General features: G+C 38.7%; 58 protein-coding genes and 1 other annotated feature (2 of these 59 running past the window's edge). Of the genes, 13 read left to right on the forward strand and 45 right to left on the reverse strand.

Features of this window, described 5'->3' with window-relative positions:
* Window positions 1-1,028: the 3' portion of a S1C family serine protease gene (locus IGL93_RS12000; RefSeq protein ID WP_002368406.1), read on the forward strand. It extends 271 nt beyond the left edge of the window; only the last 1,028 of its 1,299 coding nucleotides appear in the window; its start codon lies beyond the left edge, outside the window; the stop codon is at window positions 1,026-1,028.
* A gap of 46 nt (window positions 1,029-1,074) precedes the next feature.
* On the opposite strand, the gene ytpR is transcribed toward IGL93_RS12000, so the two are convergent.
* The 4 genes from ytpR to pepA form a co-directional block, all read right to left on the reverse strand.
* Entirely contained in the window at window positions 1,075-1,695 is a 621-nt protein-coding gene (gene ytpR / locus IGL93_RS12005; RefSeq protein WP_284954732.1) for a YtpR family tRNA-binding protein, read from the reverse strand.
* Window positions 1,696-1,905: 210 nt separating this feature from the next.
* Window positions 1,906-2,361 carry a universal stress protein gene (locus IGL93_RS12010; RefSeq protein WP_002385249.1) on the reverse strand — a complete coding sequence of 152 codons (456 nt, stop codon included), beginning with the start codon at window positions 2,359-2,361 and terminating at the stop codon, window positions 1,906-1,908.
* 147 nt (window positions 2,362-2,508) lie between these two features.
* Entirely contained in the window at window positions 2,509-2,823 is a 315-nt protein-coding gene (locus IGL93_RS12015; RefSeq protein WP_002355015.1) for a thioredoxin family protein, read from the reverse strand.
* Between the two features lie 11 nt (window positions 2,824-2,834).
* Window positions 2,835-3,911, reverse strand: a complete 1,077-nt coding sequence (gene pepA, locus IGL93_RS12020) for a glutamyl aminopeptidase (protein ID WP_002355013.1) — start codon at window positions 3,909-3,911, stop codon at window positions 2,835-2,837.
* Between the two features lie 306 nt (window positions 3,912-4,217).
* On the opposite strand from pepA, the gene IGL93_RS12025 reads away from it, so the two are divergent.
* Window positions 4,218-4,559 carry a PepSY domain-containing protein gene (locus IGL93_RS12025; RefSeq protein WP_002355012.1) on the forward strand — a complete coding sequence of 114 codons (342 nt, stop codon included), beginning with the start codon at window positions 4,218-4,220 and terminating at the stop codon, window positions 4,557-4,559.
* 318 nt (window positions 4,560-4,877) lie between these two features.
* A complete protein-coding gene (locus IGL93_RS12030) occupies window positions 4,878-6,533 on the forward strand; it encodes a peptide ABC transporter substrate-binding protein (RefSeq protein ID WP_002355011.1) in 1,656 nt (551 codons plus the stop codon).
* Between the two features lie 66 nt (window positions 6,534-6,599).
* Here IGL93_RS12030 and IGL93_RS12035 read toward each other — a convergent pair whose 3' ends face one another.
* From IGL93_RS12035 to IGL93_RS12065, 7 genes are all read right to left on the reverse strand, one after another.
* Window positions 6,600-7,436, reverse strand: coding sequence for a PTS system mannose/fructose/sorbose family transporter subunit IID (locus tag IGL93_RS12035; protein WP_002396861.1), 837 nt, complete (start codon window positions 7,434-7,436; stop codon window positions 6,600-6,602).
* Window positions 7,408-8,181, reverse strand: coding sequence for a PTS N-acetylgalactosamine transporter subunit IIC (gene agaW / locus IGL93_RS12040; RefSeq protein WP_010713739.1), 774 nt, complete (start codon window positions 8,179-8,181; stop codon window positions 7,408-7,410). The genes IGL93_RS12035 and agaW overlap by 29 nt, the downstream gene beginning before the upstream one ends.
* A 24-nt stretch (window positions 8,182-8,205) precedes the next feature.
* The gene (gene nagA, locus IGL93_RS12045; RefSeq protein ID WP_002409180.1) at window positions 8,206-9,357 is read right to left on the reverse strand and encodes an N-acetylglucosamine-6-phosphate deacetylase; all 1,152 of its coding nucleotides are present in this window, start codon (window positions 9,355-9,357) and stop codon (window positions 8,206-8,208) included.
* A 45-nt stretch (window positions 9,358-9,402) separates the two neighbouring features.
* Window positions 9,403-9,879: a PTS N-acetylgalactosamine transporter subunit IIB gene (gene agaV / locus IGL93_RS12050; RefSeq protein ID WP_002355007.1), complete on the reverse strand. Its 477-nt coding sequence runs from the start codon at window positions 9,877-9,879 to the stop codon at window positions 9,403-9,405.
* 26 nt (window positions 9,880-9,905) lie between these two features.
* The gene (locus tag IGL93_RS12055) at window positions 9,906-10,343 is read right to left on the reverse strand and encodes a PTS sugar transporter subunit IIA (RefSeq protein WP_010713738.1); all 438 of its coding nucleotides are present in this window, start codon (window positions 10,341-10,343) and stop codon (window positions 9,906-9,908) included.
* A 145-nt stretch (window positions 10,344-10,488) separates the two neighbouring features.
* Complete coding sequence (locus tag IGL93_RS12060) at window positions 10,489-11,583, reverse strand: acyltransferase family protein (protein ID WP_010776162.1); 1,095 nt, start codon at window positions 11,581-11,583, stop codon at window positions 10,489-10,491.
* Between the two features lie 86 nt (window positions 11,584-11,669).
* The gene (locus IGL93_RS12065; protein WP_016617012.1) at window positions 11,670-12,485 is read right to left on the reverse strand and encodes a carbohydrate deacetylase; all 816 of its coding nucleotides are present in this window, start codon (window positions 12,483-12,485) and stop codon (window positions 11,670-11,672) included.
* A gap of 143 nt (window positions 12,486-12,628) precedes the next feature.
* On the opposite strand from IGL93_RS12065, the gene IGL93_RS12070 reads away from it, so the two are divergent.
* On the forward strand, window positions 12,629-13,381 hold the full coding sequence (locus tag IGL93_RS12070) for a MurR/RpiR family transcriptional regulator (protein WP_002365331.1): 753 nt from the start codon (window positions 12,629-12,631) through the stop codon (window positions 13,379-13,381).
* Window positions 13,382-13,449: 68 nt separating this feature from the next.
* Here the strand turns inward: IGL93_RS12070 and IGL93_RS12075 are convergent, their stop codons facing one another.
* Complete coding sequence (locus tag IGL93_RS12075; protein ID WP_010713735.1) at window positions 13,450-14,001, reverse strand: DNA-3-methyladenine glycosylase I; 552 nt, start codon at window positions 13,999-14,001, stop codon at window positions 13,450-13,452.
* 76 nt (window positions 14,002-14,077) lie between these two features.
* On the reverse strand, window positions 14,078-14,854 hold the full coding sequence (locus IGL93_RS12080; RefSeq protein WP_002355000.1) for a peptidase C39 family protein: 777 nt from the start codon (window positions 14,852-14,854) through the stop codon (window positions 14,078-14,080).
* A gap of 216 nt (window positions 14,855-15,070) precedes the next feature.
* Here IGL93_RS12080 and IGL93_RS12085 point away from each other — a divergent pair, with 216 nt between their 5' ends.
* Window positions 15,071-15,433, forward strand: coding sequence for a hypothetical protein (locus IGL93_RS12085; protein ID WP_002354999.1), 363 nt, complete (start codon window positions 15,071-15,073; stop codon window positions 15,431-15,433).
* A gap of 118 nt (window positions 15,434-15,551) precedes the next feature.
* Here the strand turns inward: IGL93_RS12085 and thiT are convergent, their stop codons facing one another.
* From thiT to IGL93_RS12100, 3 genes are all read right to left on the reverse strand, one after another.
* Window positions 15,552-16,127, reverse strand: coding sequence for an energy-coupled thiamine transporter ThiT (gene thiT / locus IGL93_RS12090; protein WP_002354998.1), 576 nt, complete (start codon window positions 16,125-16,127; stop codon window positions 15,552-15,554).
* 162 nt (window positions 16,128-16,289) lie between these two features.
* A complete protein-coding gene (locus IGL93_RS12095; RefSeq protein ID WP_016618475.1) occupies window positions 16,290-16,943 on the reverse strand; it encodes a PepSY domain-containing protein in 654 nt (217 codons plus the stop codon).
* Between the two features lie 76 nt (window positions 16,944-17,019).
* Complete coding sequence (locus IGL93_RS12100) at window positions 17,020-17,805, reverse strand: hypothetical protein (protein ID WP_002354996.1); 786 nt, start codon at window positions 17,803-17,805, stop codon at window positions 17,020-17,022.
* Between the two features lie 233 nt (window positions 17,806-18,038).
* On the opposite strand from IGL93_RS12100, the gene IGL93_RS12105 reads away from it, so the two are divergent.
* Window positions 18,039-18,773, forward strand: a complete 735-nt coding sequence (locus IGL93_RS12105; RefSeq protein WP_002354994.1) for a class A sortase — start codon at window positions 18,039-18,041, stop codon at window positions 18,771-18,773.
* A 47-nt stretch (window positions 18,774-18,820) separates the two neighbouring features.
* On the opposite strand, the gene IGL93_RS12110 is transcribed toward IGL93_RS12105, so the two are convergent.
* From IGL93_RS12110 to rpsO, 8 genes are all read right to left on the reverse strand, one after another.
* Window positions 18,821-19,051, reverse strand: a complete 231-nt coding sequence (locus IGL93_RS12110; RefSeq protein ID WP_002385239.1) for a hypothetical protein — start codon at window positions 19,049-19,051, stop codon at window positions 18,821-18,823.
* Between the two features lie 88 nt (window positions 19,052-19,139).
* Window positions 19,140-19,610, reverse strand: a complete 471-nt coding sequence (locus tag IGL93_RS12115; protein WP_002378799.1) for a low molecular weight protein-tyrosine-phosphatase — start codon at window positions 19,608-19,610, stop codon at window positions 19,140-19,142.
* 40 nt (window positions 19,611-19,650) lie between these two features.
* Complete coding sequence (locus IGL93_RS12120) at window positions 19,651-20,220, reverse strand: TetR/AcrR family transcriptional regulator (RefSeq protein ID WP_002354991.1); 570 nt, start codon at window positions 20,218-20,220, stop codon at window positions 19,651-19,653.
* Window positions 20,221-20,397: 177 nt separating this feature from the next.
* Window positions 20,398-21,819: a CHAP domain-containing protein gene (locus tag IGL93_RS12125; protein WP_025192717.1), complete on the reverse strand. Its 1,422-nt coding sequence runs from the start codon at window positions 21,817-21,819 to the stop codon at window positions 20,398-20,400.
* A 331-nt stretch (window positions 21,820-22,150) separates the two neighbouring features.
* Window positions 22,151-22,660 (reverse strand): rod shape-determining protein MreD, encoded by a 510-nt coding sequence (gene mreD, locus IGL93_RS12130; RefSeq protein ID WP_002354987.1) that lies wholly within the window; start codon window positions 22,658-22,660, stop codon window positions 22,151-22,153.
* Window positions 22,657-23,517: a rod shape-determining protein MreC gene (mreC, locus tag IGL93_RS12135; RefSeq protein ID WP_002383273.1), complete on the reverse strand. Its 861-nt coding sequence runs from the start codon at window positions 23,515-23,517 to the stop codon at window positions 22,657-22,659. Before mreC ends, mreD begins: the two co-directional genes overlap by 4 nt.
* A gap of 181 nt (window positions 23,518-23,698) precedes the next feature.
* Window positions 23,699-25,813, reverse strand: a complete 2,115-nt coding sequence (pnp, locus tag IGL93_RS12140; RefSeq protein ID WP_002367402.1) for a polyribonucleotide nucleotidyltransferase — start codon at window positions 25,811-25,813, stop codon at window positions 23,699-23,701.
* Window positions 25,814-25,999: 186 nt separating this feature from the next.
* Window positions 26,000-26,269: a 30S ribosomal protein S15 gene (rpsO, locus tag IGL93_RS12145; RefSeq protein ID WP_002354983.1), complete on the reverse strand. Its 270-nt coding sequence runs from the start codon at window positions 26,267-26,269 to the stop codon at window positions 26,000-26,002.
* A gap of 279 nt (window positions 26,270-26,548) precedes the next feature.
* Between rpsO and def the strand changes: the two genes are divergently transcribed.
* Window positions 26,549-27,112, forward strand: coding sequence for a peptide deformylase (def, locus tag IGL93_RS12150; RefSeq protein WP_002354981.1), 564 nt, complete (start codon window positions 26,549-26,551; stop codon window positions 27,110-27,112).
* Between the two features lie 46 nt (window positions 27,113-27,158).
* Here the strand turns inward: def and IGL93_RS12155 are convergent, their stop codons facing one another.
* The 3 genes from IGL93_RS12155 to IGL93_RS12165 all read right to left on the reverse strand — a co-directional run bounded on the left by IGL93_RS12155 (window position 27,159) and on the right by IGL93_RS12165 (window position 29,473).
* Entirely contained in the window at window positions 27,159-27,935 is a 777-nt protein-coding gene (locus IGL93_RS12155; protein WP_002361040.1) for an HAD family hydrolase, read from the reverse strand.
* Between the two features lie 9 nt (window positions 27,936-27,944).
* Window positions 27,945-28,598, reverse strand: coding sequence for a DNA alkylation repair protein (locus IGL93_RS12160; protein WP_010776165.1), 654 nt, complete (start codon window positions 28,596-28,598; stop codon window positions 27,945-27,947).
* A gap of 71 nt (window positions 28,599-28,669) precedes the next feature.
* A complete protein-coding gene (locus IGL93_RS12165; RefSeq protein ID WP_002365340.1) occupies window positions 28,670-29,473 on the reverse strand; it encodes a formate/nitrite transporter family protein in 804 nt (267 codons plus the stop codon).
* 323 nt (window positions 29,474-29,796) lie between these two features.
* Between IGL93_RS12165 and rpsD the strand changes: the two genes are divergently transcribed.
* The 3 genes from rpsD (at window position 29,797) to lepB (ending at window position 31,713) form a co-directional block, all read left to right on the forward strand.
* Window positions 29,797-30,408: a 30S ribosomal protein S4 gene (rpsD, locus tag IGL93_RS12170; RefSeq protein ID WP_002365342.1), complete on the forward strand. Its 612-nt coding sequence runs from the start codon at window positions 29,797-29,799 to the stop codon at window positions 30,406-30,408.
* A 158-nt stretch (window positions 30,409-30,566) separates the two neighbouring features.
* A complete protein-coding gene (locus tag IGL93_RS12175; protein WP_002354975.1) occupies window positions 30,567-31,115 on the forward strand; it encodes a biotin transporter BioY in 549 nt (182 codons plus the stop codon).
* Between the two features lie 61 nt (window positions 31,116-31,176).
* Window positions 31,177-31,713 (forward strand): signal peptidase I, encoded by a 537-nt coding sequence (gene lepB, locus IGL93_RS12180; RefSeq protein WP_002385230.1) that lies wholly within the window; start codon window positions 31,177-31,179, stop codon window positions 31,711-31,713.
* A gap of 54 nt (window positions 31,714-31,767) precedes the next feature.
* Here lepB and IGL93_RS12185 read toward each other — a convergent pair whose 3' ends face one another.
* The 10 genes from IGL93_RS12185 to IGL93_RS12230 form a co-directional block, all read right to left on the reverse strand.
* Window positions 31,768-35,682 carry a WxL domain-containing protein gene (locus tag IGL93_RS12185; protein ID WP_010776166.1) on the reverse strand — a complete coding sequence of 1,305 codons (3,915 nt, stop codon included), beginning with the start codon at window positions 35,680-35,682 and terminating at the stop codon, window positions 31,768-31,770.
* A complete protein-coding gene (locus tag IGL93_RS12190; RefSeq protein ID WP_010713730.1) occupies window positions 35,669-36,028 on the reverse strand; it encodes an LPXTG cell wall anchor domain-containing protein in 360 nt (119 codons plus the stop codon). The genes IGL93_RS12185 and IGL93_RS12190 overlap by 14 nt, the downstream gene beginning before the upstream one ends.
* 379 nt (window positions 36,029-36,407) lie before the next feature.
* Entirely contained in the window at window positions 36,408-37,019 is a 612-nt protein-coding gene (locus tag IGL93_RS12195; protein WP_010713729.1) for a YktB family protein, read from the reverse strand.
* A gap of 34 nt (window positions 37,020-37,053) precedes the next feature.
* A complete protein-coding gene (locus IGL93_RS12200; protein ID WP_002415462.1) occupies window positions 37,054-37,611 on the reverse strand; it encodes a GNAT family N-acetyltransferase in 558 nt (185 codons plus the stop codon).
* Between the two features lie 85 nt (window positions 37,612-37,696).
* Window positions 37,697-38,917: a peptidase T gene (pepT, locus tag IGL93_RS12205; protein WP_002408266.1), complete on the reverse strand. Its 1,221-nt coding sequence runs from the start codon at window positions 38,915-38,917 to the stop codon at window positions 37,697-37,699.
* A 21-nt stretch (window positions 38,918-38,938) separates the two neighbouring features.
* Window positions 38,939-40,582 carry a peptide ABC transporter substrate-binding protein gene (locus IGL93_RS12210; protein ID WP_010713728.1) on the reverse strand — a complete coding sequence of 548 codons (1,644 nt, stop codon included), beginning with the start codon at window positions 40,580-40,582 and terminating at the stop codon, window positions 38,939-38,941.
* A 48-nt stretch (window positions 40,583-40,630) separates the two neighbouring features.
* Window positions 40,631-40,876: a binding site (T-box leader), on the reverse strand.
* Window positions 40,877-41,157: 281 nt separating this feature from the next.
* Window positions 41,158-42,111, reverse strand: coding sequence for a siderophore ABC transporter substrate-binding protein (locus IGL93_RS12215; protein ID WP_033626077.1), 954 nt, complete (start codon window positions 42,109-42,111; stop codon window positions 41,158-41,160).
* A gap of 38 nt (window positions 42,112-42,149) precedes the next feature.
* On the reverse strand, window positions 42,150-42,905 hold the full coding sequence (locus IGL93_RS12220; protein ID WP_010776168.1) for an ABC transporter ATP-binding protein: 756 nt from the start codon (window positions 42,903-42,905) through the stop codon (window positions 42,150-42,152).
* Window positions 42,902-43,867, reverse strand: coding sequence for an iron chelate uptake ABC transporter family permease subunit (locus IGL93_RS12225; RefSeq protein WP_010776169.1), 966 nt, complete (start codon window positions 43,865-43,867; stop codon window positions 42,902-42,904). The genes IGL93_RS12220 and IGL93_RS12225 overlap by 4 nt, the downstream gene beginning before the upstream one ends.
* Window positions 43,864-44,811, reverse strand: coding sequence for an ABC transporter permease (locus IGL93_RS12230; RefSeq protein ID WP_002354960.1), 948 nt, complete (start codon window positions 44,809-44,811; stop codon window positions 43,864-43,866). The genes IGL93_RS12225 and IGL93_RS12230 overlap by 4 nt, the downstream gene beginning before the upstream one ends.
* Window positions 44,812-44,995: 184 nt before the next feature.
* Between IGL93_RS12230 and IGL93_RS12235 the strand changes: the two genes are divergently transcribed.
* Window positions 44,996-45,448 (forward strand): YueI family protein, encoded by a 453-nt coding sequence (locus IGL93_RS12235; RefSeq protein ID WP_002359057.1) that lies wholly within the window; start codon window positions 44,996-44,998, stop codon window positions 45,446-45,448.
* A 624-nt stretch (window positions 45,449-46,072) separates the two neighbouring features.
* Here the strand turns inward: IGL93_RS12235 and IGL93_RS12240 are convergent.
* Both IGL93_RS12240 and gshAB read right to left on the reverse strand, forming a co-directional pair.
* Window positions 46,073-46,174, reverse strand: coding sequence for a putative holin-like toxin (locus IGL93_RS12240; RefSeq protein ID WP_224800345.1), 102 nt, complete (start codon window positions 46,172-46,174; stop codon window positions 46,073-46,075).
* Between the two features lie 188 nt (window positions 46,175-46,362).
* Window positions 46,363-48,633 (reverse strand): bifunctional glutamate--cysteine ligase/glutathione synthetase, encoded by a 2,271-nt coding sequence (gene gshAB / locus IGL93_RS12245; RefSeq protein ID WP_010776170.1) that lies wholly within the window; start codon window positions 48,631-48,633, stop codon window positions 46,363-46,365.
* A gap of 170 nt (window positions 48,634-48,803) precedes the next feature.
* On the opposite strand from gshAB, the gene IGL93_RS12250 reads away from it, so the two are divergent.
* Window positions 48,804-49,310, forward strand: a complete 507-nt coding sequence (locus tag IGL93_RS12250) for a cysteine hydrolase family protein (protein ID WP_010776171.1) — start codon at window positions 48,804-48,806, stop codon at window positions 49,308-49,310.
* Between the two features lie 189 nt (window positions 49,311-49,499).
* A complete protein-coding gene (locus IGL93_RS12255; protein WP_002354953.1) occupies window positions 49,500-50,396 on the forward strand; it encodes a YitT family protein in 897 nt (298 codons plus the stop codon).
* Between the two features lie 50 nt (window positions 50,397-50,446).
* On the opposite strand, the gene IGL93_RS12260 is transcribed toward IGL93_RS12255, so the two are convergent.
* The 6 genes from IGL93_RS12260 to rnc all read right to left on the reverse strand — a co-directional run.
* Window positions 50,447-50,845 (reverse strand): VOC family protein, encoded by a 399-nt coding sequence (locus IGL93_RS12260; RefSeq protein WP_002361020.1) that lies wholly within the window; start codon window positions 50,843-50,845, stop codon window positions 50,447-50,449.
* Between the two features lie 119 nt (window positions 50,846-50,964).
* The gene (locus IGL93_RS12265) at window positions 50,965-51,450 is read right to left on the reverse strand and encodes a cupin domain-containing protein (RefSeq protein ID WP_002381091.1); all 486 of its coding nucleotides are present in this window, start codon (window positions 51,448-51,450) and stop codon (window positions 50,965-50,967) included.
* Window positions 51,451-51,609: 159 nt separating this feature from the next.
* Window positions 51,610-52,938 carry a signal recognition particle-docking protein FtsY gene (gene ftsY / locus IGL93_RS12270; RefSeq protein WP_002408272.1) on the reverse strand — a complete coding sequence of 443 codons (1,329 nt, stop codon included), beginning with the start codon at window positions 52,936-52,938 and terminating at the stop codon, window positions 51,610-51,612.
* Between the two features lie 2 nt (window positions 52,939-52,940).
* Window positions 52,941-53,768: a Cof-type HAD-IIB family hydrolase gene (locus IGL93_RS12275; protein ID WP_002359053.1), complete on the reverse strand. Its 828-nt coding sequence runs from the start codon at window positions 53,766-53,768 to the stop codon at window positions 52,941-52,943.
* Between the two features lie 24 nt (window positions 53,769-53,792).
* On the reverse strand, window positions 53,793-57,371 hold the full coding sequence (gene smc, locus IGL93_RS12280; protein WP_010776173.1) for a chromosome segregation protein SMC: 3,579 nt from the start codon (window positions 57,369-57,371) through the stop codon (window positions 53,793-53,795).
* A 20-nt stretch (window positions 57,372-57,391) separates the two neighbouring features.
* On the reverse strand, window positions 57,392-57,671 hold the end of the coding sequence (rnc, locus tag IGL93_RS12285) for a ribonuclease III (protein ID WP_002354946.1). Its footprint extends 413 nt past the window's final position; 280 of the gene's 693 nt are visible here — the last part of the coding sequence; its start codon lies off the right edge, out of view; it ends in the stop codon at window positions 57,392-57,394.

Consider the following 57,671-nt stretch of genomic DNA (forward strand, 5'->3'; position numbering starts at 1 on the left):
ATATGCAAAGTGCTAGCAACAATTCTTCGGCAGATGATCCTTTTGGGGGATTGTTCGGTGGGAATGAAGGTACTCAAGACTCTTCCGGCAACAATGGTAACGATTTAGAAGCAGCCAGTGAAGGTAGTGGGGTTATTTATAAGAAAGATGGTAAAACGGCTTATGTCGTGACAAATAACCACGTCGTAGATAAAGCACAAGGATTGGAAGTTGTTTTATCTGATGGTACCAAAGTGAAAGGCGAATTAGTCGGAACCGATGCTTATACGGATTTAGCCGTGATTAAAATTTCTTCCGACAAAGTTGATCAAGTCGCTGAGTTTGGAAATTCTAGTAAAATCACAGTCGGTGAGCCTGCTATTGCAATTGGTTCCCCTCTAGGCTCTGATTATGCTAACTCTGTCACACAAGGAATCATCTCTTCTGTGAATAGAAATATTACCAATAAAAACGAGTCTGGTGAAACCATCAATATTAATGCCATTCAAACCGATGCTGCCATTAATCCAGGAAACTCTGGTGGTCCACTAATCAATATTGAAGGACAAGTCATTGGCATTAACTCAGTAAAAATTGTGCAATCAACTAGTCAAGTGAGCGTTGAAGGGATGGGCTTTGCCATTCCAAGTAATGACGTAGTCAACATTATCAACCAATTAGAAAAAGATGGTAAAGTGACGCGGCCAGCTCTAGGGATTACGATGTCTGATTTAACAGGTATCTCTTCACAACAACAAGAACAAATTTTAAAAATTCCAGCTTCTGTAAAAACTGGCGTAGTGGTTCGTGGTGTTGAAGCAGCGACCCCTGCTGAAAAGGCTGGATTGGAAAAATACGATGTTATCACGAAAGTTGACGGCCAAGACGTAAGCTCTACTACAGATTTACAAAGCGCGCTTTACAAGAAAAAAGTTGGCGACAAAATGGAAGTGACTTATTATCGTGGTTCTAAAGAAATGAAAGCAACCATCGATTTAACCATTGATAAATCAGCTTTAACACAACAAAATAATCGCAGCAATCAATAAAAGAAAGAAACGACCTGTTATTCAAACAACAGGTCGTTTCTTTCTTTTATTCTCCTACCGCAAATGCAGAACCAACTTCCGCATCAAAAGGCAATTCTAAGATTCCTTTTTTAGCAGGTGCATTTGGTAAACGTAATTCTTTTGCTGAACAAATCATTCCAAAACTTTCTTCCCCACGTAAAACCCCTGGCCAAATCATTAAACCATCAGGCATCATTGCGCCTGGTTTGGCCACAACTACTTTTTGTCCTGCTTTGATATTCGGTGCGCCACAAACAATTTGTAAGATTTCGCCGTTGTCTACTTCTGTTTGTGTGATAGATAAATGATCTGAATCTGGGTGTTTTTTACATGATTTGACAAAGCCGACCACAATTTTAGGGGTGTCGTCTTTTTCATGGGTTTCTGAAAATCCCGCATCTTTAATCGCTGTATTGACTTTTTCGATTTGTTCGTCTGTTAAAGTCACTTGGCCAGTGCCATTAATGTCACCTAGAAGCGCTGAAGCATTAAAAATATTCCAAGCTACCACTGTTTCTGGCGCCTCAACTAAACTTACACGTGCCACATCGCCGACACGTTTTACTTGGTTTTCCGCCCCTTGATCGTCCGCAACGATGACAAGTAAGACATCGCCAACGTGTTCTTTGTTATATGCAAAAATCATTTCTGTTCCTCCTCTGTCGTTTTCCTGTCTTATCTTATCAAAAATTAACCCATTGTGCATACTTTTTTGTCGAAAAACTAAAAGACTTGGAAAATATGTCGCTATGACTTATTCTCCAAGTCCTCAATTTTGAGTGACAAGCCGCTGATCCTTTGAAAAAACAAAAGAAACGTTAGGTCAACTCTCTATTCAATCAATAACTTTTTTTGCTTATTTTTCTTCAGAGTGAACAATTAAGACATCGCAAGGTGCTTGACGAATAATGTAGCTACTGACGCTTCCCATGACCACACGTTCGACTGCGTTTAATCCTGATTGTCCCACCATAATTAAATCAACATTGTATTTTTCAGGTAATTCATGACTCATGACTTCTTTGGGTGAACCAAACATGGTAACTGTTTCAACATTATGAAAATCAACGCTTTCAGCATACTTTTTACAATCGGCCATTAATTCTTCCGCAGCGGCTGTTTCTTGATCAATTAATTGATCATTTAACGTCGAATACCCCATCATTGTATACACTTGATTTTCTAAAATATTTGCAACAATGACTCGGCTTCCGTTTCGACGAGCAACCTCAATTGCACGTTCATAAGCTAAATTGGCTTGATCACTACCGTCTACGCCGACAAGAATATTTTTATACATTTGTTCTTCCATTTTCGTCACCTTCCCGATGGAGGCTGATCTAAAAGGCTTCTTTGACTAAGAAACTAGAGTCAAAAATGAATTTAGGACCCTTACGCAGAACGCCCTTTTGTCCAGCTGATTCTCTCTTAATTTAATGGTTCCTCTGGTTCATGAAAATTAGCCTAAGCTAGTTAAAAATGCACTGATTTCTTCTTTTGTTTTTCGATCTTTATTTACTAAGCGTCCTAACTCTTGACCGTTTTCAATTACGACAAAACTCGGAATACCAAAAATATTCCACTCGGCAGCCACGTCAATAAACTGATCACGGTCAACTTCGATAAATTGAAACGCTGGAAATGCTTCTTCAATTTCAGGCATGACTGGTTTAATGAAACGACAGTCTCCGCACCAATCAGCAGTAAAGAAGAAAACATTTTTACCTTTTTCAACATAAGTTGCTAGTTCTTCTAATGAATTGGGATAAATCATTTAAACATCCTCTACTTTCCGTAAACAATTGTATTAACTGTTGATTTATCCAAGCCACGTAATGCTTGTAACAACATTTCCCGCGCTGCTTCATAATCCGCAATACTAAACATTGTTTGATGCGTATGGATGTAACGACCACAAACGCCGATGACTGTACTTGGTACACCATTATTAGTTGTGTGCGCTGCCCCAGCATCCGTTCCGCCTTTAGAAACAAAATATTGATACGGAATATTGTGTGTCGCAGCTGTATCTAATAAATATTCACGTAAGCGAGGCAATGTGATCAAACCTGGGTCGAAAATCCGTAATAACGTTCCTTCACCTAAATGACCATATGTCCCTTTTTTCGTGTGAATATCATCTGCCGCTGAACAATCCACCGCAAAGAAGATATCTGGATTAAATTTATGAACAGATGGTTTAGAACCACGTAAACCAACTTCTTCTTGTACGTTTGCTCCAGCAATTAATGTGTGGCCTAATTCTTCATTTTGTAACGTTTCCAATGCATCTAATACCAACGTACAACCATAGCGGTTATCCCATGATTTACTGATAATATTTTTGCCATTGGCTGTTTTAATCGTTTCTGTTTGTGGAACAATGGAATCCCCTGGACGAACGCCAAAGCTTTCAGCTTCTTCTTTTGAAGAGAATCCTGCATCAAATAACACATCAGAGACTTCTAATTGTTTTTGACCACTCGTACCACGCAACAAGTGTGGCGGAATAGATGAAGAAATACATGGATAGTTCCCTTTACTTGTTTTTAACGTAAAACGTTGTGCTGAAACAACATAGGGATTCCAGCCACCTAAAGGAACTACTTGGAATAAACCATTATCGTTAATTTGAGTTAACATGAAGCCAACTTCGTCCATGTGGGCTGCTACCATTACGCGTGGCGCTGCTTCCACTTTTGAACGTTTAATCCCAAAAATACCACCTAAACCATCATATTGGACATCGTCCACTAATGGGGTGATATGTTCTTTCATGTACGCGCGAATGTCGTCTTCAAATCCGCTGGTTCCTTGTAATTCAGTTAATTCCTTGATTCGTTGAAATGTTTTTTCTTCCATAGATGTATGTCCTATTGCTTTTGATTTGTTGGAAATTACGCCAACCAAGCGTCACTTTTTCTCTAAAAAGTCACTTTATCCTGTCGATAAAAATAGGTACTCCTTTCATATGATTTCACTCTTATTATAACGCAAATACTAGAAAATGCACATCGCTTTCTCTTTTTAAACGTGACAATGAGAATGCTCTAAAAGAATGATTGAAAAACTTTTTTTATTTCTCAGCGGCCCCTTCTCTATGGTAAAATAAGAGTGATACTGACAAAAGTAATAGTAAGCAGAAACCGACCAAGGGAGGTCATACAAATGAACGAAGAAAATGAGTTGACATACTTTAAAGGCGGCTTAGCGCTAGGCGTTGGTCTTGGTTTAGTAGGCGGCATTGCCTCAACCTTGTTCTACCATAAGAAAAAAACAATCTCCGCTGATCTCGTCTTAGAAAATGTAAAAGCTGCTTTTTTAAAAGAAGGACCGATTGAAGGTTCGTGGATTGAGTTTGAGAAAAAGCCCTTGCGGAAATTCGCCATCCACTCCAAAACATATACTGGAGGAATTTGCCGCATTGAAGACGACGGCATTGTTCAATACGAATTCACTGCAGATGCCTACACAGGAACTGTCATTGACATCCAACGATTAAAAGATTAAAAAGATTGTTACAAAAGCACTTATTTGCTTTTGTAACAATCTTTTTTTCTTCTCATTTGTTTTTTGTAAAAGGGATGTTTATTTTATGTCAAAAAAATCAAATCAATGATGAATAAATACTCAAAAATCGAATGTTTTCTGTATGGAAATCACCTCAAATCTTTACTTATCAACGTTTGTCCACTTTTTTCATAAAAAAGATTAGACATTTTTTAAAAATTGATAAAAGAATAATCATTTCTAACGATTTTTTAATTTCTCCTTTTCATTTTTACATTATACTGAGAGTATTGCTAAAAATGAAAAGGAGCGTGTCAAATGAAGAAATCTGTTTTATTTACTTCATTACTTGTATTATCAAGCTTAGCTTTAGCGGCCTGCGGCGGTGGCAGTGACGATAAAGGAGCAAGCAACGGCGGCAGCGACAACCAAGTATACACAATGGTTGAATCCCAAGAAATGCCTAGTGCCGATCCGTCCCTTGCGACAGATGAAGTGAGTTTTACCACTTTAAATAATGTCTACGAAGGAATCTATCGTTTAGATAAAGACAACAAACCCGCGCCTGCTGGTGCAGCCGAAAAAGCGACTGTTTCAGAAGACGGTTTAGTTTACAAAGTCAAATTACGTGAAGAATCAAAATGGTCTGATGGCAAACCAGTTACTGCTGCAGATTACGTTTATGGTTGGCAACGAACAGTGGACCCTGCCACTGCTTCAGAATATGCCTACATGTTTGAACCAGTAAAAAATGCTGAAAAAATTTCTAAAGGGGAACTACCTAAAGAAGAATTGGGCATTAAAGCAATCAATGATCATGAATTAGAAATCACCTTAGAAACAGCAACACCATATTTTGACGATTTATTGGCTTTCCCTTCTTTCTTGCCGCAACGTCAAGATATCGTTGAACGTTTTGGTAAAGATTATACAAAGAGTAGCGATAAAGCAGTCTACAATGGTCCGTTTACGCTAACTGAGTTTGATGGTCCCGGAACAGATACTAAATGGTCTCTAACTAAAAATGAAGAATATTGGGACAAAGAGACTGTCAAGTTAGATAAAGTCGCTATCAACGTGGTGAAAGAAGCCCCAACTGCCTTAAATCTTTATGAAACTGGTGAAGTGGATGATACGTATTTATCTGGCGAACTGGCCCAACAAATGCAAAACTCGCCTGACTTGGTCCAATTAAAAGCCGCTTCTTCTTTCTATTTAGAAATGAATCAAGCAGATGAAAAATCACCATTGACCAACGCAAACTTACGTCGTGCTATGTCTTATGCCATCGATCGCGATTCATTAGCTAAAAACATTTTAGCCAATGGCTCTCTTCCTTCACAAGGCTTCGTCCCTGTGGATGTCGCGAAATCACCAAAAACGGGTGAAGACTTTGTTAAAGAAGCCGGCAGCGACAAATTAGTCAAATACGACAAGAAAAAAGCTGTGGAATACTGGAACAAAGCGAAACAAGAACTTGGTGTTTCCAACTTAACGGTTGATTTAATGGTAGACGACTCTGAAGGCGCTAAAAAAATGGGCGAATATCTTCAAGGATCACTATCTGATACTTTGGAAGGCTTAAAAGTAACTGTGACGCCTGTCCCTATGGCTGTTCGCTTAGATCGTACCTTAAAAGGGGATTTCCAAATCGCTGTTCGTGGTTGGAGTGCCGACTATTCAGACCCAATTAACTTCTTAGATTTATTAGAAAGCTCAACTTCTAATAACCGTGGACGTTACAGCAATCCTGAATACGATAAATTCATTGCTGCGTCCAAAACCACAGATGTTAACGATCCTGAAAAACGCTGGGAAGATTTAATCAACGCTGAAAAAACAGTAATTGCTGATATGGGTGTTGTGCCAATTTACCAAAAAGCAGAATCACACTTACGTGCACCAAACGTGAAAGAAATTATTTATCATCCAACAGGTGCTAAATACGACTTCAAGTGGGCGTATAAAGAATAATCACTCGATTAAATTTAGAAAAAGATTTGGAACAATAGCGATTTTGGCTATTGTTCCAAATCTTTTTTATATAATCCCGATTAAAGAACCTAACAACCCAAAAATCACAGTAAAAATAATTAAAGCAATCGGCGTGCGTCCTTTTTTCAACATAATAAAACAAAACAGCGTAAACACTAACGGTAATAAATTGGGCATGATTGTATCAAACAATTGTGTTTGAAGGTCTAACTTAGTATCTTTCAAGCGAAAAACAAAAGTTGTCGTTAATTGTACACTCTTCGGAATCAACGCGCCCACCACGGAAATTCCTACAATTGTTGCTGAACGAGATAATTTTTTGGTACTTTCGCTTAAGACCGAAATTGCTTTGACACCCATTTTATAACCTAGATTAATTAACCCAATTTTGGCAGCCATATACGGAATATTAAATAACAACAAGAAAACAATTGGTCCTAAGATATTGCCTTCTAATGATAGTTGTGAACCAATCGCTGCTGCAATCGGCAAAACGGTTAAATAAAATAGCGCATCCCCAATTCCGCCTAACGGGCCCATCAACGCTGTTTTAATCGCTTGAATGGATTTTGGTGATTCTTTTGACTCTTCCATTGCAATAATCACACCATGCATGAACGTCACCAATTGTGGATTCGTGTTCATAAATTGTAAATGATTTTCCAAAGAAAGAGCTAAGTCTTCTTTATCACGATGAATCTTTTTCAATCCTGGAATTAATGAGTAGGTCCAGCCGCCTGCTTGCATTCTTTCATAATTAAATGAAGATTGTAGCAGATACGAACGGAACATTATTTTTTTTAACTCTTTTTTTGTTATTACTTTTTCGGATATCGTATCATTATATGTTTCTTCAGATGCCATCTTCTTCAAACCCTCCATTATTATTTGATGCAGTGACTGTATTATTTCTTTGTGCGTAAAATTCATATAAAGCAATTGCGACAGCTAAACCTGCAACCGCTAATGTATCTAATCCTAGATAGGCAGCCATAACAAAACCAAAAATAAAGAACGGCGCGTAGGATGTTTCCCACATCGTTTTTAATAACATGGCGAAACCTACTGCTGGCATCATACCACCTGCAACGCTCAAGCCATGAATACTCCATTCGGGTAGAATAGAAATGAAACTAGATGCTTTATCAGCACCAAAGAAAATACATAAAAATACTACAAAAAAATAACAAATGAATAAAACGATTGGTAAAAAACTAGACATTCTTTCGATGCCTCTTGTATCTGCTTTTTTTGCATAAGCATCAAATTTATGCATAATTGGTGACATCGCTGTATATAACAAGGTAATTAACGCTTGCGCTGCAACTGCGAAAGGAACAGCCAACCCTACGGTCACTTGTGGGTCAGATTTTGTGATAATTGCTAACGCTGTTCCAATAACTCCCCCAATTACTACGTTGGGTGGTTGCGCACCGCCGATTGCTACTGCACCAATCCAAACTAACTCTAGCGTTGCCCCAGTGATTAACCCTGTGTTGACATCTCCCAATACTAAACCAACAATCAGCCCTGTAACAATCGGACGATGAATATGTGTCTGTAAGACAAGCTTATCAACCCCTGCTATCCCAGCCCAAATTCCTACCAAAATTGCCTGTACTAACATTTTTTTCCTCCTATTAGACTTCGTCTACTTTTTATAAACTGTTTCACCATTTACTAAGGTTTCTAGCACTTCGTATTTCTCATCAATAATTGTAAAATTACCTAAAAGCCCTAGTTTGATTTCTCCCATAGATTCGTTCACATTCAACAAACGAGCTGGATTTTTCGTGACTGAATTAATTGCAATCACTTCTGGAAGTAATGCTTTTTCAACAAGGTTGCGAACCATATTATTTAAATGGTTCGTACTTCCAGCTAACTTGCCATTGGCTAAACGAACCACATTTTGTTCATCAATAACCATTTCGATCCCTTTTTCTGGTTTTGGATAAACGCCTGGTTGACATCCTTTGGCCCAGATAGAATCTGTCACAGCAATTAAATAGTCCTTGCCTTTTAGTTTGGCTAACACACGTACTAATGAATAATCAACATGTACCCCATCAGCAATAATTTCAGCAAACGTTTCTTCACTATCCAAAGCAGCAACTACTGCGGTTGGTTTCCGGTGACTGATATCTTCCATTCCATTAAACGTATGGGTAAAACTTTTTGCACCTGCTTCGACAGCTGCCATTGCTTGTTCATAGGTTGCAGCCGTATGGCCAATTGAAATGACTACATCATGTTCATGACAATATGTAGTCAAGGCATTCTCTACATCATTTTCTGGTGCCAACGTCATTAATTTTATGTGCCCTTTTGCTAACTCTTGCCATTTTTTAAATGTCTCAACGGATGGTTTTACTAATAACTCTGGATTATGAGAGCCACGAAATTCTTCAGAAATCATTGGTCCTTCCGCATGAATCCCTAAGATTTGTGCCCCGTTGGTTCCTTGGTCTTCCTCAATAAATGAACCAATCACTTCAAATGAATGTTCCAAGTCTTTTGGAAATGTGGTTGACGTTGTTGGTAAAAAAGCTGTAATCCCTTCTTCTGGAAGGTAAGCTTGCCACTCTTTGATAAATTCATGATTGGCATGATTGGCATCCCCACCATGCCAACCATGATCATGAATATCAATAAATCCTGGAAGAATGCGATTTTCTCCGTATTCTTTGTCGACAGCTTTTTCATTGTACGGTAGAATTGCAACAATTCGTTGTTCTGACACTTCAACTTGAGCTGGTTGAAATTGTTCGTTAATCCATACGTTTTTACTTTGAATAATCATTCTTCCCACTTCTTCTCTTCAAAATTATTGTCCAACATTACTTTTTTATGAAAATAATGCATCTAAACTTTCTTCTGGCGTTGACGGTACACGTTGAATCGAAAGTTTAACACCTAATTCTTGTAGCTTTTTAAAGGCGTCTACATCTGTTTTATTAACCGCAACAGCGGTAGCTACTTGTTTTTTGCCTTCTTCCATATGCATATTACCAATGTTTAATTTTTCGATTGGCACACCACCTTCTACCAAGCGCAATGCATCAACAGGATTATCAACTAACAGAAAAATCTTTTGTCTTTCTGAGGCTTTATGAATGACCTCAATCGTTTTCTTAATGGAGAAAAAACGGGTTTGTACTTCTGCAGGGGCCGCCATGTTTAACAATTGTTGGCGCATTGTATCCTCAGAAATTGCATCATTTGCGACTAAAATTAAGTTGGCGCCTAAAGAACCGTTCCATTGTGTTGCGACTTGACCATGAATCAAGCGATTATCAATTCTTGTTAATAAAATATTCGGCATAGTGCTTCCTCCTCTTTTCTAATTGGTTAGATTCCGTCTGCTTCTTCTTGAGTAGTTGCTTGTGGTTGTTCTAGTTTTTTATGAACAATCCCGTCTCTGGCTGAATCTGTGACCATTGAAACAAAATCTTCTACGTTCGTGCTGATTGTGCGTAATGCAAGCCCTTCAAGAACCATCGGTAAATTTGTTCCTGCTAGCACTTCGACATTTGGATAATTACTTGCGACAGTCATTGAAATTCTAAACGGTGTGCCCCCTAAAAGATCATTTAAAATGACCACTGCTGGACACGTCTCCAGCATAGAGTCAACGGCTTTACGAATATTTGACTCTAGTTCATCAAGCCCTGTTTCGTTGAAAAAAGGGACTGCCTGAACGTTTGCTTGCTCTCCTGCAATCATACTAACTGATTGATGCATTCCAGTTGAAAATTCCCCATGCCCCGTTAAAATAAGACCTATCATTTATTCTTTCTCCCCTAACTATTTACTGAGCTTACTATATATTGGATAAGCAGAACTTATTCCTCAAAGAGTGTAACAATTCTTGTGACAATTGAGTATGCTTTCCCATAATTTTGGACGATGATTTCTATTTAAGAACATGTCCCTATACAGATACAAGGCGTCCCAACTTAAATATGCTTTTGAAAAAATACTCGACTACAACCGTTAACCCAAACGAGCCAACAAATGTACCCATATACAACACAAGAATAACCAAGCTGACTGGTTGATTGGTTAAAAACGGATGGACCAGTTTCAAGACCACTTGAAAAACAAAAACATTCGCTAAATAACTGCGATACGCATAAGTGGCTATCCATTTAACCATTGGTAAAAGACGAATCTTTTTGGCTATTCCTTGTGTTCCCAAATAAAAAACCAACCCGATAATCAGTAAACTATAGGCACTTTGAAGAAGATCCAAATAAGGTAGATCGTTCGGTGTCATCTGTGTTCCATCAAATAAATTCCCTTGGACTGCCTGCCAAAAAATAAAAAGAAATAACAAAAATAGCGCCACCCTCGTCTTTTTTAAGAAAGTAAAAATTGCCCCTTGATACTTCGCTGCGATGACCCCGAAAATACCATAAATGAGATAACTAAGCCCTGAACGATCTATTAAGTACCAAAGAGAAGTTTCTGCATATGGAAAAATCATTTTCTGGTACCAGAAGCACCAAAGGATATGCGCACCGATTGTAAAAAAGACAATTGGTAAAATCACTTTTTTGTTTTTTGTAATTCTGGTTGCCAACCAAATAAAATACGGCATAAATAATTGGAATTGCAACATCATTACGGCATACCATAGATGTGCCGCGCCATCACCACTGAGAACTTTTCCTAGAAATCCTAGGGGCGTTTCATAGGGCATTCGTTGTTGTAAACTAGGAAAAGCATATAGATAGAGACTGGACCATACCACATAAGGAAGCACCAATTCATAAAATTTTTCCTTTAAAAATTCAAGATACGATTCAGCTTGACTCTTTAACACCATGTTGTAAATAATTGCAAAAATAAACATGGGTGCCGAATATTTAGACATTCGGTAAAAACTACCGATTGAATTCATTGCTTCCGTTTGCGGAGAATGTATCAACACGTATGATAAAACCGTTTGTAAAATAACTGATGCTACAGCGAAAACTTTAAAAAAATCGCTGATATTCAGATTTATTGGTTGTTCTTTACTCATGTACGTCCTCTTTCTTTCAATAATTTAGCGTGTAAGTAAGCGCTCAGATTAAGAACTTACTCACACGCTATTCACGCTTCTTTGATTTACATTGCTAGCGATTCATAATTGGCTAACAAGATGCCGCGTTCTTCAATCGCTTCTTTGACTTCTTGAGACGTTAATATTTCCACTTCACGAATTCGAGGCATACAATACCCTGATTGCTTTTGTAAAATAGTATCGATAAACGCAGGATGACAATTGATTTCAAAGACCTCTCCTTCACTACAAACAACCATATCAAGCAATTGCAAGATGGTTTCAGTTGAAATCGCCTTGTCATAAAATTGGTACAACATTTCATCTGGCGTGCGAACATCCTGATATAACTCTAAATAGTCTTTTGTTTCAATACTTCTTGAAGCGTTACGTAAAGGTAATTGATATTTGCGAGCAAGTGCCAAAGCTACGCCTAATAACTTTTTATTTTTTCCGTGAACGTTATGATGAGAATCAATATGATCAGGGCGTCTGCCACTTTTCATAAATGAAATAATTTGAGCATCCCATTCGTTATAAACCTCTTCTAAATTGACTTTTTCTTCAAAAATCGATTGATGCCAAAAATAACCAGCTTCATCTACTAAGGAAGGAACCATTTCTCGAGGTAAAATAGGTTTTGCTTGGTTCAATGTCAATGTTAAATGGACACCAATAGCTAAAGTCGGTGCACTGATTCGAGCACTCTCCATGGCCTCTAAAAAATAAGGAGAAGTTGGTAATGCGGTTGTTGAAGTAACCACGCCACGTTTGTGTGCTTCAATGATTCCTTGCGTTACCGCTGGCGTGTAACCAAAATCATCAGCGTTGATAATTAATTTTTTATTGCTCATTTTTCCCCACTCTCTCTTCTGTTTCATGAATTTTTAGTTGTTTCTCTATTGATTGTAGCTAAGTGACGCCTTTTTTTATAGCTAGTTTTCTGATTGAGTGCTATAATCTACAAATAAGACCATGTCCCTAAAAAAGGACATTACGTTCACAAATGACAGGAGGGATCAGCATGCTGTTTTTAACCTATGATCCACAATTAAATCCAACAGAATTAGAGATTTACAAGTATATTAGCCACAATATTGAAAAAGTTCCTTATATGACAATTCGAGAATTAGCAGATGAAATTCATTTCAGTAAAACGGCAATCTGGCGTTTTTGTCAAAAATTCGAGTGTGAAGGCTATACAGATTTTAAATTTAAATTGAAGAATTATCTAAGCGAACGAAAAAAAACAGCCCAACCAAAATCTTTAGATGAAACAATGCTGATTCATTTTTTGCAACGCTCATCAGAAGAATTATTAGAAGGACGGATTGTTCAAGCTGCGGAATTGCTGGCAAAAAAAGAATTTGTTCTTTTTATTGGCGAAGGAACGTCCAAAGTCCTAGCTGAATTTGGTGAAATTTATTTTTCCAGTATCTACAATTTATCTGCTTCTGTATCCCACCTTTTTTCCCATCCCGTTAGCAAATTATCCGAAGAAACGGCTAAAAAAGTGGGTGTTATCGCCTTATCAGTTTCGGGTGAAACACAAAAAGTTCGGCAAAATATTGATTATTTTATCGAAATGGGGATTGATGTAATTGCTATTACAAATAGTGAAAAAAGCACGATTGCTCAACTTTCAACAGTCACGATCCCCTACTATATAACAACCGAGAAAAGTTCCATTGCAGACGTAACGTCCCAACTACCTGCACTATTCTTAATAGAAAAGTTGGCGAAAACTGTTTCAACGATGTTAAATGAGTGTCCATAATCACTGCAAAAAAAGGAAGGAACTAGCCATTCGTTTTGCTAGTTCCTTCCTTTTTAATTCTTCTATACTTATTTATACTGACACGTTTCTAAATGATCATTCACCAATCCCGCCGCCTGTAAAAAGGAATAGACTGTCGTGGCACCTAAAAATTTAAATCCTCGTTTTTTTAACGCTCGACTAATCTGTTGCGATAATTCCGTGGAGGCTGGAACCTCTTCTGGGTGCTGCCAGTGATTAACGATTGGTTGCTGATCGACAAAGTTCCAGAGGTAGCGATCAAAGGAGCCAAATTCTGCCTGAATTTCTTGAAAAACTTGCGCATTCGTAATGGTCGCTTGAATTTTTAAACGATGACGAATCACACCAGGATTTGCTAGTAAAGCTAAAATTTTTTCCTCATCATATCGCGCAATTTTCCGATAATCAAACGCATCATAAGCTGCTCTAAGCGTTTCTCGTTTATTCAAAATAATCGCCCAGCTTAAGCCCGCTTGCATACTTTCCAAGGTCAATAACTCAAATAACTGTTGCTCTTCATGAACTGGACGTCCCCATTCATCATCATGATAGGCTTGCATCTCTTCAGTTGTATCCGTTGCCCAAGTACATCGCTCCATTGTCCTGCCTCCTTTTATTTGCTAAAAAAGATGCGAACAAAGGGTACTGCCTGTTGTTCCACACCTTTTCTTATTCCTAATAAAATGCCCAGAAGTTTAACGCTTCATTCATCACTTCTTCGGCTGTAAATGTCCGTTTTGAATGGCCCTTTTCTTCTGAATCGTTTGGATCATTAATCCAGAAATCGCCTTTTTCATCCACACCACTCATCACCATAATGTGACCAGTTGTAGTGAAATAGCCCGGTTTTACAGAAATAATGACTGGATGACCTTCCTTCAAGAAAGCTGCCACTGTTTCAATATCCCCAATTTCTTGACAGTTATAGCCTTTCATTTCAGCATATGCACTAAAAATAGACCACGCCGTCCCTTGTCCTTCCATAAAGAAGTCATTTTTTGCCCAAGCTAACACATCCAGAGGGGTAACTTCTTGGTGATCCATGTATGAACCAACCATTGCAAGCGACACAATCGCACAGCCATTAATTTCGATTGTATTCGGCTTATCCACATTGCCAAATCCGTATGCGGTGTCTTTCCATTTAGCATCTGTCTGCAATTCTAACGGCAAATCCAGATGTCCATTATATTGCTTCTTTTCAATTTCTTGATTGACCTGTTGTCCATAGCTTAAAGGTTTGACTTTTTTCTCAATTTTAACTGGTGCTGGTTCTTTTGTTTTACTTGATTCAGCACTAGCTTTGACATATGAATCATCAAACCAACTTGAAAACCCACCTGATTTCATCGGCGAAAACTGCGCTAACAACCCGCCAAAGCCAAACGATACCAACAACACCGTGAGAACTTTTTTTTGGTAACCTGATGGTTTTTTTGACATACTATTCATCCTTTTCTATCTATTGACTACATCCGATAATCTTATGTATTTCTTATATGCTCACACATTATACTACTTTCTTTTTCGAAAAACAGAAACGTTGGTAAATTCTCATAATTATTGAAGGCGAACATATTTTCTTGAATTTTATCACAAAATTAGGTAAAATACAGGTAATTAGTCATTTGAGTTTTATTCTATTTTATTCGTAAAGGAGGCAGAAGAATGGATCAACATAAAGCTACCATCAAGAGCATTTCTAAACTGATTACGCTCTCTTCCCAACATTTCTTTTCGGCATTTTTAGAAGATTCTCAAGATCAAAAGAATAAAGAAAAGGAACGCAGTGCGCTTTTACAAGAGCTCCAAGTCGCTGCCGCCCAAAAATCCTTAGTGGTCTTACAATTGAAAGAAGTCCCTACAGCGCATAAATTCGAAACGGTGATCGGCTGGATTGTCTCAAAAAATATTTCGGACAATATCGTTGTTCGTTTACAAACGGATGAACAACAGTTGCGCATGATTCCTGTTGCTTCTGTCATGAAAGTCAGCACGTTAGCCAATCGTCACCAACGTCAAATTCACTAGAATATTGAAGTCTTTATAAAATAAATGGAAACCACCAACCCTGGCGATTGCAGGTTGGTGGTTTTTTTATTTATGACTTTAGTCAAAATCCCATGAAACTTCTGACTTAGGACTCAACTTATTTCTTAGGAACAAATAATTGCGGTGCTACTTTTGCCAATAAGCCTAGAACTAGACTTACATACAAACAATTGACGACGGTACTCGTACCGTTTAGTACAAAAGAATAGAGGTATGGGCTCATCCCTTCTGGTGCATACATGCCCCAAACCAATACGCCCGCCCAAAAATGCCAAAACCAACGGGCGAAGACTGCGACAACACTTCCTAAAATAATTGTACGAATGGCTGATTTTAAGCGATTCGCTTGAAAATACAGTTGAATTTTTCTAGCGAATACGCCACCCATTCCTCCAAACGCAAAAGCAAAGGGATATTCAAAAATAATCTGTGGAACGGACAAGAAATTTTTCATGGCTGTACCGAGAATAATATTTAACATGCCCCAAACAAAGCCTGCTGCAACTCCAGGAAGCAACCCACGACGAAACGAATAAAGAACTAATGGGACCATTCCCAACGATAGGTCCAAGCCACTATTGGCAAATTCAATCGGTAAAAAAGAGAGGGCCATTGCCATTGCTGCGACGACTGTTCCTTCTACCCAAATACGTAAATCCATTTTTCTAGCCAAACAAATTTCCTCCTATGTTCTGACGCTCTCAACCACTAATACATCGTTATTTTACCATAGGGACTTTAGAAAAACACGTTTGTCGAACAAGCAAAAAATAGCTGGACCAACGTTTAAGGGAATCAGCTCCTACTCAAACGCATGCCAGCTACTTTTTATCCATTAATCGTCCCGCTCAGTTGTCAAAATTTTACCAGAATGAGCATCGATTTTTACCTCTATTTTTTGTTGCCCTTCTTTCACTTTCACTTCCCAATAGGTGATTCCTAATTCTTTCTCTAACTTCCAATCTGTTGCCTGGCCGACTTTCGCTTCTTTTTCAGCCAAGGTTGTGGCTTGTTCTCTGGAAATGATATTTGTTAAATCAAGTGCCTCTTCTTGCATTTTAACGCCATTTTGTTCATCGGCATCCAAGGTTTCGACTTTTTCTTTTGTGAATTCGCCTGTCTCTGCGTTCACTTCAACTTGATATTCTTTTTGCTGATCCACGCCTTCTATTTCATAAAAATAACGTCCAAAATCTGTATCTAACTGCAGACTTGTTATTTTAGCTTCTGGATATTTTTTCTCAAATGCTGTCGTTACTTTTTCTAAAGAGACAGCTACCGCGCTTGTCTTCTCTGATGTCGTCGTTGCTTCTTGTTGTACGGATGAACTTATTTCACTAGTTGATATTGCTGTTTCTTTTTGTTCATTTGTTGATGAAACAGCAGTAGGCGTTTTGGGTGTACAGCCAGCTACCAAAAAGAGTGCCAAGCCAGTCAGAGCGCCATAGAGTATTTTTTTCATTAAACAACCTTCTTTCCTTTTTATCATTTTATTATACTTGATTTCTCATTCAAATCATAGCTACAAAAAGAGCCCTACTTTAGTTGATAAAGTTAGAGCTCTCTCAGCCTTCATGGGCTAACATAAAAATTTCACCGAAATCATTCTCTTGTTCAATGTGCCAAATGCGTTTTTCACTATTATAGACAAGCGTTGCCAAAATTTCTTCTTTTTGGTAAGAGGTATTTTTCATCTTGCTAAGTGAATCTTCCACCAAGTAAATAGGAATCCGATATTCTTCTTTATCCACTTCCGTTTGTTGGAAGCAAAAAATAACACCTTCTTGCAAGATACCTTTCATATTTTTAAGTAATTCAGGACTTAATTTTTCGACAGGCGTATTTCGTTTAAAGAAGGCCTTTTTCTGATTCACTTTTTCTAAAACAACACGTGTAATTTTATCAGCAAAGATTCGATAAAATTCATCAATATAACGATAATAGACACGCGTCATCTGATCTGCAAATTCAAAAAAGACAAAATCATTTTGTAGCTTATAAAAGAAAGGCGAATGCAAACTATTCTTCATGTGTCCAAAATAAAGAAGTTCCGAAATTTCTAATGGCGTTAGCTCTTTTAGCATCGTCACATCGGAAAAGTCAATCCATTTAATTTCTTCAGTCATCCAACGACGTTGTAGCGATTGAAAATAGCGATTGACGCTTTCTTCTCCACGAATAATTTTCAAACCTGAATGCATATCGTATTCGCCAGCTTCGGCAGAAGGATCTAATAATAGTAAGTTCTGTGGATGATGCACAATTGAACGAACAAAATCGGAATGGGTAATTCCTTTAGATAAAACCGCATTGCTGGTTACATCTATATGTACATAAATTAAATCAAGCAAATTCCCATCTCCCCTCTACTAGCCTCCTTACCATTTTACAATATTTTCAAAAGAAAAGCTTGTTTCTTTTACTTTAAAATTCCATTACAAAATGAGGATTTTTTTGAAAAATCAATCGGTTCAGTTGTTTTTTATTAAATCAAGGTCCAGCTAGCTTACCTATTCCCCAAAGAAAATAAATAGGTTTTTCAAATAAATTGTGGTAAACTTGATACATTAAAAGGAGGGAGAATATGCGCCCAAAAGAGAAAAAAAGAGGAAAAAATTGGTTAATCAACAGCTTATTAGTTTTACTATTTATCATTGGCTTGGCCTTAATTTTTAACAATCAGATACGTAGTTGGGTGGTTCAACAAAATAGCCGCTCGTACGCCGTTAGCAAGTTGAAACCAGCTGATGTGAAGAAAAATATGGCTCGTGAAACAACGTTTGACTTTGATTCAGTTGAGTCCTTGAGCACAGAAGCGGTGATGAAAGCCCAATTTGAAAACAAAAACTTACCTGTGATTGGTGCCATTGCGATACCAAGTGTCGAAATTAATTTGCCTATTTTTAAAGGATTGTCAAATGTCGCTTTATTAACTGGTGCGGGAACCATGAAAGAAGATCAAGTCATGGGGAAAAACAATTATGCCTTGGCTAGTCATCGAACGGAAGATGGCGTTTCCTTATTTTCACCTTTAGAAAGAACCAAAAAAGACGAACTCATTTATATCACTGATTTATCTACTGTTTATACATACAAAATAACTTCTGTAGAAAAAATCGAACCAACCCGTGTTGAGTTAATTGATGACGTTCCTGGTCAAAATATGATTACCTTAATTACCTGTGGCGATTTACAAGCAACGACGCGAATTGCTGTTCAAGGAACATTAGCAGCAACGACGCCTATTAAAGACGCCAACGACGATATGTTGAAGGCTTTCCAATTGGAGCAAAAAACTTTAGCCGATTGGGTGGCTTAATAAAAAAATCCTTGAAAAGTTTTGACACTTTTCAAGGATTTTTTGCTTTATTTCATCACTTGGCGTTCTTGCTGTTTCAAACGAGCAAAACCATAACGGATACCTGCAAATAATAAAACTAACGGAGATAAGAAAACAGAGATCATTAACCATTCACTTGTATACATACTACTAAAAGATAAATGATACGTGACAGCATACACTAGCGGCAGACTCATTATCAACAATAAATAATACAAACTCAATTCAAAAACATAGGATAAATAACTACTGTTCATCTTACTTCCCTCCTGTCTCTTTTTCCCTGAACAATTTGTTAACACTATTGTACCAAGGGGAAACAGAAAGTACTATCGGACTATAGTCCTAATCTTTCAGCTGTGCTTTTATTTTTTTCAACCATTCTGAGGTACCTGCTTCCACTAAGCGGTAAGTTTCCTCAAAATCACCAGTATAATAAGGATCAGGTACGTCCATGGTTTCTTTACCAGCCACAACTTCCATAAATAAATGAATCCTCCGTTGCTCTTCTTGAGGAGCTAATGCTTTTAAATCTGCCACATTATTCGCATCCATCCCAATGATATAGTCATATTTTTTAAAATCACTTGGCTGAATTTGTGTCGCCCGCATTCCTTGATAGGAAATTCCTTGTTGCTCCAAAATTTTTCTGGTTCCCTTATGTGGCTGACTGCCAACTTCCCAGTGACTAGTAGCTGCTGAAAATACTTGAATAGTCGATTCTAAACCAGCTTGTTGGACTTTCTGACGAAAAATCGCTTCTGCCATTGGCGAACGACAAATATTGCCTAAACAAACAAATAACACAGTTACCACAACGTTTCACTCCTTCATAAAACTTTTTATCCTTCACACATTACTCATTGGCTTCTTGTTCATACAAATGATAAGCCATAAATTCTGTATCTTTCGCTAAACGGAATAATTGCGTCGCCATTTCCAAAGGAGTCTGAGGATATTCCTCAAGAATCCATTTCGTTAAGACGCCGCTACATCCATAGGAAAAGAAATTCGCATAAAATTGTTTGTCTTTATCTGTTAAATGGTTCTCAACATCGACTTGTTCAAATAATGAAATAAATAAGCGATTGGTCGAAGCGGAAAAAACATTAAGAAGAACTTCTGAATCTGAGGTCACCGTTGTATAGTAAAAATGACTCTTCTCTTTAATCGCTTTTAATAACTTCAGGGCTTGTTCCTCCCAGTTTTCCAAACAAATATCTGTTTCTAAGTAAATCAATGCATCGTGACGATAAATCCAACGTAATAAATCATATTTATCTGTAAAGTGATAATAAAATGTTTGACGATTCAAGCCCACTTTTTTGGTAATATCTTGGACACTTATTTTACGAAAATCCTTTTGTTCACATAATTCTATTAAAGCTGAAGCGATTGCTTGTTTTGTATCGTGCGTTCCGCTCATGCTGATTCCTCCGCTCCTAATATGTATATACCTCTATAATTGCAAAAAAACGGCCAGATTACAATATTTTCAGATACATTTTATGCATATATTTAAAATTAAATGAATAAAAAAAGCGGCAACTAACGATTTTTGTTAGTTACCACTCCTTGTTATCAATTATTAATAGATGACTATTTAGCCTGGAAAACGCCATACAACAGCGCGGAATCCTGCTGGTGGTGCTGGTGACCAGTTAGAGTTAGAAGAAACATAACCAGAACCTCCTGGGTTGTTCGCTTCAACGATTTGGACACTTCCACCACTTACACCTGTAACTAAGACAGTATGCACGCCACCAATCCAGCTATCTGGACTATAGGCACTTTCATATTGAACAACATCGCCTGGTTGTACGTTACTCCAGCTAACTTGTGTTGCGCCAGAAGCAACATAGCCACTGTTTGGACCACCATAACCGAAGTTAATACCGCCTGCCGCTAACCAGCGACGAACAGATACTAAACATTCACCTGGTTGATTCCAACCTGTTGCATAAGAATTACCAACATCTGCTAAAGCTGCATTAATTGCGGCTTGTTTTCCTGAAGTCACGCCACCATTCCCTGGTTTTGCTTCATTACCTTTTTCAGGAGTCGTTGGGTTAGTTACAGGAACTTCTTTTTCTTTTTCAGGTGCTGCTGCCACAGGTGTTGTTACAACACTTTCTGTTTCAGTACTTGAAGTTGTTGTTTCTTGCGTTGTGGTACTTTCAGTAGTTGTTGATGATTCTACTGCTGGTGTTGCGGCTTTTTCTTCAGCGGCTGATGCTGCTGCCTCATTGGCTGCTTTTGTTGCTTTCGCTTGCTCTGCTGCCGCTTTTTGTGCTGCGGCTTGTGCTTGCGCTGCCGCTTGTTCTTCTGCTTTTTTAGCAGCTGCACGTTGGCGTGCTTGTTCTTCTGCTAAACGTTTTTCCGCTTCTTTTTTCTGTTTAATGAAGCCGTCTTTTTTCCCTTGTTCTTCAGAACGTTGTGCTTCTAAATCATTTTTAGCCACTTCTTGTTGGATCTTCAATGTTTTTAATGATTCTGTTTTGTCATTTAATTCTTTTGTTGCTGCTTCTAATTCAGCAATTTGTTTTTCTACATTCTTTGTTTTCTTTTCAACAGTCGCTTTGTCTTCTTTTTGTTGTTCTAGTAATTCATTGTTGGCGCTCATCATTGTTGAGACCGCTTGAACGCGACCAATTGCATCTGCTACTGAATCTGCATCTAAGACAGCATCAATAATTGAATCACTTTGACCATTCACTTGGACATCGCGTGCTTGTTTTGTCATTTGTACTTCACGTTTTTGAATACGGACATTCAAATCAGAAATTTCACTATATAATTTAGATACTTCTGATGATAGCTTGTTCTTTTTAGCTGTTAATGTATCGATTTGTTTGGCCGTTTCAACCATATCATTTTCAATAGCGGCAACTTTTGCTTCTGCATCTGACATTTGGCTAGTTAACGCATTAATTTTTTGATCTTGTTGTTGAATCTTTGTATCGTATTCATCTGCAAATGCTGCGGATGGCAACGCTACGCTTGTTAAGGTAATGGAACATACCATTAGAGCCGATAATACACTTTTCTTCAATCTGTTGTCCTCCGAAAATCCTTTTTTGTTAAGCTTTTTTATTATTTATTAAAATTTGAATAAATTTCTCTTTTTCAACGATAGAGCAATTGTAGCATAGCTGTATGTCACTGAGATAATATGGATGTTACAGTAATATTTCAATTTTCTTCTTGTAAATGACAAAAAAAAGCTTCACTTTTTTCACAACTTTCTTCAAGGCTCCAGGGTAAGCTTCTCATCGTTTTGTTATTTAAAGAAAATAAAAAAAGCGAAAAATGCTAACAAATGAGCATTTTTCGCAAACGAACAAAATTTTCAATTTTTATTTTACGGAAAACAGTTTTTTCAGTGGATAAGATAAAATAACATACCACACCATGTTCAATAGCAATGTAGGGCCCAACACACGTGTAATAAATAAAATCGGGCTGACATCCGCTAAATGAAAGGCCACTTGAATCAGTACCGCAATCAGTTCATACAACGTGGTAAAAATAACGATCCCAAAAAAACCAGTTAGTAAATTTGTTTGAATTACTTCTTTAAATGTATACATCAACATAACCGAAAGCGTCAGTGCGACTGTATAAATCCCGATAATGCCAATGTAGTAGCTATCGCAAATAAAGCCTAAAATTAACGAAGTAATTAATAAATAACGTTTAGAAAAATTAGGAACGGCAAACATAAACGCAAGTAATAGCAGATGAGAACTGGCGAAGTAAACATTACTTGTCCACGTTTCAAAAGACTTTGTTAAATGAGCGTCAATTAACATTAAGAAAAACAAGAGGATAGGTGTGACGTATTTTAAATACTCTTTCCGAATCATTCGCTTTCCCCTGCCGATCTTTTCACGACCGTCACAACGGAGATACCATAGACATCCGCATAAGGTTTCACATAGACTTCACGATCTAAACCAAAACTATCTGGTTTCACTTTAATAACTGTTCCTACCGCTAAATCGGCTGGTGAATTACCCCCTAAGCCAGAAGTCTGAACGACATCGCCTTCTTTCAGCGTGGCATCGCCAGTTAATTGTGACACAATTAATGCATTTGTCTTATTGTCGTAATTTTTAAGTAAACCAAACGATTCGCCATTTGCGGAAGTTACTCGCACAGGGAAATGGTTCGAGTTGACATTTTTAGACGTTAGTAGTTCCACTTTTGCAGTCGTTGCATTGACTTCAATGACACGCCCCACTAACCCTTTTTGCGCCATGACCGCCATGCCCGCTTCAATGCCGTCATTGGTTCCTTTATCGATAATTAATAAGTCTTGCCAAGTATCCGGCGAACGCGTAATGACATTCGCAGTTACTTTTTCATAGTTGGCCAACGTTTCGTTCAGATTCAATTCTTGTTTTAAACTATCAATTTCACGTTTATAGTTATTGTTTTGGACAGCTAATTCATTATAGCTATCAATTTTTTCTTTTAGACGTTCGTTTTCTTTAAACGTGTTAATTAAATTGCCCATTGAAGACAAGCCGTTTTCCACCACACGAGCTGGAAAAGAAATTACACGATCCACCATACTAACGCTATTATTGACGCCACCTTGAACGACATTGGTTTTGCCTTTTTCAGAACGTTGCGCAGCAGTTAAACTAATAATGGTTACTAAAATAATGACTAAAATTAAGGTAATGATTATATTTTTATTTGGATTAAATTTTTTCACAAAGACACCCCAGATATTCTTCAGACTGATAGTATTAATTTTACCACTAATTGACTATAAACAAAAGAGTTGGCGATCGTCTTTAGCTTTTTTTATCATTTCTTTTTTAGGGCTTGTTTTCAACGAAAAAACCAACGAAAAGAAAGGAAGCTTCCTTGGTTTTCGTTGGTTTAAAAAGAAATTATTTTTCTTTGTTTTCTTCGTTTAATAATGCTTTTCTTGACACGTTGACACGGCCTTGTTTGTCAATTTCAGTTACTTTGACAAGGACTTCGTCGCCTAATTTCACGACATCTTCAACGTTGTTCACACGTTCGTTTGCTAATTGAGAAATATGGATCAAGCCATCTTTGCCTTTAATTAGGTTAACAAACGCACCAAATTTTTCAATGCGGACAACTTTTGCTAAGTAAACTTGACCGACTTCGACTTCTTTGGTTAATTCTTCAATAATCTTGATGGCTTTTTTAATCATTTCAGCATCTGATGAAGCAATACTTACGTTACCGTCTTGATCGATATCAATCTTAACACCAGTTTCATCAATGATGCTGTTGATTGTTTCGCCACCTTTACCAATGACATCTTTAATTTTCGCTGGTTTAATTTGAATCATTTCAATTTTCGGTGCATATTGACTTAATTCTTCACGAGGGGCAGCAATCGTTGTTGTTAATTCTTCTAGAATTTCCATCCGTGCTTTCTTCGCTTGGTCTAATGCTTCCGTTAAAATTTGTTCTGTAATTCCTTGGATTTTGATGTCCATTTGTAAAGCAGTGATTCCGTCTTTCGTTCCTGCTACTTTAAAGTCCATATCGCCAAGGTGGTCTTCTAAACCTTGAATATCTGTTAAGATTGTATAGTTTTCGCCATCACTAACAAGACCCATTGCAATACCTGCAACTGGCGCTTTAATTGGCACACCCGCATCCATTAATGCTAATGTTCCCGCGCAAATACTTGCTTGTGAAGAAGAACCATTTGATTCTAACACTTCTGCTACTAAGCGGATTGTGTAAGGGAAGTCTTCTTCTGATGGAATAATTTGTGCTAAGGCACGTTCACCTAACGCACCGTGACCGATTTCACGACGACCTGGTGAGCCCGCGCGTCCTGTTGAACCAACAGAGAATTGTGGGAAGTTATAATGATGGATGAAACGTTTGCTATCTTGGACACCCAACCCATCGATAATTTGATGTTCCCCTAAAGGCGCTAATGTACAAACGGATAAAGCTTGTGTTTGACCCCGAGTAAATAAGCCAGAACCATGCACACGTGGTAAAATACTTACTTCTGATGATAAATGACGAATTTCGTCTAATTTACGGCCATCCGGGCGAATCTTATCGATCGTGATTAACTCACGTACAACATCTTTTTCAAGATCTTCCGCAATTTGTTTCACTTCTTTTAGTAATTGTGCTTCTTCTTCGTGTTCCGCAAATTTTTCAGCGTAAACTTCTTTGACTGTATCTTTTACTTTGTCAATTTCAACTTCACGTGCTAATTTTTCTTCCGTCATTACGGCTGTTTTCATTGTATTGTAGTACGCATCAAAAATTTCTTTTTTAAGATCAGCGTCCACTTGTAATAAGTCCACGTCCATCTTTGGTTTACCTACAGCGGCAACGATTTCTTCTTGGAACGCCACTAGTTCTTTGATGGCATCAAAACCGAAAAGTAAGGCACCTAACATATCTTCTTCTGATACTTCTTTGGCACCACTTTCAACCATGTTGATGGCTTCTTTTGTTCCAGCAACAGTTAATTCAATATCTGTTTGTTCTGCTTGTTCTACCGTTGGGTTTAAGACATATTCGCCATTAATACGACCAACGTCAACGCCAGCAATTGGTCCGTCAAATGGAATATCTGAAATTGCTAACGCTAAGGAAGACCCAAACATTGCAGCCATTTCTGGTGTACAATCTTGATCCACACTCATAACGATATTCGTGATTTGAACTTCGTTACGGAAGCCTTCTGAGAACATTGGACGAATAGGACGGTCGATTAAACGAGCGGTTAATGTCGCACGTTCACTTGGACGACCTTCACGTTTAATGAAGCCGCCAGGAATTTTTCCTACCGCATACATTTTTTCTTCATAGTTTACAGTTAATGGGAAAAAGTCTACATCTTTTGCTTCTTTAGAGGCAACAGCAGCACTTAAAACGACCGTATCGCCGTAACGTACTAAGACAGCTCCATTGGCTTGTTTGGCTAATTGGCCGATTTCTACTTCTAGTGGGCGGCCGCCCCAAGTTGTTTTAAAGACTTGTTTTTCTGTCATAATTCTTCTCCTTTACTCTTGCTCTTTGGAAAAGTCAGACGGCTACTAAACAAATGAAAAAGTAACAAGTCGTTGCTGCTCTTTCATTTGGTTAGTAGTTCCTAAAAACTTTCCAAAGAGGACCTTCAATAGTGACAATAAGATAAAAAGCGAGATTCTGATTGAACCTCGCTTTATACGTAATGATTAACGACGTAATCCTAAACGTTGGATCAATTCGCGGTAACGTTGGATGTCAGTTTTACGTAAGTAAGCTAACAAGTTACGACGGTGACCGATTTTTTTCATTAAACCACGGTAAGAATGGTGATCTTTTTTGTGTGTACGCGCATGTTCGTTCAATTGGTTAATGTCTTCAGTTAAGACAGCAATTTGTACTTCTGGAGAACCAGTATCTCCTTCATGACGTGCGTATTCTTTAATGATTTCGTTTTTTCTTTCTTGTGAAATTGCCATTTGTTCCACCTCTTTCTCTATTATTCGTCTGATCACTGAGTGAAGCGTTGGTGACTCGCTAAACCAAGTGATAGATGGTGTGTTTCCACACAAGCTTACTTTACAGGAAACACCGCTAAAATGCAAGCTTAATCTCTATTATTCGATAGTTTTTTTAAACAATCTAGCCCCTTTTTTAGTGATTTTGTGATACACTAAATGGTGGTAAACAACTGATTATTTCAGCGCATGAATAAATAAAAGAAGAATTTTTTTATGTTTCAAAGGAGGAACCATTGAATGATTACAATGAAAGATATTATTCGTGAAGGGAATCCCACACTTCGTGCTGTGGCAGAAGAAGTGCCTGTCCCTATCACTGAGGAAGACCGACAATTAGGTGAGGACATGTTGACTTTCTTAAAAAATAGTCAAGATCCAGTCAAAGCCGAAGAATTACAATTACGTGGTGGCGTTGGTTTAGCTGCACCACAATTAGATATTTCTAAACGAATTATTGCTGTCCATGTTCCTAGTAACGACCCAGAAAACGAAACGCCTTCATTAAGTACGGTGATGTACAACCCTAAAATTTTGAGCCATTCTGTGCAAGATGTATGTTTAGGTGAAGGGGAAGGCTGTTTATCTGTCGATCGGGATGTACCTGGGTATGTCGTTCGCCATAACAAAATTACCGTCAGTTATTTTGACATGGCTGGCGAAAAACACAAAGTTCGTTTAAAAAACTACGAAGCGATTGTGGTTCAACATGAAATTGATCATATTAATGGCATCATGTTCTACGATCATATTAACAAAGAAAATCCATTTGCTTTAAAAGAGGGCGTTTTAGTCATCGAATAAAGAAAAAAACTGGGCCGTTTGTTTTCAGACAAACGGCCCAGTTTTTTTAAATGGCCTTCATTTCTTTTAAGGCTTTCCAAATCCCATCATTATCATTTGTATCTGTGACCATCGTGGCCACTTTTTGAATGGAAGGACTCGCATTGCCCATTGCGACGCCAATCCCTGCATGGCTTAACATTTCTCGGTCATTTTCGCCGTCCCCAAAGGCAATGATATTTTTTGCATCAATGCCCACACGTTTAGCTAAATACGTTAACGTAGCTGATTTTGAGCCATCTTTAGGCACAACATCTACGCTATGTTGATGCCAGCGAATAAAGCGAAATTCTGGGTATTCTTCTTCAAACGTACACTGATCTTCTGCGTCATAAAAAGCTAGCGCTTGGTAAATATCATTTTGACGATAAAAGTGTTCATCATAAGCAGGTGAATGAAAATGAAAAGAGTTCATCGCAATTTCCATTTTTTCAGCACGGTGCTGGTTGCTCTTCTTAATATCATCTAAGCCCACACAAGCAAATCCTAAGCCGCGTTGATCACTGTCTTGTGCCAAACGTTCCAACGCTTCAGCGTGCAATAAATTTTGATAATATTGCTCATGATCCACAAAAGCCGCGGCGCCATTACATAATACGTAATTGGTAAAATCTAAATCCCAAATCACCTCTTGCGCCATATAACGACTTCTGCCAGTTGCCAGCGTAACTAAGTGTCCTTGCTCCCGCAATTTTGCTAGCGCTTCTCTCGTGCTATCCAATGCTTTCTTCTCCGAATTTAACAACGTCCCATCAATATCAAATGCAAAAAGTTTTCTTTCCATCATTTCTCCTTATTCGCTCGCTTTCGCTAAATATTTACTGCCTTCTCGTTGTGCTAAAGGACTCAACACTAATTCTTTCATCAATTCCTCGACCCATTGCGGATTCGTTTTACTATATTGGCGCAATGACCAGCCAATCGCTTTTTGAATGAAGAACTCCTCTGTAGTTCTATCATAAATAATCGCCTTTTTCAACAAGTCCTGATTGGTCTTTTCTTTCAACATCAACTGTAAATTCAGCGCAACACGCCGATTCCAGAAATTTTCAGCGCCATAAAAAAGGGCAAAAATCGTTGGCAATTCAGTCAGATGCACCGCCACCCACGACCCAAAAAATTTTCGCCAAGCATCCACACTGTCCCACCACGCTTTTTGTGGAACATAGGCTTTAAACGCTACGACCTCTTCTAATGAAAATCTCCGAACATTTTGAAGGGCTAAATCAATAGCGACATACTGATATTCTCGTTCTGTTTTTTGATAATAAGCCTCAATCTCTTGGCATAATTTTTCCTTTGGCCACGTATGACTTTCTTTTAAAAGTTGTTTACTTAACGCTTGACGTTCTGGGGCGGGGGTGCCTGCAAAAACAAATTGATGTTTCATATAAGCAGACATTTTTGCTGCTGTTTCTGGGTTCTTCTGAAATTGAAGTGTGTCCATTCCTTCGCTCCTTATAATAAAAAAACTATACTAAAACAGTGTACCATGTTTTAGTATAGTTGGTTGGTCAATTAATCAAAATACGTTAAGTTTTTGTTGTCTTTATCTAACCAGGCATAGCCGAGACCCATAATTAAGCCACCACCGATAAAGTTACCGATAAAGGCCCAGAACAGATTATGAACAACATTACCAGCTGTGAAAGCTTCAATTGCGCCGTTTGAAGCAAAGTAAGCTAAACTGAAGGCTGGGAAGTTGGCAATCACGTGTTCAAAACCAAGGAACGCAAAGATAAAGATAATGAAAATAATGGCCGCGACTTTGCCGGCGTCATCTTTCATTCGCATACTCACTAATACGGCTGTATTAACTACAATATTGGCGAACATAGCTTCAACTAAAATTTGCAGGGTGGTTTTTTCTAATTTTCCAGCAATCGATGTAAAGAAGAAACTATCTTTTGGCAAATCTTGGAACGGCACCGTAAGTGATACCAAGAAACCAAACAAGACGCCACCAATTAAATTGAATAAGATACAGGTAAATAAAATTTTTGCAGCTAAGGAAAAGTTGACTTTTTTACGATAGACCCCAACAGTCATGTACAACATATTCGAGGTACCAAGTTCGGCATTCATATATAAAATCATCACAAGTGACCAACTGAACATGAAGGCGTAAAGCATTTTCCCTAAACCATGAGAAATTCCTTCTCCTTTAATTGCGATTGCAAAAGCAACGGCTGTTCCCAACGTTAAAAATAGACAAGCAAGCATTGCACGAACAGCGTAGCGGGAAAAGCTATTTGAGAATAAATTCACTTTCTTGTCGATGGATTTATCAATTTGTTCAAACAATGGTGAACCAGACTTCATTGTAAACTCCCTTTCATTCCGTTTTCAACTTATATTTTCAAAACATCTCCCCTTATTCTAATGAGGAAAAGTGTTTTTGTCTACCTTTTTTTCATATTTCACTTTAAAACCTTGACGTTTCCTATCCTATTAAGTATACTAGATTTTGTGTAAAATAATTGCAGCAGAAGAATAATAACTCGTCAACAGTTCATTGCCAAACTTGGTTCAACTGCGTAACCGCGGCTGCAAAGGCGAAGGTTGAAGAATGAACTGAACGAATATGAATTTTTCATCTAATTATTTTACTCCAAAAAAACATTTATTTATTGGAGGAATTTTTAATGTCTCGTTATACTGGACCATCATGGAAAGTATCTCGTCGTCTAGGTATCTCTTTATCAGGTACTGGTAAAGAACTAGCTCGTCGCCCTTACAAACCAGGACAACACGGACCTAACAGCCGTGGTAAAGTTTCTGAATACGGAATGCAATTAACTGAAAAACAAAAATTACGTCATATGTATGGCATGAACGAACGTCAATTCCGTACGTTGTTCATTAAAGCAAGCAAAATCAAAGAAGGTAAACACGGTGTTAACTTCATGGTTTTACTAGAACAACGCTTAGATAACGTTGTTTACCGTTTAGGTCTTGCAACTACTCGTCGTCAAGCACGTCAATTAGTTAACCATGGTCACATCACTGTAGACGGCAAACGTGTTGATATTCCATCATACCACGTTGAAGTTGGTCAAGTGATCGGTGTTCGTGAAAAATCTCAAAACATCTCAACAATTAAAGAAGCGGTTGAAGCAACTGTTGGACGTCCAGCATTCGTAAGCTTTGACACTGAAAAATTAGAAGGTAGCTTCACTCGTTTACCAGAACGTGATGAACTTTACCCAGAAATCGACGAAGCACTTGTCGTTGAATACTACAACCAAAAACTTTAAGATTTCAAAAGGTCGAACTACGGTTCTTACCTTCTTTCAAAACCTTGCCTTTCTTGGCAAGGTTTTTTTCTTTGCCCTCTTTACAAAATGGTTCACTTCCGCTAAACTATTGTTAACCAAATAAAACAATTGGTTAACAATAGAAAGTGAGGCTTCTTATGAATAAAGCATCGTTACGCTCTTTAATTTTAGCAGCAGAATTCGCTGTGATTATTGCTGTACTTTCACAATTTACAATTCCATTGGGGATTGTCCCACTAACCGGGCAAACATTTGCCATCGGCTTAACCGCTACCGTTTTGGGCAAGCGAACGGGGACCTACGCTATTTTAATTTACTTCTTATTAGGATTAATTGGTTTACCCGTTTACGCTGGGATGTCTAGCGGGTTCGGTGTACTCTTTGGACCAACTGGCGGCTATTTAATCGGCTTTATCTTTAACGGCTTATTAACTGGTTATATTTTAGAAAAAACAACCTTTAACTATACTTGGGCCATTATCGCAAATATTGCCGGTGCCTTAGTTACCTTAGTTTTCGGCATGATTTGGTTGAAATATTCCGCAAATCTGCCGTGGCCAAACGCTTTCGCTGGCGGGTTTGCTCCGTTTATTATTCCTGGTATCATCAAGGCTGTCGCAGCTGCTTATGTTGGTATTTTAATTCGCCAACGCTTTATGAAACGTTTTTTAGCACACCTTTCTTAAGGGGAAAACTTTTTTCTTTTCCTTGTCTGTAGTACACTAAAAGGACAAAGGAGTGAAGTCCATGTCCTCATTATTAAAACGATTGGTTCAGTTGGTTTTGTTAGTCGTCGCTGTCTTGCTAATTCGACACTATGTTTTCTCCCCTGCTGCGGTGAACGGCTCTTCAATGGAACCAACACTTCATAACAACGACCGTTTATGGGTGACCTCGATTAAAAAGCCACAGCGCTTTGATATTATCGCTTTTCCCAGTCCTCGCAACGGCCAACGAGTAGCCAAACGTTTAATTGGTTTACCTGGCGAAACAGTCGAGTATCGCGATGATACCCTCTATATTAATGGTGTATCACTCAGTGAAGATTACTTAGCAAGTGCTAAACGAAATGTCTCTAAAAATGAAAATTATACCCAAGATTTTACCTTAGAGACCTTAGAAGCCACCCAATCCCTGACCGTTCCAGAAGGTATGTATTTTGTCTTAGGCGATAATCGCCCGCGCTCAGATGACAGTCGTTACTTTGGCTTTGTTAAACAAGCGAGCGTGGAAGGTGTTTTGACTTTTCGTTATTATCCATTAGATAAAATTGGCTTTCCATAAAATAGTAAACCGCCCCCAAAAAGTTAGACTTTTTGAGGGCGATTTACTATTTTTTTAAGGTCCAGTGACTAAGTTCCACGTTACCGTTCCTTGATATTTTTCATTTATTTTCCCTTGGTTGGCAGGAACCTCTAATTTCACGCTAGCAAAATCAAACTCTAATTGATAGACATCATTACCTGTAAATTGGTTATTAAGAATTACTGGTGTAGATGTGCCGTCACTCGTCAAAGCTAACGGCTCCGTAACCCCAACTTTATTCGTTAATTCTGTGACTAGATTATAGTTTTCGATTGCTGCAACGTCTGCATTGCCTAATAATAAGCGCGTACTAGTTGGCAAACTATCGGTAGACGCTTTTAGCTGTGATAATTGTGCTGTCAACTGCCAATTGGGTTGGCTTTTCTTTATCCGTAAATACGGATTACGTGTGCCATTCCCATAATAATCAGCTGCTTTTTTCAGGCTGTACTGCTTAGTACTACCGCTAATCATAATTTTTCCAAAGTCAAACGTCGGCATACTAATGAAGCCTTCTTCTGCTGGTGTTGGCTCAATCGTTTGATCTTCGCCTTGAATACGCACAAAGTTACTAGCTGTTACTGCAGAAAAGTTCCCACTAGCTGTCATTTCTGCGGTTAAAAGTTGTCTTGGTTCTCCCGTGATTTTCGCTGTGTTCACTGTCACTAAAGCTTCACCATTCACCGGAATTTCCACACCCAAGTTAACTCCTGTGCGCCATTGTTCTGCCGTCACTGGAATAATTTTATTTGGCGTATTACCAAGGCGAACAGCTAATTGGGTCGGCGCCGAAATACCTGCCGCCCATTTGGCCGTTGGTGCTAGTTTAACGTTGGTCAATGGAACTTCACTAGTGTTTTTTAGCCTAACTGTCCAAATCATAGAAGCTTCATTGGAGACAACTTCTAGTAACCGACTAACGGTCATTTCTGCCGTTGCTTGGACTTCCTCATAGACTGCCGTCATGTCGTCTTTATCATCGTAAGTTACGGCATAACTTGGCGTTTTCGTAGTTTTCAACGCAGTTTTATCAGTACCTTTGTACCAACCTTTGAACTTGTAGTTTTTGTCCCCTACTGTGTAGGTGGCTGGCAAGGCTTTGGCACTGGTGTAGGTGAAGCTGTTACTTGTCATTGGTGTTTGTTTCCCTTGCGTGAAACCTGTCGGTGGCGTAATTTTAGCACCAGTGGCATCAACAAAGTTTTCGGTGACTTGTTTTCGTGTGACTTTATAGTTTATCGTTTGCTTGTAGTCGCTAGTTCCATCGAAACCAAATAATCTTGGTTGGGAATTTGCACTAGTTAGAAATAATAGACTAGGAAGGACATCTCTTGTTAGTCCTGATTGGCCCCACCTTGCCTTAACAGAAAAAGTATTGTTCGTCTCTCTGTTAAACACTGTTTCAAAACTAGTAAAACTAGTCGTTGCTGAATCCGATAGAAGGTTGGTGCCAATGTCACTAATGGTCTCGTAGTCGTACAACGTAATGGTTTTCGTTGTTGCTTCCACTTTGTCAACATACTTCAATTCATTCGTAATATCAAAGTTGTTCAACGCAAAACCTTTATTTAAAACACCTGTTGGTAGATCAGAAAAAAGTTCATAATCATTAGGAATCAAGACGTTTTGCTTGGTTTCTACTTTATAGCGATTAGCAACGGTCGCCTCTTTACTTCCCACCATTGGGTAAAGCGAACCTGTTGCTTCAAAGGGACTAGTGGCGGTTTTTCTGAAAAATTCTGTATAGTTTCCAGAAAGCGTAAGTGGATTCGTGAACGCTTTTCCTTGTTCATCGACAAACTCTGCGTAGAATCCTGGGTGAACAGTGATTTCTTGGACTTCTTCATAGACTGCCGTCATGTCATCCTTGTCATCGTAAGTGACGGCATAACTTGGTGTTTTCGTCGTTTCCATTTTGGTTTGATCAGTGCCTTTGTACCAACCTTTGAACTTGTAGTTTTTGTCCCCTACTGTGTAGGTATCTGGCAAGGCTTTGGCACTGGTGTAGGTGAAGTTCTCACTATCAATCACTACTTTGTTGCCTTGGGTAAAGCCTGTTGGTGGCGTGATTTTAGCACCTGTGGCATCAACGAAGTTTTCGGTGACACGGCGGTTTTCTAGATAATAATAGATGGGACTATCATCTTTAGAAATCACTACAATCCCCTCCGCTGGTCTCATAAATGCCATCCCTAAAGCGGTAAATGTTGTATTCGTTGGACTAACATTATATCGTGCTTCCGCCAATGAGAACTGGGTAGGATCTGCCATAGTGAATAAATCTCGATAGGTCAAATCATTAGGTATCTCAGTCTCTAAAACACCGGTAATAAAATTCTTTCTGCGAATACTAGCCGCTGGATAAACTTTGGCTGTTTTAGAATAATACGTTCCTGGGTTTTTCGTCAACGATTTATAGTATTTTGGAAGCGTAAATATTGATCTTTTCGCTCCATAAAAACTGAAACGCGTATCAGTCACGCCATAGAATACTTTCTCAGGAATCGTGTATTCTTTTACCATCCCATTATCTTTACCAATAATTTCCCCGATAATTTTTGGTGTTTCATCTGAAACATATTCTTGGAGATTCCCTTTTAAAGAAATTCCACTTGGATTGACTAAATTTCCTTGCTCATCAACAAAACTAAATTTAAACGTTTGTGCTGGTAAAGTTGTCGTCTCACCTAAATCCTCGTAGACCGCTGTCATGTCGTCTTGGTCATCGTAAGTCACGGCATAACTTGGTGTTTTCGTTGTTTTCAGGGCTGTTTGGTCGGTACCTTTGTACCAGCCTTTGAATTTGTAGGTCTTGCCGCCTGCCTTGTACGTATCTGGCAAGGCTTTGGCACTGGTGTATGTGAAGTCATTGCTCGTAATACTTGTTTGTTGCCCTTGCGTGAAACCAGTTGGCGGTGTGATTTTGGCACCTGTGGCATCAACGAAGTTTTCGGTGACTTTTTTATAAATAAGTGATAACTTATAATCGTTTTTTGGTAAAAAAGTTGCTAAATGTACTGAAGTTGAACTTGCTGGATTAGCTAAATAAGAAAAATAGTGTTGGATTTTATTCACTCTAGAAATACCTTCAACAGGTTCAGTTAATGTTTCATAAGAAGATATTTCAAACTTAGATTCATCAATCTTCGAGATGGTAGCTGGGGGAAGTTCTGCAAAATCACTTAAATTAAACAATCCTGAACTCCATAAATAAACTATAGGTGCATCAATCGTAATATCTTCAACATATTTAGGAGTTTGCAAAATAATATCATCTAAGTAGCGACGACGAGAAACAGCATTTAAATTAAAACTTATAGAAGGAATGGTGATATCAAATCCCGACATTATTTTAACTATCGGAACAGCTTGTTTTTCAACATTCGTTGTGATAATACTATTAACACTTGTTTTATCCATGGTTACCATGTTAGCTGTCAAGTTAAAGTCAGCCATTTGAATCTGAGTATTATTTTCTGCATCAATAGCTAGACCAAAAATAACTTCTGGAAATCTAATAATATTTGCATGTGTAAAATTTTTGTTTGCAATCAATGTCTTGATTTGTTGCTGCGCACTTGCTAAATTTCCTGCCTTAACCCCAATCGCTCGATTCTGGATTTGTACTGGGAGTTGCGGTGTGAGTTGCACCTCCTGCTGAGCTTCCGCTTCTTTTTGCTCCGCTTTCACTGGCGGTGCTTCCTTCTTTTCTACCGCCACTTCTGCTTGTTTCTCTATTTCCTTTGTTACTTCTTCTCGACTTGTTTCAGTCGTTGTTTCTTGCGTTTCACTACTTGCTTGCGTTTCTTCCTTGACGCTACTTTCAGCGGTCGGACTACTTTCAATCGTGACGGTTTCCGCAACTGCCGTCACGCCCGAAAAGGCATTCACTAGCAAAGAACCACATAAGCCAATAGCTGCAAGACGTTGCCATTTAGTTTGCTTCATGTCGTCCCTTCTTTCTATGTACCATTCCGACAAGGCCAATTAAGACCAAGCCGAGAATGCTAAGATTGGCCTGACTCTTACTTCCTGTACGCGGTAGTTGTTTGTCGCCAGTGGTAGGGGTGCCTTGACCGCCTGCCACACCTGCTTGATTAGTTCTCGTCTGTCCCGATACTTGCCCCTTAGGACTTGGCGCGTCTGTTTTCGGTGAGGGCTCTTCTTTCGGGGATACCTTTTTGTAAAATTCAATCCCCACCGAACTAGAACCACGTTCAGATGCTTCAACATTTATAAAAAAACTAGGGGAAAATAGTAGGCACGCAATCATTAAATAACGCTTTTTTTTCATTTAAAAACCTCCTTTTAAATCAACAACAGCTTTGAGCTTTTATTTCCTCATGCTCAAAGAACCTTTTTTATACCTCTATAATAACAAACAAAAAGCTTTCCAAAACACCATTATTTTCCATTTGACAACCCTATTTCCCACAAAACCCTTATATAACAAGCGTTTCGTGCTTTGTTATTTAAAATTATCCTTTGAAAATGATTGTCGAAACACGTTTATCCTTTAGAAATCGCCTTTAATTTCTTAAATTTTTGCTAACCAAACCTCAGAAAAGCTCACAATGTTAGTTTTCGATACTAACATTGTGAGCTTTTCTCATTTTTGACGATTAGATAATTCGATAAAATAACACTAAAACACAAAATGCTGTCTGTTTCTCTTATTGGGCAATAGCCAATTGGTACAATGGCAGGAGTTGTTGATAGGTTGCCAACATATACGCTCGTGCTTTTTCAGGGTTTTGCCACAAAGCACTATCTTTGGGAATGATGCGCCCAATTTCAAACTCACCTTTTTTTACATCTCTAAAACGAGTTAAGGCTTTTTCTAAATCCGTTTCCGGCAGCGGAGTAATTTGAGGAACCGTGTGATCCAAGGAAACATACGTATCTTCTGGTAATGCTTGGAATAATTGCTGATTCTCTAAAAAGGCTTGCGCAATCTGCTTTTCATTTTTAGGATTATCAATAAATGACAACCACATAAACACATAGTCGCCCCAAATGCCTAATTGAAAATGCGGCTGCATTTTATAGCCGCGCTTATTCGGACTGAGTGCGGACCAAGTATTTTCTGGTGGATACACGGTGCGACGGCGATGTTGCGCAATATGGACAAACAACTCCGTTCCTAGTTCAGGCGCTAGTTGTTCGGCAAAATACGTGTCTAATTCTTGAAAAATAGGTTGAATTTGCGCACGGATAACCGCCATTCGTTCATCTAATCCAGCAACTTCAAAGGCTGCGAATTCTTTTTCTGTAAACATCAACATTTCTCTAATTCCTCTCTCAACTTGTCTTACGCTTCTATTTTTGTCGATTTTGCCATGTTTCCAGTGTCATCCCACGATAAACATCTGTGACAATTTTCCCTTTACTAATTCGAGCATTGGGTAGTGTTCCTTCGTAGGTAAAACCAATTTTCTCCATGACACGACCAGAAGCTGGATTGTCTTGATCATGTAAAGCAAAGATTCTCATGAGTTTCATTTTTGCAAAACCCAGTTCAACTAACGCCGTCGCGGCTTCAGGCATGTAGCCATTGCCCCAAAAGGCACGGTTCAAGACATAGCCTAATTCTCCAACATTATTGGTTTCATTGACCCGCAAATCAATCGTGCCAATCATTTTGCCCGTTTCTTTCACTTCAATCCCATATTTTCCTAAAGGTTCCCCCATAAAATATTTAGCAATGTTTTGTCGTGTTTCAGCGATTGTTTGGTTTTTCAAAAACACATAGCGGACCGTTTCCTCATCTGAAGCATATTCGTACATATCTTCTGCATCGGCTAATGTGACAGGTCTTAAAATCAAGCGTTCGGTTTCAATTCGTTGGTTTTCTGCAAAAATCAATGGATAATTCATGAGCAAAACTCCCTACTTTTCTACATACTTTACCGAAAAACAGCGAAACACGCAAGGAAAATCGGCATTTCCCTCGCGTGTTTCTTTAATTGGCGTTTAAGCGAATGATGGCAATGATCGTTTGAACAGCTTTGGCCATTGATTCAACGGTAATAAATTCATATTGCCCGTGAAAATTTTCGCCTCCTGTAAATAGATTAGGCGTGGGAATGCCCATGAAAGAAATCTTAGAACCATCTGTCCCGCCACGAAATGGTGTGATGATTGGTTCAATGTCACAACTTTCCATTGCTTGGACGGCCAATTCTACAGGCGTCCAATCTTTTTCGATGATTTCCTTCATATTATAGTATTGGTCTTGGAAAGTAATTGTTAGTCTGGGTTTATCCGCCAGCGCATTTAAACGTTGGACTTGTTTTTCCAAAAATTGCTTTCTCGCTTGAAAGTTTTCTTGATCATGATCCCGAATGATATAGACAAGTTCTGCTTTTTCAATACTTCCTGTAAATTTATTGAGTAAATAAAATCCTTCATTTCCACGTGTTTGTTCTGGTACTTCCTTTTGCGGCAGTGATTGATCAAGTTGTTCGCCTAATTTAATGGCATTTACTAACGAACCATAGGCCGTTCCCGGATGGACACTGGTTCCCTCAATTGTTATCACAGCTTGAGCAGCGTTAAACGTTTCATACTCGAAATGCCCCACGCGGCCACTGTCGATTGTATACGCAAAAGCGACTGGGAAGTTCGGCGCATCAAATTGATCGGCCCCGCGTCCAATTTCTTCATCTGGACCGAAGGCGAGCCAAACATCCCCCCGCGCTACTTCTGGATGTGCCAAAAAATACTCAACAGCAGCTAAAATCTCGACAATTCCCGCTTTGTCATCTGCTCCTAAAAGTGTTGTTCCGTCTGTAGTAATCAACGTTTCCCCTTGATACTCTTTTAAATTGGGAAATTCAGCAACCGATAAAACGATGCCTTGTTCTTGATTCAAGAGGACATCTTGGCCATCATAATTAGTGATGACTTTGGGACGGATATTTTCTGCTGAAAAATCCGCCGTATCCAGATGTGCAATCAACCCGATGCTCTTCGCTGCAGGTTGGTTACCAGGCAACCGTGCCGTTAAAAAACCGTTTTGTTCGTTATAATGCACATCGGCCAAGCCTAATTCATGAAGTTCTGTTTCAATCATTTTGGCTAAAACCACTTGACCGACCGTCGTCGGTGTGGTTTGACTGTTGGCATCTGAACGGGTGTTAACTTTCACGTAAGTTAAAAATCGTTCGACTAATTTTTCCATTTTTTACTCCTTCTTCCTGAATCATTCTGTTAAATAGGCATTGCGCAAGTGGAAATAATCCCCATACAAGTGATAACTAATGCCTTTCAATTTAGGATTGATTAGATAATTTGAGGCACTTTGATACAGCGGTACTTGGGCAGCATCTTGGTTCAACAAGATGTCTTCCGCTTCTTTGTATTCTGCAAACTGTTTCTCTGGATTATTGGCATTAATCGTTCGTGCATCTTCTACCAATTGGTCGTATTTGGCATTATGATAATTGCCATAATTGTAACTTGATTCTCCTGCATATAAGTTAAAGTAAGAGTCTAATTCACTACTGCCGGCAATCCAACCTGAAAGAGACAACTCGTAATTTTTTTCACGTCGCGATTGGTTCACATTATTACTTGGTTGCGATGAAATGGTAATTTCTAAACCTGGCAGATTTTCTTGTAACTGACTTTGAACATATTCCGCAATTCGTTTTCCTTGATCTGTATCTGCCGCTAGCAAGGAAAGTTTCACTTTTTTACCGACATCCGCCTGGGCTTTCGTCCATTCAGCTTGAGCTTTTTTGATGTCATTTTTCAAATATTCGCCACTGTAAGCTCGGAAATCTTCATCTGTTTCTGGGTTCGCATAAAGTTTACTTGGAATCAATCCGTTGAGGGGTTTTGACCCATCGTTTAAGACACTTTGTGTTAAGGCTTCTTTATCAATTGCTTGGCCAATCGCTTTTCGTAAATGAACATTCGCTAATGGCGTTCCTTCTTTTTTGTTGAAATCTAAGAAGTAGTTGGCCACATCTGGATGACTGACATAGCCTGGATCCTCTTGATATTGTTGAACATATTGCCCGTTAATGCGAACTAAGTCTAGTTCATTCGCTTGATATAAGTTAATCCCAGTATTATCTTCTTTGATTGTACTAACCGCAACTTCTTCCAGTTTCACTTGATCCGCATCATAGTATTCTGGATTTTTTTTCAATGTCCAAGTATCTGAAGTCGCATCCCAATTGGCTAGCATAAATGGCCCGCTATAAAGTAAATGTTCACTATCCAAGGCGTAATCTTTACCTTGCGCTTCGACAAATTTTTGATTTTGTGGCGCTAACCAAGCAATCGAAACGACTGCTAAGAAGGAAGGTTGGGCCTGTTTTAATTCAACAATGAATTCTTTGTCATTAGGGGCTGAAATCCCTAATTCATCGACTGACTTTTCACCGTTGCGTATTTCAAAACTATTTTTAACACTATCTAGTAAATAGGCATTCGGTCCAATCGTCGCTGGTGTCACCAGTTTTTTCCAAGAATAAACAAAATCTTGGGCCGTGATTGGCTCGCCGTTGCTCCACTTAATCCCTTCCCGCAAGGTAAAGTGGTACTTGCGCCCATCGTCACTAATCTTGACATCTTTAGCTAGAGCTGGCACCGTGGCACTATCATCATCAAACCGATACAGGCCTTCAAATAAATGTTGCGCCATTGTAAAGGTATTTTTATCTGTTGTTTGTGTTGTATCCAATGTTGAGATTGGTGCAGGTGAACTAATACTGATTTTTTGTTCAGCTGCTAAATTTCCCGAATCTACTTTCTCTGCTGCTTCTTTGGTTCCGCCACATGCGGCTAAAAGAAACCCTGTTGCAATCAAACCTACTACTTTTTTCCCCAATTTCATGTTGTTGCCCCCTCATATTTTTTAAACAAATAAAAAAGCATTCGTCCTAAAAAGGACGAATGCTTATGCAATCGCGGTACCACCTTTGTTGATCTCTTCGCTAAAAAAGATCCGCTCGTTTCCAGTACAATCATACTGTAGCGCTATAACAGGCGCACCTGAATTGGTTTAAGCAAACGGCTTCAACCAACCTGTTCAAAGGCCATTTTCCCCTTTAACGTCACTACCTCTTCTCACCAAACGAGGCTCTCTGCAAGCTATTTTAAAAAGTACTTTCCTTCTCATCACATTTTGTTCTTTTATTTGTTTCATCAATCATACTGATTTACGGATAGTTTAGCAAACATTTTCGAGGCCGTCAACCACATTTTTAATTTAAAACTTTTTTGTTTTTCATCAAGAAGGTCGGGACAGAAGTGTTTAGCTCCGAGAAATAAGAAGAAATTTCCGAAAATTGTTCTTTAATTTTTGGAGAATTTCAGCTTATTTCCGAAGGAGTTGCTTTTGTTCCCGCCGTTTATCAGCTTTTAAGCCTAGGACAAAAATCCAAAGTGATTTTTGTCCTAGGCTTTTTTTTACTCTAATCCTTTTTTAACATCTTCTATCATCAAATGCATTGATTCTAATCCACCACCGCTTAGATACCAAACATCTGGTTGAAGCATAATGACTTTATCATTTTTACCAGCATCGGTTTTTTGAATCAATTCGTTTGCAGCGACGTTATCTTTTGAATCGTCGCCACCAATTGCTTTGGTGCGATCTACCACAAAGAGAATCCCAGGATTTTTTTCTAAAACATATTCGTAAGAAACACTTTGCCCATGAGTGGAAGCTTCAATCTTATCGTCTGCTGCTTTGAAGCCAAATGTATCATGAATTAAACCGAAACGAGAGCCTTTTCCGTAAGCGGAAAGTTGTCCTTCGTTAACTAACACAACAAGCGCATTATTCGCGCTAGCTTCTGCTTGCTTTTTCACGTCAGCAATTTCTTTTTCTAAGCCAGTTATTTTTTCTTTAGCTACCTCTTCTTTATCAAAAATAGTGCCTAACGTTTCGATATTTTGTTTCGTTGATGCCCAAGGATTTTTGGCATCTACAGCTAAGTAAATGGTTGGCGCAATGGCTTTTAATTGTTCTTGATAGTCTTGTTGACGACCAGAAATAATAATCAAGTCTGGTTTTAGTTGATTGATTTTTTCTAAATCTGGTTCTTTAATGCCGCCTGCTGATTCAACTTTTTGGTATTTTTTCAAATACGCAGGGATATTTTTGGTTGGCGCACCTACCACGCGGTCACCGACACCTAGTGCGTCCATTGTATCCAAGGAACCATTATCAAAAACAACGACTTTCTGAGGATTTTTGGGAACGGTTAATTGACCATTGGTGTCTTTGACTGTAACTTCCGTTTTGGCTGTTGTTTCCATTGTTGCAGAATCTGCTGTTTTTTTATTTGTTTGACAAGCACTTAACATTAACAGTCCCATCATTGAAACTGCCATCATTGCTAAAAATTTCTTTTTCATTTTTTTCCTCCAAAAACGTTATTTTTAAATTGCCCGATTTAGTGATAAAGACAAAAGCGTTTTCCTTCAATTTCACAAATCCGGATATTCATTTCATAAAGATCATTTAAAATACTTGTTTGAATAACTTCTTCTGTTGCGCCATGCGCATAGAGCTTTCCGCCTTTCATGGCGACAATTTCATCTGCATAGCTTGCGGCAAAATTAATATCATGTAGAACAATCAGAATCGTTTTTCCTAGTTCATCCACTAAGCGTTTAAGAATCTGCATCATTTGAACCGCATAATTCATGTCGAGGTTATTTAAGGGCTCATCTAATAAAATATAATCGGTATCTTGGGCTAAAATCATGGCAATATACGCCCTTTGTAATTGGCCCCCAGAAAGGGTATCAATGTATTCTTCCGCCATTTCAGTTAAGCCCAATTGTTCCAACGCTTCTGCTACTTTTTCATGGTCAGCGCTTTTTAAGCGACCTTTGGAATAAGGAAAACGACCAAAATTGACCAGTTCTCGCACAGTTAATTTAAGTTGTACACCGTTGGCTTGTTTTAAAAGGGCAATTTTTTGTGAAAAAGCCGATTGCTTCCAGGTTTTTACTTCTTGCTTGTCCAGATAAATTTCCCCGGTATCTTTGGGAATTAAGCGACTCATCATGGCTAGCAGCGTGCTTTTCCCAGCGCCATTCGGCCCAATAAAGGCCGTTAATTTGCCTTCAGAAATAGGTAAATCAATGTCTGAAACGACAAATTTATCGCCATATTTTTTTGATACATCACTCATCTGGATCATGTGCGTTGCTTCCTTTCTGCAATAATTTTCCATATAAAATAAACGCCCCCAACAAATTGAATCACGACACTGAGCGGGGTATTCAAATGAAAGACCTGTTCAACCATCAATTGACCAAACACCAGTAAAAAGACTGCTATTAAACTCCCTGCCACAAACAGTTCTCGGTGGCGATAGGTTTTCATGAATTGATAACTCATATTGGCCACGATAAAACCTAAAAATGTAATCGGTCCCACTAATGCTGTTGATAAGCCGACCAGACTACTGATCAAACACAACAACACTAATTGAAACTGATTCACAGCAATCCCCAAATTCTGTGCTTGATGGTTCCCTAAATGTAAAACGTCTAAACGGTAACTTTCCCGCCAAAGTATCCCACAAATTATGAGTACCGCCACACCAACGAAAACGAGATACTGACTATTGACGTTACCAAAACTGGCAAACAACTTTCCTTGGAGTAAGTCGTATTCGTTAGGATCCATAATCACTTGTAAAAACGTACTAATACTACTGAAAAAAGTACCTAAAATCATGCCAATCATCAATAATAAAAATAAATCGGATTGATTTTTGCGTAATAGAAAATACGATAAACTAGTACTTAAAAACACCATTAAAAAGACGTTCATCAAAAACGAGCCAAGACTTACTTGACCTAACGCTTGTGCGCCTCCTAAAAGAAAAAATAACACCGTCTGCACAAAGATGTACAAGGAATCCATCCCTAAAATGTTTGGCGTTAGGAAATGATTTTGCGTGACTGTTTGAAAACTAATAGTTGAAAAAGCCGCAGCGATTCCGACAAAAATAAAAGCCAATAACTTTTTCCCTCGTAACGCCAAAGCAAAGGACCAATTGCCATACGTGTTATAAGTTAAATAACAAAGGCTCACAATTACTACGGCAGCTAAAAGCAAAAGTAATGAAAGCCATTTTTTTAAAGGCCGTTTCATTGTTTGCGCCCCCTTAGTAATAATAAAATGAACAAAATGCTCCCTAATGTTCCGACAACCACGCTGACAGGAATTTCATAGGGGGCAATCAATACTCGTGCTAAAATATCACAGATTAACAAGAACAAACTCCCGCAAATCCCAGTTAACCACAAGGTATTTTTCATATGATCGCCATAACGTAAAGACACGAGATTAGGAATCACAACCCCTAAAAACGGAATATTCCCCACCATCAATAAAACGATGGCACTTGCTAAAGCAACCAGCGTCAAACCTAAAAACTGAATTCGCTGGTAATGGACGCCAAGACTATTTGCAAATGCTTCACCCATACCAACGACAGTGAAATGATAAGCAAATAAATAAATAACAAACCACAAAGGAATCATTAAGAATAACCATTCATAATTCCCTTTCATAACTGTGGAAAAATTTCCTTGTAACCAAGCAGACATATTTTGAACCAATTGGTATTGATAGGCAAAAAATGTGGCAATTGAGCCTAGAATGTTACCAAACATCACGCCCACCAAAGGGACCATCACTTGATTCTTACTTGGTAATAATCGAATGAGCGCTAAGAATAATAAGGTCCCGCTTAGCGCAAAAATAAAAGCAATTGCCGTTCGATAGAGAAACGGAGCTGTTGGGAAAAATAACATTGCAACTAAAATACCCAACCTTGCACTATCGGTTGTTCCAGCGACACTTGGAGCGACAAATTTATTTTGTGTGAGTTGCTGCATAATCAATCCAGAAATACTCATCGTACTACCAGCAATGATTAAACTCAACGTGCGGGGAACACGGGTGGTAAATAAAACAAATTGTTGCTGCGCATCTAATTGAAACAACTGAGAAAGTGCAATGTCCTTCACCCCTATCACTAATGACAATAAACTGAAAAGTAATAGTAGAACAAACAAACCAATCTTTTTCATGAGAAAACTCCATTTTTATTTAATTGAGAATGATTCTCATTCTTAATTACAGTGTATGAGAAAACCATCACAAATGCAACCACTTTTTTTCCTTTCTTAAAAACTTCTTCTCAAGCCGACTGACCAACGACTTATCTAAGATATGCTATAATGGAGGGAAACGTTAGGAAAGGAGTGTTACTGAATGGCGAATGATGACTTACAACAACGTCTGGATAAAGGAATGTACGGTACGCCCCTCGTTAATCCTGAAGAACAACACAAATACATGGGCACATTTCGTGAACGCTGCCGTCTCTCCATGACCGTCGCTGAAATGAAAGATGCACAGAACCAAAAACATTTATTAGAAGAATTAGCGAAGCATCCTGAAGTTACAGTACTTTTAAATGGCGAAATCTCTTCTGACCTGCAAAGTACCTATATTAAATTATTAAATCAGCATGGCGCAACCTTTAAGATTGTTAACAATTTTGTGGAGAACAACCCTGACTCTCTCGGCTTACTGTTAGCTGAAAAACATGCAGTCGATGAACCTGTGATTGACGTTACAGAAAAATATCCTCAAGCAACCGAAACGCCAAAAGAAGAGCCAACAGCTAAAAAAGGCTTTTGGCAAAAACTATTTCACTCATAAAAAGCTCAAGGAAAGTTATGAGCGCTTCCATTTATAATAGAATTATGCTATTATGAAAATGAAAAAGAGAGGTATGCGGGTACATACCTCTCTTTTATACCAGCGCCAGTTATAAGAACTGGTGGCTTACTGAGTTAAGTTTTTATTACTGTTTAACCGTTCGGCCTGTCAAGCTTATGAACGGTTATTTTTTATCGTTTTTCGTTGCTTCAAGGATACCGAAAATCAGTAACGCAGTAACGCAACAAGGGTTGCAAAACTAATCATCAATTCCAATGTCGCTTCGATTGACAAAAAAAATGCTCCTTTCGTTAAAGTGCATCGGATACACATAGGCATCACCTGCCTCTCTAACTCAGAGCCACCGTCATACAACTTTCATTGGTAATAGCTTTAGTATAACCTATTGGGTTCACTAAGAAAACGTTTTTATAGGAATTTTCTATAAAATGATATAAGTTATGAGCGCTTCCATTTTAAATAGAATTATGCTATTATGAAAATGAAAAGAGAGATATGCTACTACATACCTCTCCTTTTATACCAACACCAGTTATAAGAACTGGTGGCTTACTGAGTTAAGTTTTGAATCTTAACCGTTCGGCCTACGAAGCTTGTGAACGGTTATTTTTTATTGTTTTTCGTTGCTTCAAGGATACCGAAAATCAGTAACGCAACAAGGGTTGCAAAACTAATCATCAATTCCAATGCCGCTTCGATTGACAAAAAATGCTCCTTTCGTTAAAGTGCATCGGATACACATAGGCATCACCTGCCTCTCTAACTCAGAGCCACCGTCATACAACTTTCATTGGTAATAGTTTTAGTATAACCTATTGGGTTCACCAAGAAAACGTTTTTATAAAGAATACCGCCAAAAAATCTATTATGAATTTTTTGGCGATATTCTTTTTTTATTGAACCACTTCTGGGTATAAAAGTTTTAAAACGTCCATTGTCAAGCGTCTACCCTGTCCAGCGTATGGATACACATGCATGTGCATGGCTGGATTAAAGTTCGCTTCGATAATCCCGTACGTTAAGCTATCACGTGTGCCTTTTACGTCTTTATCAGGAATGATTAAATCAATGCCACAAATTTTGGCTCCTAAAGCAGCTACGGCCTCAATGGCGATTTGTTTATAACTATCATCAATGACATCGGTCATATCAATCGAATCCCCGCCCGTGCTAACATTAGAATTTTCTCGCAAGTACACGATTTGCTCTTTTTCTGGCACAGAATAGATAGTTAAACCTTGTTCTTTCAACATTAGTTTTTCTAAATCATTTAACTGGATTAATTCTAGTGGTGCACGGTGATTGGTCCCCCGCAATGGATCACTATTTTTAGCGGCCACCAATTCTTCTACAGTGTGTTTGCCATCTCCGGTAACATTGGCTGGCACGCGCAACATGATGGCTTTTACATCATTATTTAACACAAAGAACCGATATTCTGTTCCAGGTAAAAACTCTTCAATTAAAACCGCTGTGTCCTCTTTAAAAGCAATCCGTAACGCTTCCGTAAAGTCTTCCAACGAAGCGCCTTCTTTAAAAATGGTAATTCCTAAACCGTAATTCGTTGATTTTGGTTTCACGACAAACGCTTTATTGGCGTAGCGTAAATGTGCTTCTTGTGCCTCAATAAAAGATGAAAATTCTTCACCGCCAGGCACATGGAACCCTGCTGCAGACAAAATTTTCTTTGTCACGGTTTTGTTTTCCATAATCAATGGTACCACGTAGTTATCTTTGCTAGTCATGTTGGCATTTTTGACGTATTCAATGTGCTCGCCATGTTGCAGTTTCAAAAATTGCTCTTGTTCATCTAAAATTTCGATTTCCAAACCTTTTTGAATCGCATCAAACAAGAAAATTTGTGTGGATAATTCCATCTCACGGAAACCAGCTAATTGATAAGGGCGTTCAAAGGCCATACTTTGATATTGGTTTCCAAAAATATTTCCCAGTTCACTGTTGGAGTTTTCTTGAATAATCGTCCACATTTTGCCAGAAACGGTGTCTTGTGGATTCCGCAGTTGTTGATAATACTTACCGACAACTTCTTTGCCTTTGCGAATGCCTAGAGCATCTAACATATCAATCATTTCTGAAAAAATCCGATCGCCTTCTGCAATTAACTTAATCGTTTCATGAGGATGACCAAGAGCCACTTGTTCATTAAAAATATCGCCAGTTTTTACCCATTCATCCGCTTCTTCTTTTTCATCTGTCCACAATAAATACAACATGAAATAATGTAAGAAATCCACAGTATCTTCCACAATGCCTAAACGTGAAAAAGGATTTAAGTCTAAATTACGCAACTCGATATAGCGAATACCTGTTTTAGGCAGATCAGACATTTGTTTCCCGCCACGTAAGCGCACAGGCGCATAAAATTCTTTTTCTTCAGAAAGTAAACCATTTTCCACCATGCGATGAATATCTTCTAAATAGCGTTCCAATGAGGCATACGATACTTTCACATTGTCATGATTTCTGTAGCCATACGTACTATTCCGAATACTGCGAATGGGTTCTTGCGGCTGGTCGTCATAGACCCTAAAGTAGCCGTCTTCACTAACTGGCGAAGCCCCAAAAAGATACGTAATTAACCAACGATAGCGTAAAAAGTTACGGGCAACTTTCATGTACACTTTCGTTTTAAATTGTTTGCAATCTGTCACTTCGGATTGTTCATCATATAATTGCTGAATCAGGGCTTGGTCATATTCAAAATTAAAATGAATTCCGCTGACCATTTGTTTTCGTTTGCCATACTCTTTTGCCAAATAACGACGATATAACACTGCATCATATTGATCTAATTTAGCAATTTTAATCTCTTCATCTTTTGTTGGTAATTGTGGCGGCATGCTTAACGGCCACAGCATTTCATCTTCTGGAATCGAACGACGAGCCACATCGTGAATGGCATCTAAAAAACGAAGCATTTCTGTGCCGCTATTTGCTACAGGCGTGATTAGTTCTAATTGTGTTTCACTAAAATCTGTTTGAATATATGGATGATAAGAACGGTTACCAAAAACCGTGGGATGATCAGTTGTCGCTAAAAGCCCTTCTCGTGTACTACGTTGGTTTTCTTTTTCTAAACCAAAACGAGCCATCAATACGTAAGGACGAACATTTTTCTTTTGCATTAATTCTCTATAATTCATCTTGTCGCCTTTCTTTCTACAAACTATCTGTTTCTCTTACTATTATATAGGAAAACGAGTAAATATGCTGTTTTTTTGAACGTTCGCTTGGGAATTTTCGAGACACTTTTAGAGAGCGCCTTTTTCCGTTATACTGAAAACAACTAGTTTATAGAAAGTGGGGATTGCTCATGAAAAATCGTGCATTACTTTTAATTGACTTTCAAAAAGGCATCGAAAGTCCGTCGCAGCAATTGTACCGTCTACCAGCAGTGTTGGAAAAGGTCAATCAGCGTATTGCTGTCTACCGCCAACACCATGCGCCCATTATTTTTGTTCAACATGAAGAAATCGAATTACCTTTTGGCTCAGACTCTTGGCAACTTTTTGAAAAGCTGGATGCACAGCCCACAGATTTTTTCATCCGCAAAACACATGCGAATGCCTTTTACCAAACAAATTTAAATGATTTATTGACGGAACACGACATTCAAACGTTAGAAATCGCTGGTGTCCAAACCGAGTTTTGTGTGGACACTACAATTCGGATGGCTCATGGTTTAGGCTATACGTGTTTGATGACACCGAAAACCACTTCCACCTTGGATAATGGACATTTAACCGCGGCACAAATTATCCAACATCATGAAGCTATTTGGGCTGGCCGCTTTTTGACTTTTTTGCCTTCAATAAATTGAGGGCTTTTCCAAAAAATTGTTTGTTCACTATGTTTTCTTGTCGTATTTCATGTTAGTATAAGGAAAAAGTGTTCAGTTGATTAGTTGAAGATTTAGAGTGTGGGACATAAGTCGATTAGGCTTGTCTCTCATGTTCTGTCTTTTTTTATGTCATCATTCACTAAACTAATAAATAATTGGAGGTATTTTATGAACAAATTTTTTACAGCCCAACGTTTAAAAGACACCGCCTATGTAACAGTCGGTGCATTCATTTTGGCCATTTCAATCAATGCGGTCTTATTGCCAAATAAACTTGTCGCAGGCGGAGCCAATGGCATTAGTATTGTTATTAATTATGTTTTCGGGATTAGTCCCGCCATTGTTCTTTACGCCATCAATATTCCTCTTTTAGTGCTTTGTTTCTTACTTCTTGGGAAAGAGGTCGGTGTCAAAACCATTTATGGCAGTCTTATTTATCCATTTTTTGTAGGAATTACTTCGGGGATGCCTGTTTTAACACATAATATTTTTCTAGCAGCATTATTTGGCGGTATTATTACAGGTGCTGGCCTAGGCTTGGTTTTCCGTGGCAATGCTTCAACTGGTGGGACAGCAATCATTTCACAAATTGTCAATAAATACTTCAAAGTTTCCTTAGGTATTGCTATTTTATTCGTCGATGGTTTAGTCATTTTATCAGCAATGTATGCTTTTAATGCAGATATTGTGTTATTCTCTTTAATTTGTTTATTTACAATTGGTCGTGTCGTTGACATGATTCAAGTTGGTCTGGTTCGCTCGAAGAATGTGATGATTATTTCACCAAAATATGTCGCTATTCAAGAACGCTTATTACGTGAACTAGATAAAGGTGTGACCTTGGTGCCAATCGAAGGCGGTTATCGAAACGCGAAAGGCATGCTCTTAATGACCGTCATTCGTGAAAAAGATTTTCCCCGCTTAAAAGAAGCCATTCTTGAGATTGATGAAGAAGCCTTTTTGATTTCAATGAGTGCGAGTGAAGTCTACGGAAAAGGATTTAGCTTGAAAAAAGTAGCTGATTCCTATGGCGTTGAAGCTACTAATGCCAATAATTTACAATAGTTTTTTGTAGGAAAAGAGCCGCAAAATCTGTAGAGATTTTGCGGCTCTTTTTACATCTTCATCCAGACAGGTTCTAAGCTATTGCCATCCAAATCTTGCACTTCTAAGCCATACATTTGCTCTTCTGGTATTCCCATATCAACTCGGTAGCAGTTGCCTCCGTTAGCTTTGGCGGTTTCGCCAAACTGTTTTACGGCTTCGACACTCTCTAAACTAAAGGAAATTAATGCCCCACTGGTTGTTTGCGCATCAATAATTTGCTTTTCTTGGATAAATTTTCCATAAAAGTCATGGTTCAACAACATAATCCAAAATTGATCATCCCACATCATCGAACTAGCTTCCTCTGTTGAAAATTCCTCGTTCTTTTTGAATCCAAGTTTTTCATAAAATGCTGTAGAACGTTGGACATCCGCTACTGGGAAGTTAACAAAAACCATTGTGCCCATGTGATTCATCCCTTTCTTTTAATCATCTACGACAGCTAAGTGTGCGTTGCGACAAAATCAACAAGCTTGTTTGATTTATACTAGCATATTCATAAAAGAAATGTTACTAAAACGTTTTCTTAAGGTAATTCTCGATAAGCCAAGTGCTGAATGATTTCACTATGTTGTGGATAATCGTTTAACAATTCCGCTTGAGTAAATAACTCGAAGTCTTCAAACTCAAAGCCTGGTGTAACCACACAACTGACTAACGCAAATCCTGTCGCTACTGTAGAGCCAAAGATTGTGCCGGCAGGAACTGAGAACGAAAGCTGTTGTCCTTGAACTAAGTCTTTCCCTAACTGAACAGCTTGATACGTTCCATCAGGAAAAATACAGTGAACGGTTAACGGCTGACCATCGTGAAAAAACCATAATTCATCCGCTTTTAAACGATGAAAATGTGACGGACTTTCTGTATTTAATAGAAACAAAATCGCTGTATGCAACGCCCGTTCGCCTCGTTTGGTCGGAATCAATTGTTCACTTTTATTGGTTTGTTTAAAATAACCGCCCTCCGGATGCGCTTCTAGTCCTAACTTCTCAATCCACATTTGTTCTGTCATCTTCTCCCTCACTCCTTCATTTTTTTCAGAAACAATTTAGGAAGAACTTAGAACATCCGTCCTAATCCTAAAATAAACGGCGGGACAGGAGTAGCTTCTTCATTCTTGAAGCTAAATACTCCTGTCCCACGTTCTTCCCAAACCTGTTATTTTCTACAACTAAACATCTTTTAATAAGCCTTTAAATAAGCCCATTGCGAAATCGTTGGCATTAAATGGTTCTAAATCGTTAATTCCTTCACCTAGACCAACTAATTTCACTGGCAAGTGTAATTCATTCCGAATAGCAATGACAATACCACCTTTGGCTGTTCCGTCTAGTTTGGTTAAAACTAAGCCAGTGACATCGGTTGTTTCTTTGAACTGTTTGGCTTGTGTCATCGCATTTTGCCCAGTAGTTGCGTCCACGACTAAGAGAACTTCGTGAGGCGCATCTGGAATTTCTCGTTGAATGACTCGTTTAATTTTTTCTAATTCTTTCATTAAGTTGACTTTATTTTGTAAACGACCTGCTGTATCCACTAGCAAAACATCGGCCTGTTCTGCTTTGGCACGTTCCACTGCATCGAAAACGACCGCTGCTGGATCGCCGCCAGCATTTCCACGTACAACTTCAACGCCAGCCCGTTCGCCCCAAACAACTAATTGATCGATGGCGCCCGCTCGGAACGTATCGGCAGCGGCCATTAAAACTTTCTTTCCTTCCAACTTGTATTGATGGGCTAATTTACCAATGCTGGTTGTTTTACCAACTCCATTAACACCAACAAATAAAATCACGGTTAAGCCATTTGGCTGTAAGTTAATCGCATTATTTTCATTAATTCCTGCTTCTTCATACAAATCAACCATTTTTTCAATGATGGTATTTTGAACTTGAGCTGGTTTTTTCACATTTCGCAGTTTCACTTCTTGTCGCAAGGCTTCTGTAATTTTTAAGGATGTATCAAAGCCTACGTCTGCACCAATTAACGTTTCTTCTAATTCTTCAAAGAAATCTTCATCAACGCTTCGGAAATTAGCAAACAATTCGTTCAACCGTTGACCAAATGTTTTACGCGTTTTTTCCAAGCCTTTTTCATATTTTTCTTGGACCTGCTCTTCTTTTGACTCTTCAATTTCTTCTGAAACCTGCGTGTCTGTTGGTTCTGCCAAAGGAGTTACGACACTACTTTCTTCCTCAGGCGCTTCCACAACAACTTCTTGTGTTTCCTCTGTCAAGATTTCTTCTGGCTCTTCTTCTAATGCTTCTTCTACGCCAGCTAATTTTTCCATTTCAGCGTTATCTGTTAAATCGGCTGTTTCTGCGACTTCTTCCGCTGCCGTTTCTGGTGTTGTTTGCGCCTCTTCTGCTGCGGTTTCTTTTGATTCAGCAGGCGCTGATTCATCACTTGGTGTTTCGTCTACTGTTTCTTCAACAATCTCTTGTTTTTCTTCTTCCTTTTTTTCAGCGGAAAAAGCTTTTTTAATTTTATCAAAAAATCCCATTCTTATTGGCCTCCTTCCAACGGCGTTAAAATATATTTTTCGACCGCTTTGGCAACGCCATCTTGGTCATTCGTGTCTGTAACGACATCTGCGGCTTCTTTAACTAATGGAATCGCATTTGCCATGGCGACACCTAAGCCAGCGTATTCAATCATCGGTAAATCATTTTCTTCGTCCCCTAGGGTCATGATTTCTTCCGCACGGATTCCTAAATCTTTGGCTAACAAGGAAATACCATAGGCTTTCGTAATCCCTTTTGGCATAAATTCTAATAAGTTATTTCGCGTTTTAATAATTTCAAAGCGCTCATAAAAGGAGGCCGGAATTTCCTTGATGCGTTCATTTAAATACGCTTCATCAATCGCAACAACAACTTTGTTATAAATTCGATTTGGGGTTAACTCTTCTAATTTGTAGGACTCAAAGGTTAATAATTTGTTTAGAGAACTATAAATTGAAGGATAATTAGGTGCAGAAGGCAGTTGCATCACGACCTCATCGGATAAGACATCAAACGGCATGTTGAGTGTGGTTGCTAATTGGTACAGCTCATGAATCGCTTCCAAGGGCATCAATGTTTTCTCAATAATGGCCCCTGTATCATTTTTTTGAACCAACCCGCCGTTAAAAGTAATGCTATAATCGCCTTCATCTTGTAAACCTAATTCTTCTAAGTAAGGACCAATAGCTGCCAAAGGTCGACCTGTGCAGATAACAACTTTCACGCCTGCTTGTTTCGCAGCCATCAGTGCTTGTTTATTCCGTAAAGAAATCTCTTTTTGGCTATTTAATAATGTTCCATCTAAATCAATAGCAACTAATTTTATCAAACGTTCGCTCCTCCTTGCTTCTGGCTAATTGCTTTTTTCAATTGCGCCACCTTCTTTGACCTCTTCCAAGCGAACTGAAACGATTTTTGAAACCCCAGATTCTTGCATAGTCACGCCATATAAAACATCTGCGGCTTCCATTGTCCCTTTACGATGCGTCACCACAATAAACTGTGTGCCATCTTCAAATTCGCTTAAATAATGACCAAAACGAGCAACGTTGGCTTCATCTAAAGCTGCTTCTACTTCATCTAAAATACAGAACGGAACTGGTCGAACACGAATAATTGAAAAGAGTAACGCAATCGCCGTTAATGCCCGTTCGCCTCCAGACAACAAGCTTAAATGTTGTAATTTTTTCCCTGGTGGTTGCGCCTCAATCTCAATCCCTGTATTCAAGAGATCCTCTGGATTGGTTAGCACCAGTTCTGCCCGTCCGCCACCAAACATATTAGGAAATACCACTTTGAACTGGGCACGAATTGCTTCAAAGACTTCTTTAAACCGTTCTTTCACTTCTTGGTCCATTTCATCCATAGTTTCAAATAATTGTTCTTTCGCATTTAATAAATCATCACGTTGACTGACTAAAAATTGATGGCGTTCATCGACTTGTTCAAATTGCTCGATGGCACTTAAGTTAACAGGTCCTAACCGCTCAATTTCTTGTTTTAGGCGTTTCACTGTTTGCTGCGCCTGCGCTAAATCATCGATTGGGAAATACGCTTCATAGGCAGCCTCAAAGGTTAAGCTATATTCTTCCTGCAAGTAACTTAATGAGCTATCTAATTGCATTTCTGCACGATTTTTTAGGACTTCAATTTGTGTTTTATCTGCTAAATACTGTTGTTGGCGTTTGTTTTCTTCCGCTAATTTTGTATCTAACTCGTCTACTTCTTCTTGCAACGCTTGTCGTTGACTGCGTGCCGTTTGTAAAGAGGTTTGCAACGCTGTTTGTTTCTCCGCTAATTGCGCGACTTGTGCCGCTAAGCCTTCTTCGGTTAACTGGTGATCGCTAGAATGGCTACTTAGTTGTTGTAGCTGTTGACGGATGGCCGTTTCTCGAATCAACAATTCGTCCAATTGTTCTTGTTTGTCTTGCTTTTGACGAGCAAAATGGGCACATTGTTCCGCCGCTACTGCTTGTTCTGCTTGAACTGTCGTCAAGCGTTCTTGCGCTTGGGCTTTAAAGGTTTCCATTTGGCTAGCTTCTTGTTCCACTTGTTTCATTTCAGCATCTAAACGTTCTTTCGTTGCTGTTAAGCTTGCTTGTTGCTCTGTCAATGTGGCTTTTTTCGTTTGATATTCGGTTAAGAATTGATGTAATTCTCGTGATTCATATTCAAACAAGCGTTTTTCTTTTGTTAAACGAGTAATCGTTTCTGTTTGATTGGCTAATTTATTATCAATTTCTTGTTGTTTTAAGCGATTTTGTTCACCAGCAGAGCGCAACATTTCTGCACGTTCCGTGGCTGTTTTCACTTCTTGCGAGAGCGCTTGGACTTCTTGTTCTACACTTCTTAGTTGTGTTTCTAATTGAGTCATTTGTTCAGTAATTGTTTGAAGTTCTTGCGCTTGTGAAAATAGGCTTCCTTGGTTGCCACGTTTATTGGCTCCCCCAGTCATCGAACCGCCAGGATTCATCACATCGCCTTCCAATGAGACAACACGATATTGGTAATTGACTAATTTTGCTAACTGGTTGGCACTCGTTAAATCTGCCGCTAAAATCGTGACGCCTAAGAGATTTTGAATAACGGTTTGTACTTGTTCTGGATAACGAACTAATTCACTGGCAATCCCCACGAAGCCCGGTGCACCAGCCAAACGATTCTGAACCATCGCCGATACAGAGCGCGGCTTAATGGTAGTCAATGGTAAAAAGGTTGCCCGGCCACTGTGTTGTTGTTTTAAGAAGGTAATGCCTGCTCGACCATCTTTCTCATTTTCCACAACAATATGTTGCGCCGCACCACCTAGGGCCGTTTCAATCGCCAACGTATATTCTTTAGGCACTTCAATTAACTCAGCCACTGCGCCAACAATCCCAGTTAATTGGTTTTTGTGACGCAATACAGCTTTCACGCCTTGATAGAAGCCAGCGTAATTTTCTTGAATTTCTTGCAAACTTTTTTGGCGTGCCTTCGCTTGTTGCACTTGATTCATCGCTTGGTACATATCATTTTGACGCTGTGCTAATCGTTCACGTTTGGCTTCAAGCGTTGCTTTCAACGCGGTGTATTCTTCCAGCTGTTCTTGTAAGCCTTGTTTTGCAACTTTTTGCTCTTTTTCTAGCGTCTCTTTCATTGCGAGAGCTTCAACCATCTGTTCTTCTAGCGCTTCGTGTTTTGCTAGCGATTGTTGATTTTTAGCTGTTTCTTGTTGATATTGTCGTTCTAAATATTTTAAGTCATTGGCTGTATTGGCTTGTTCTTGCATGACTTCCACATACTGACTGCGCAATTCTTCCATTAATTCTTTAGAAGACTTACTATATTTTTCCACATCTTTCGTTGCCAAAGCCAATGCTTCTTTTAACGTCTGACGTTGTGCCGTTTTTTCTGCGATTGCTGTTTCCAGCGTCTGCAATTCTTCTCGATAACGAACAATTTTTTCGGCCGTTTCTGCCAATGTCTCTTCGTATTCGCTTGCCGTTTGGGAGGTGTGTTTGGAACGTTCAATTAAAACATTTTTTTGTCCTTCTGCTTGTTTCAACGCTTCTGTCACTTGTAATAATTGTTGTTGTTCCGTTTCAATTTGTTCATCTAAACGATTGCGCTTGCTTCGTAAACGTACCAATTTGCCTTCTAAGTCATGGACTTGCTTACTTGCGCTAGCTAACTTTTCTTCAATGGCTGTTAATTCTTGCGTTTTCGTTTCCCAAATAGCTTTTGCTTCTTGAATTTCGGTCACAGTTAAATTGACATCAATTTCGGTAAGTTCTTCTTTCAAAGCTAAATACTTTTTAGCCGCATCTGCTTGGGCGGCTAGAGGAACTAATTGGTCTTCCAACTCGTAAATGATATCTTGGACACGACTTAAGTTGTCCTCGGTTTCAAAAAGCTTTTGTTCAGCCTTTTTCTTCCGTTGTTTGTATTTTAAAACGCCCGCTGCTTCTTCAAAGATCCCACGACGGTCTTCAGGTTTACTATTAAAAATCGCTTCAACTTTCCCTTGTGAAATAATTGAAAAAGATTCTTTGCCTAACCCTGAATCCATAAATAAATCTTGAATATCTTTTAAACGGCACGCTTGTTTATTAATAAAAAAGTCACTTTCGCCCGTTCGTTTTAAACGACGGGTGACACTAATCTCACTATAATCCAATGCTAAATAATGGTCGCTGTTGTCTAACGTCACGGTAACTTCCGCAATATTTAGCGGCTTACGACCTTCCGAACCGGCAAAGATAATGTCGTTCATTTTGCCCCCGCGAAGGTTTTTCGCAGATTGTTCACCTAATACCCAGCGAACGGCTTCCGTGATATTACTTTTCCCACTTCCATTCGGACCAACCACTGCTGTCACATCATCTTCAAATTCAATAATGGTTTTATCTGCAAATGATTTAAATCCTGTAATTTCAATTCGTTTTAAATACACGAATATTGCTCCTTCCAGCCTTACTGAGGAATACTTTTCAGTGCCCGCTCAGCGGCATCCTGTTCAGCTAACTTCTTCGATTTTCCTTGGCCTAACCCAATGAGTTCACCATTCATGTAAACTTCAGTGAAAAAGGTGCGGTCATGAGCAGGGCCTTCTTCTTTAATTAAACGATATTCAATTGAAACATCGCCTTTGCGTTGTAAAACTTCTTGTAATTGTGTTTTGTGATCCATCTCATGTGAAAAAGCACCGGCATCAATTTTCGGAAAAATAACGTCTTCAATAAATTTCTTGGCT

Origin of the sequence: Enterococcus sp. DIV1328a (assembly GCF_050536905.1) — a bacterium.
GTDB classification, from domain to species: Bacteria; Bacillota; Bacilli; order Lactobacillales; family Enterococcaceae; genus Enterococcus; species Enterococcus faecalis.

Coding starts and splice junctions, on each gene's coding strand:
- IGL93_RS12075 (WP_010713735.1), bottom strand. CDS start 14,001: ATGGAGCGATGTACTTGGGCAACGGATACAACTGAAGAGATGCAAGCC.
- IGL93_RS12035 (WP_002396861.1), bottom strand. CDS start 7,436: ATGGAGGGTTTGAAGAAGATGGCATCTGAAGAAACATATAATGATACG.
- IGL93_RS12080 (WP_002355000.1), bottom strand. CDS start 14,854: ATGAATAGTATGTCAAAAAAACCATCAGGTTACCAAAAAAAAGTTCTC.
- IGL93_RS12165 (WP_002365340.1), bottom strand. CDS start 29,473: ATGAAGTCTGGTTCACCATTGTTTGAACAAATTGATAAATCCATCGAC.
- def (WP_002354981.1), top strand. CDS start 26,549: ATGATTACAATGAAAGATATTATTCGTGAAGGGAATCCCACACTTCGT.
- IGL93_RS12255 (WP_002354953.1), top strand. CDS start 49,500: ATGAACAAATTTTTTACAGCCCAACGTTTAAAAGACACCGCCTATGTA.
- rpsD (WP_002365342.1), top strand. CDS start 29,797: ATGTCTCGTTATACTGGACCATCATGGAAAGTATCTCGTCGTCTAGGT.
- IGL93_RS12230 (WP_002354960.1), bottom strand. CDS start 44,811: ATGAAAAAGATTGGTTTGTTTGTTCTACTATTACTTTTCAGTTTATTG.
- IGL93_RS12185 (WP_010776166.1), bottom strand. CDS start 35,682: ATGAAGCAAACTAAATGGCAACGTCTTGCAGCTATTGGCTTATGTGGT.
- agaV (WP_002355007.1), bottom strand. CDS start 9,879: ATGCCGAATATTTTATTAACAAGAATTGATAATCGCTTGATTCATGGT.
- IGL93_RS12220 (WP_010776168.1), bottom strand. CDS start 42,905: ATGATCCAGATGAGTGATGTATCAAAAAAATATGGCGATAAATTTGTC.
- IGL93_RS12060 (WP_010776162.1), bottom strand. CDS start 11,583: ATGAGTAAAGAACAACCAATAAATCTGAATATCAGCGATTTTTTTAAA.
- IGL93_RS12085 (WP_002354999.1), top strand. CDS start 15,071: ATGGATCAACATAAAGCTACCATCAAGAGCATTTCTAAACTGATTACG.
- IGL93_RS12155 (WP_002361040.1), bottom strand. CDS start 27,935: ATGGAAAGAAAACTTTTTGCATTTGATATTGATGGGACGTTGTTAAAT.
- IGL93_RS12105 (WP_002354994.1), top strand. CDS start 18,039: ATGCGCCCAAAAGAGAAAAAAAGAGGAAAAAATTGGTTAATCAACAGC.
- mreD (WP_002354987.1), bottom strand. CDS start 22,660: ATGATTCGGAAAGAGTATTTAAAATACGTCACACCTATCCTCTTGTTT.
- IGL93_RS12120 (WP_002354991.1), bottom strand. CDS start 20,220: ATGAGCGGAACGCACGATACAAAACAAGCAATCGCTTCAGCTTTAATA.
- agaW (WP_010713739.1), bottom strand. CDS start 8,181: ATGTTAGTACAGGCAATTTTGGTAGGAATTTGGGCTGGGATAGCAGGG.
- nagA (WP_002409180.1), bottom strand. CDS start 9,357: ATGATTATTCAAAGTAAAAACGTATGGATTAACGAACAATTTCAACCA.
- IGL93_RS12160 (WP_010776165.1), bottom strand. CDS start 28,598: ATGGACACACTTCAATTTCAGAAGAACCCAGAAACAGCAGCAAAAATG.
- IGL93_RS12070 (WP_002365331.1), top strand. CDS start 12,629: ATGCTGTTTTTAACCTATGATCCACAATTAAATCCAACAGAATTAGAG.
- IGL93_RS12125 (WP_025192717.1), bottom strand. CDS start 21,819: ATGGTATGTTCCATTACCTTAACAAGCGTAGCGTTGCCATCCGCAGCA.
- lepB (WP_002385230.1), top strand. CDS start 31,177: ATGTCCTCATTATTAAAACGATTGGTTCAGTTGGTTTTGTTAGTCGTC.
- IGL93_RS12200 (WP_002415462.1), bottom strand. CDS start 37,611: ATGAATTATCCATTGATTTTTGCAGAAAACCAACGAATTGAAACCGAA.
- IGL93_RS12055 (WP_010713738.1), bottom strand. CDS start 10,343: ATGATAGGTCTTATTTTAACGGGGCATGGGGAATTTTCAACTGGAATG.
- IGL93_RS12065 (WP_016617012.1), bottom strand. CDS start 12,485: ATGAAACAGAAGAGAGAGTGGGGAAAAATGAGCAATAAAAAATTAATT.
- rpsO (WP_002354983.1), bottom strand. CDS start 26,269: ATGGCAATTTCACAAGAAAGAAAAAACGAAATCATTAAAGAATACGCA.
- IGL93_RS12265 (WP_002381091.1), bottom strand. CDS start 51,450: ATGACAGAACAAATGTGGATTGAGAAGTTAGGACTAGAAGCGCATCCG.
- gshAB (WP_010776170.1), bottom strand. CDS start 48,633: ATGAATTATAGAGAATTAATGCAAAAGAAAAATGTTCGTCCTTACGTA.
- IGL93_RS12195 (WP_010713729.1), bottom strand. CDS start 37,019: ATGTTGATGTTTACAGAAAAAGAATTCGCAGCCTTTGAAGTTGCTGGA.
- IGL93_RS12010 (WP_002385249.1), bottom strand. CDS start 2,361: ATGGAAGAACAAATGTATAAAAATATTCTTGTCGGCGTAGACGGTAGT.
- pepT (WP_002408266.1), bottom strand. CDS start 38,917: ATGGAAAAATTAGTCGAACGATTTTTAACTTACGTGAAAGTTAACACC.
- IGL93_RS12210 (WP_010713728.1), bottom strand. CDS start 40,582: ATGAAATTGGGGAAAAAAGTAGTAGGTTTGATTGCAACAGGGTTTCTT.
- IGL93_RS12015 (WP_002355015.1), bottom strand. CDS start 2,823: ATGATTTATCCCAATTCATTAGAAGAACTAGCAACTTATGTTGAAAAA.
- IGL93_RS12110 (WP_002385239.1), bottom strand. CDS start 19,051: ATGAACAGTAGTTATTTATCCTATGTTTTTGAATTGAGTTTGTATTAT.
- IGL93_RS12250 (WP_010776171.1), top strand. CDS start 48,804: ATGAAAAATCGTGCATTACTTTTAATTGACTTTCAAAAAGGCATCGAA.
- IGL93_RS12030 (WP_002355011.1), top strand. CDS start 4,878: ATGAAGAAATCTGTTTTATTTACTTCATTACTTGTATTATCAAGCTTA.
- IGL93_RS12175 (WP_002354975.1), top strand. CDS start 30,567: ATGAATAAAGCATCGTTACGCTCTTTAATTTTAGCAGCAGAATTCGCT.
- IGL93_RS12235 (WP_002359057.1), top strand. CDS start 44,996: ATGGCGAATGATGACTTACAACAACGTCTGGATAAAGGAATGTACGGT.
- ftsY (WP_002408272.1), bottom strand. CDS start 52,938: ATGGGATTTTTTGATAAAATTAAAAAAGCTTTTTCCGCTGAAAAAAAG.
- IGL93_RS12215 (WP_033626077.1), bottom strand. CDS start 42,111: ATGAAAAAGAAATTTTTAGCAATGATGGCAGTTTCAATGATGGGACTG.
- IGL93_RS12190 (WP_010713730.1), bottom strand. CDS start 36,028: ATGAAAAAAAAGCGTTATTTAATGATTGCGTGCCTACTATTTTCCCCT.
- pnp (WP_002367402.1), bottom strand. CDS start 25,813: ATGACAGAAAAACAAGTCTTTAAAACAACTTGGGGCGGCCGCCCACTA.
- IGL93_RS12025 (WP_002355012.1), top strand. CDS start 4,218: ATGAACGAAGAAAATGAGTTGACATACTTTAAAGGCGGCTTAGCGCTA.
- IGL93_RS12225 (WP_010776169.1), bottom strand. CDS start 43,867: ATGAAACGGCCTTTAAAAAAATGGCTTTCATTACTTTTGCTTTTAGCT.
- IGL93_RS12095 (WP_016618475.1), bottom strand. CDS start 16,943: ATGATAAAAAGGAAAGAAGGTTGTTTAATGAAAAAAATACTCTATGGC.
- IGL93_RS12260 (WP_002361020.1), bottom strand. CDS start 50,845: ATGGGCACAATGGTTTTTGTTAACTTCCCAGTAGCGGATGTCCAACGT.
- pepA (WP_002355013.1), bottom strand. CDS start 3,911: ATGGAAGAAAAAACATTTCAACGAATCAAGGAATTAACTGAATTACAA.
- ytpR (WP_284954732.1), bottom strand. CDS start 1,695: ATGATTTTTGCATATAACAAAGAACACGTTGGCGATGTCTTACTTGTC.